The 52,371-nt window shown below is 65.1% G+C and carries 72 protein-coding genes, 1 tRNA gene, 1 pseudogene and 1 riboswitch (2 of these 75 only partly in view); of the genes and pseudogenes, 39 read left to right on the top strand and 35 right to left on the bottom strand.

Features of this window, described 5'->3' with window-relative positions; translation table 11 throughout:
- The 3 genes in view from KBY77_RS05785 to KBY77_RS05775 are tightly spaced (at most 6 nt apart) and all read right to left on the bottom strand, a layout consistent with a single transcriptional unit that may run on beyond the window.
- Positions 1–170, bottom strand: the 5' portion of a protein-coding gene (locus KBY77_RS05785; protein ID WP_255102612.1) for an IctB family putative bicarbonate transporter. It extends 1,198 nt beyond the left edge of the window; 170 of the gene's 1,368 nt are visible here — the first part of the coding sequence; the start codon lies at positions 168–170; its stop codon lies beyond the left edge, outside the window.
- Positions 170–880: a tRNA (guanosine(46)-N7)-methyltransferase TrmB gene (gene trmB / locus KBY77_RS05780; RefSeq protein ID WP_315856462.1), complete on the bottom strand. Its 711-nt coding sequence runs from the start codon at positions 878–880 to the stop codon at positions 170–172. Before trmB ends, KBY77_RS05785 begins: the two co-directional genes overlap by 1 nt.
- Before the next feature lie 6 nt (positions 881–886).
- Positions 887–2,197 (bottom strand): FIST N-terminal domain-containing protein, encoded by a 1,311-nt coding sequence (locus KBY77_RS05775; RefSeq protein ID WP_255102611.1) that lies wholly within the window; start codon positions 2,195–2,197, stop codon positions 887–889.
- A gap of 34 nt (positions 2,198–2,231) precedes the next feature.
- Between KBY77_RS05775 and KBY77_RS05770 the strand changes: the two genes are divergently transcribed.
- Positions 2,232–2,870, top strand: a complete 639-nt coding sequence (locus KBY77_RS05770) for a DUF3177 family protein (RefSeq protein ID WP_255102610.1) — start codon at positions 2,232–2,234, stop codon at positions 2,868–2,870.
- Positions 2,870–3,190: a hypothetical protein gene (locus KBY77_RS05765; protein WP_255102609.1), complete on the top strand. Its 321-nt coding sequence runs from the start codon at positions 2,870–2,872 to the stop codon at positions 3,188–3,190. Before KBY77_RS05770 ends, KBY77_RS05765 begins: the two co-directional genes overlap by 1 nt.
- 22 nt (positions 3,191–3,212) lie before the next feature.
- Here KBY77_RS05765 and ileS read toward each other — a convergent pair whose 3' ends face one another.
- Positions 3,213–6,230, bottom strand: coding sequence for an isoleucine--tRNA ligase (gene ileS, locus KBY77_RS05760; RefSeq protein WP_255102608.1), 3,018 nt, complete (start codon positions 6,228–6,230; stop codon positions 3,213–3,215).
- Positions 6,227–7,009, bottom strand: a complete 783-nt coding sequence (locus KBY77_RS05755) for a Ycf66 family protein (RefSeq protein ID WP_255102607.1) — start codon at positions 7,007–7,009, stop codon at positions 6,227–6,229. The genes ileS and KBY77_RS05755 overlap by 4 nt, the downstream gene beginning before the upstream one ends.
- A 54-nt stretch (positions 7,010–7,063) precedes the next feature.
- On the opposite strand from KBY77_RS05755, the gene KBY77_RS05750 reads away from it, so the two are divergent.
- A tRNA-Leu gene (locus tag KBY77_RS05750) sits at positions 7,064–7,145 on the top strand.
- Between the two features lie 8 nt (positions 7,146–7,153).
- Here the strand turns inward: KBY77_RS05750 and KBY77_RS05745 are convergent.
- The 5 genes from KBY77_RS05745 to KBY77_RS05725 all read right to left on the bottom strand — a co-directional run bounded on the left by KBY77_RS05745 (position 7,154) and on the right by KBY77_RS05725 (position 11,522).
- Complete coding sequence (locus KBY77_RS05745) at positions 7,154–7,762, bottom strand: HupE/UreJ family protein (protein WP_255102606.1); 609 nt, start codon at positions 7,760–7,762, stop codon at positions 7,154–7,156.
- Positions 7,763–7,785: 23 nt separating this feature from the next.
- Positions 7,786–7,960, bottom strand: a riboswitch (cobalamin riboswitch).
- 234 nt (positions 7,961–8,194) lie between these two features.
- The gene (locus tag KBY77_RS05740; protein ID WP_255102605.1) at positions 8,195–9,343 is read right to left on the bottom strand and encodes an alanine/ornithine racemase family PLP-dependent enzyme; all 1,149 of its coding nucleotides are present in this window, start codon (positions 9,341–9,343) and stop codon (positions 8,195–8,197) included.
- A complete protein-coding gene (locus KBY77_RS05735) occupies positions 9,340–10,461 on the bottom strand; it encodes a DUF1611 domain-containing protein (protein WP_255102604.1) in 1,122 nt (373 codons plus the stop codon). The genes KBY77_RS05740 and KBY77_RS05735 overlap by 4 nt, the downstream gene beginning before the upstream one ends.
- Positions 10,462–10,609: 148 nt before the next feature.
- Entirely contained in the window at positions 10,610–11,263 is a 654-nt protein-coding gene (locus tag KBY77_RS05730; RefSeq protein WP_255102603.1) for a ParB-like protein, read from the bottom strand.
- Between the two features lie 7 nt (positions 11,264–11,270).
- Positions 11,271–11,522, bottom strand: a complete 252-nt coding sequence (locus KBY77_RS05725; RefSeq protein WP_255102602.1) for a Nif11-like leader peptide family natural product precursor — start codon at positions 11,520–11,522, stop codon at positions 11,271–11,273.
- A gap of 258 nt (positions 11,523–11,780) precedes the next feature.
- On the opposite strand from KBY77_RS05725, the gene pstS reads away from it, so the two are divergent.
- The 5 genes from pstS (at position 11,781) to KBY77_RS05700 (ending at position 18,456) form a co-directional block, all read left to right on the top strand.
- Complete coding sequence (gene pstS / locus KBY77_RS05720) at positions 11,781–12,788, top strand: phosphate ABC transporter substrate-binding protein PstS (protein WP_255102601.1); 1,008 nt, start codon at positions 11,781–11,783, stop codon at positions 12,786–12,788.
- A 159-nt stretch (positions 12,789–12,947) separates the two neighbouring features.
- Positions 12,948–13,583 (top strand): Crp/Fnr family transcriptional regulator, encoded by a 636-nt coding sequence (locus KBY77_RS05715; protein WP_094555303.1) that lies wholly within the window; start codon positions 12,948–12,950, stop codon positions 13,581–13,583.
- Between the two features lie 71 nt (positions 13,584–13,654).
- On the top strand, positions 13,655–14,359 hold the full coding sequence (locus tag KBY77_RS05710; protein ID WP_255102600.1) for a response regulator transcription factor: 705 nt from the start codon (positions 13,655–13,657) through the stop codon (positions 14,357–14,359).
- 10 nt (positions 14,360–14,369) lie between these two features.
- Positions 14,370–15,500, top strand: a complete 1,131-nt coding sequence (locus KBY77_RS05705) for a cell wall metabolism sensor histidine kinase WalK (RefSeq protein WP_255102599.1) — start codon at positions 14,370–14,372, stop codon at positions 15,498–15,500.
- 118 nt (positions 15,501–15,618) lie between these two features.
- Positions 15,619–18,456: a bifunctional acetate--CoA ligase family protein/GNAT family N-acetyltransferase gene (locus tag KBY77_RS05700; protein WP_255102598.1), complete on the top strand. Its 2,838-nt coding sequence runs from the start codon at positions 15,619–15,621 to the stop codon at positions 18,454–18,456.
- Here KBY77_RS05700 and KBY77_RS05695 read toward each other — a convergent pair.
- On the bottom strand, positions 18,429–19,373 hold the full coding sequence (locus KBY77_RS05695; protein WP_255102597.1) for a histone deacetylase: 945 nt from the start codon (positions 19,371–19,373) through the stop codon (positions 18,429–18,431). The two genes, KBY77_RS05700 and KBY77_RS05695, sit on opposite strands and share 28 nt — an antisense overlap.
- Entirely contained in the window at positions 19,373–19,516 is a 144-nt protein-coding gene (locus KBY77_RS05690) for a hypothetical protein (protein ID WP_255102596.1), read from the bottom strand. Before KBY77_RS05690 ends, KBY77_RS05695 begins: the two co-directional genes overlap by 1 nt.
- 129 nt (positions 19,517–19,645) lie before the next feature.
- Between KBY77_RS05690 and KBY77_RS05685 the strand changes: the two genes are divergently transcribed.
- The 4 genes from KBY77_RS05685 (at position 19,646) to KBY77_RS05670 (ending at position 23,334) form a co-directional block, all read left to right on the top strand.
- Positions 19,646–20,530, top strand: a complete 885-nt coding sequence (locus KBY77_RS05685; protein ID WP_255102710.1) for a bile acid:sodium symporter family protein — start codon at positions 19,646–19,648, stop codon at positions 20,528–20,530.
- A gap of 60 nt (positions 20,531–20,590) precedes the next feature.
- Positions 20,591–21,076 (top strand): thioredoxin family protein, encoded by a 486-nt coding sequence (locus KBY77_RS05680; RefSeq protein ID WP_255102595.1) that lies wholly within the window; start codon positions 20,591–20,593, stop codon positions 21,074–21,076.
- A complete protein-coding gene (locus KBY77_RS05675; RefSeq protein ID WP_255102594.1) occupies positions 21,073–21,894 on the top strand; it encodes a cytochrome c biogenesis protein CcdA in 822 nt (273 codons plus the stop codon). The genes KBY77_RS05680 and KBY77_RS05675 overlap by 4 nt, the downstream gene beginning before the upstream one ends.
- A gap of 114 nt (positions 21,895–22,008) precedes the next feature.
- Positions 22,009–23,334 (top strand): chloride channel protein, encoded by a 1,326-nt coding sequence (locus tag KBY77_RS05670; protein ID WP_255102593.1) that lies wholly within the window; start codon positions 22,009–22,011, stop codon positions 23,332–23,334.
- Between the two features lie 28 nt (positions 23,335–23,362).
- Here the strand turns inward: KBY77_RS05670 and KBY77_RS05665 are convergent, their stop codons facing one another.
- Together KBY77_RS05665 and KBY77_RS05660 are read right to left on the bottom strand one after the other, a co-directional pair.
- Entirely contained in the window at positions 23,363–24,850 is a 1,488-nt protein-coding gene (locus tag KBY77_RS05665; RefSeq protein ID WP_255102709.1) for a glycosyl hydrolase family 57, read from the bottom strand.
- Between the two features lie 453 nt (positions 24,851–25,303).
- Positions 25,304–25,486, bottom strand: a complete 183-nt coding sequence (locus KBY77_RS05660) for a hypothetical protein (protein WP_255102592.1) — start codon at positions 25,484–25,486, stop codon at positions 25,304–25,306.
- Between the two features lie 714 nt (positions 25,487–26,200).
- On the opposite strand from KBY77_RS05660, the gene KBY77_RS05655 reads away from it, so the two are divergent.
- Positions 26,201–26,461, top strand: coding sequence for a hypothetical protein (locus tag KBY77_RS05655; RefSeq protein WP_255102708.1), 261 nt, complete (start codon positions 26,201–26,203; stop codon positions 26,459–26,461).
- On the opposite strand, the gene KBY77_RS05650 is transcribed toward KBY77_RS05655, so the two are convergent.
- The 7 genes from KBY77_RS05650 to KBY77_RS05620 all read right to left on the bottom strand — a co-directional run bounded on the left by KBY77_RS05650 (position 26,354) and on the right by KBY77_RS05620 (position 30,830).
- Entirely contained in the window at positions 26,354–26,707 is a 354-nt protein-coding gene (locus tag KBY77_RS05650) for a hypothetical protein (protein ID WP_255102718.1), read from the bottom strand. The two genes, KBY77_RS05655 and KBY77_RS05650, sit on opposite strands and share 108 nt — an antisense overlap.
- A 104-nt stretch (positions 26,708–26,811) precedes the next feature.
- Entirely contained in the window at positions 26,812–27,336 is a 525-nt protein-coding gene (dcd, locus tag KBY77_RS05645) for a dCTP deaminase (RefSeq protein WP_255102591.1), read from the bottom strand.
- A 91-nt stretch (positions 27,337–27,427) separates the two neighbouring features.
- Positions 27,428–28,195 carry a sulfite exporter TauE/SafE family protein gene (locus tag KBY77_RS05640; protein ID WP_255102590.1) on the bottom strand — a complete coding sequence of 256 codons (768 nt, stop codon included), beginning with the start codon at positions 28,193–28,195 and terminating at the stop codon, positions 27,428–27,430.
- Between the two features lie 238 nt (positions 28,196–28,433).
- Positions 28,434–29,405: a hypothetical protein gene (locus KBY77_RS05635; protein ID WP_255102589.1), complete on the bottom strand. Its 972-nt coding sequence runs from the start codon at positions 29,403–29,405 to the stop codon at positions 28,434–28,436.
- Positions 29,406–29,963: 558 nt separating this feature from the next.
- Positions 29,964–30,095, bottom strand: a complete 132-nt coding sequence (locus KBY77_RS05630; RefSeq protein WP_255102588.1) for a hypothetical protein — start codon at positions 30,093–30,095, stop codon at positions 29,964–29,966.
- A 94-nt stretch (positions 30,096–30,189) separates the two neighbouring features.
- Positions 30,190–30,516, bottom strand: coding sequence for a hypothetical protein (locus tag KBY77_RS05625; protein ID WP_255102587.1), 327 nt, complete (start codon positions 30,514–30,516; stop codon positions 30,190–30,192).
- A complete protein-coding gene (locus KBY77_RS05620) occupies positions 30,513–30,830 on the bottom strand; it encodes a nucleotidyltransferase family protein (RefSeq protein WP_255102586.1) in 318 nt (105 codons plus the stop codon). The genes KBY77_RS05625 and KBY77_RS05620 overlap by 4 nt, the downstream gene beginning before the upstream one ends.
- A 75-nt stretch (positions 30,831–30,905) precedes the next feature.
- On the opposite strand from KBY77_RS05620, the gene KBY77_RS05615 reads away from it, so the two are divergent.
- Positions 30,906–31,184 carry a hypothetical protein gene (locus tag KBY77_RS05615; protein WP_255102585.1) on the top strand — a complete coding sequence of 93 codons (279 nt, stop codon included), beginning with the start codon at positions 30,906–30,908 and terminating at the stop codon, positions 31,182–31,184.
- Positions 31,185–31,238: 54 nt separating this feature from the next.
- On the opposite strand, the gene KBY77_RS05610 is transcribed toward KBY77_RS05615, so the two are convergent.
- Both KBY77_RS05610 and KBY77_RS05605 read right to left on the bottom strand, forming a co-directional pair.
- Entirely contained in the window at positions 31,239–31,580 is a 342-nt protein-coding gene (locus tag KBY77_RS05610) for a DUF86 domain-containing protein (protein ID WP_255102584.1), read from the bottom strand.
- A complete protein-coding gene (locus tag KBY77_RS05605; protein WP_255102583.1) occupies positions 31,577–31,891 on the bottom strand; it encodes a nucleotidyltransferase family protein in 315 nt (104 codons plus the stop codon). Before KBY77_RS05605 ends, KBY77_RS05610 begins: the two co-directional genes overlap by 4 nt.
- A 604-nt stretch (positions 31,892–32,495) precedes the next feature.
- On the opposite strand from KBY77_RS05605, the gene KBY77_RS05600 reads away from it, so the two are divergent.
- From KBY77_RS05600 to KBY77_RS16750, 5 genes are read left to right on the top strand one after another with little or no spacing between them, the layout of a single operon-like run.
- A complete protein-coding gene (locus KBY77_RS05600) occupies positions 32,496–32,843 on the top strand; it encodes a nucleotidyltransferase domain-containing protein (RefSeq protein ID WP_255102582.1) in 348 nt (115 codons plus the stop codon).
- Positions 32,830–33,228, top strand: a complete 399-nt coding sequence (locus tag KBY77_RS05595; RefSeq protein ID WP_255102581.1) for a HEPN domain-containing protein — start codon at positions 32,830–32,832, stop codon at positions 33,226–33,228. The genes KBY77_RS05600 and KBY77_RS05595 overlap by 14 nt, the downstream gene beginning before the upstream one ends.
- Positions 33,225–33,647, top strand: coding sequence for an HNH endonuclease (locus KBY77_RS05590; RefSeq protein ID WP_255102580.1), 423 nt, complete (start codon positions 33,225–33,227; stop codon positions 33,645–33,647). The genes KBY77_RS05595 and KBY77_RS05590 overlap by 4 nt, the downstream gene beginning before the upstream one ends.
- 10 nt (positions 33,648–33,657) lie before the next feature.
- Positions 33,658–33,933: an HIT domain-containing protein gene (locus tag KBY77_RS05585; RefSeq protein WP_255102579.1), complete on the top strand. Its 276-nt coding sequence runs from the start codon at positions 33,658–33,660 to the stop codon at positions 33,931–33,933.
- Positions 33,890–33,991: a hypothetical protein gene (locus tag KBY77_RS16750; RefSeq protein WP_399212306.1), complete on the top strand. Its 102-nt coding sequence runs from the start codon at positions 33,890–33,892 to the stop codon at positions 33,989–33,991. Before KBY77_RS05585 ends, KBY77_RS16750 begins: the two co-directional genes overlap by 44 nt.
- 159 nt (positions 33,992–34,150) lie before the next feature.
- On the opposite strand, the gene KBY77_RS05580 is transcribed toward KBY77_RS16750, so the two are convergent.
- The 4 genes from KBY77_RS05580 to KBY77_RS16745 all read right to left on the bottom strand — a co-directional run bounded on the left by KBY77_RS05580 (position 34,151) and on the right by KBY77_RS16745 (position 35,501).
- Complete coding sequence (locus KBY77_RS05580) at positions 34,151–34,420, bottom strand: hypothetical protein (RefSeq protein WP_255102578.1); 270 nt, start codon at positions 34,418–34,420, stop codon at positions 34,151–34,153.
- Positions 34,417–34,626: a toxin gene (locus KBY77_RS05575; protein WP_255102577.1), complete on the bottom strand. Its 210-nt coding sequence runs from the start codon at positions 34,624–34,626 to the stop codon at positions 34,417–34,419. Before KBY77_RS05575 ends, KBY77_RS05580 begins: the two co-directional genes overlap by 4 nt.
- Before the next feature lie 373 nt (positions 34,627–34,999).
- A complete protein-coding gene (locus KBY77_RS05570; protein ID WP_255102576.1) occupies positions 35,000–35,284 on the bottom strand; it encodes a HigA family addiction module antitoxin in 285 nt (94 codons plus the stop codon).
- 91 nt (positions 35,285–35,375) lie between these two features.
- The gene (locus KBY77_RS16745) at positions 35,376–35,501 is read right to left on the bottom strand and encodes a type II toxin-antitoxin system RelE/ParE family toxin (protein WP_399212358.1); all 126 of its coding nucleotides are present in this window, start codon (positions 35,499–35,501) and stop codon (positions 35,376–35,378) included.
- Between the two features lie 227 nt (positions 35,502–35,728).
- On the opposite strand from KBY77_RS16745, the gene KBY77_RS05560 reads away from it, so the two are divergent.
- Positions 35,729–36,283 (top strand): HNH endonuclease, encoded by a 555-nt coding sequence (locus KBY77_RS05560; protein ID WP_255102575.1) that lies wholly within the window; start codon positions 35,729–35,731, stop codon positions 36,281–36,283.
- Positions 36,250–36,564: an HIT family protein gene (locus KBY77_RS05555; protein WP_255102574.1), complete on the top strand. Its 315-nt coding sequence runs from the start codon at positions 36,250–36,252 to the stop codon at positions 36,562–36,564. Before KBY77_RS05560 ends, KBY77_RS05555 begins: the two co-directional genes overlap by 34 nt.
- Before the next feature lie 30 nt (positions 36,565–36,594).
- On the opposite strand, the gene KBY77_RS05550 is transcribed toward KBY77_RS05555, so the two are convergent.
- Positions 36,595–37,467, bottom strand: a complete 873-nt coding sequence (locus KBY77_RS05550) for a DUF3883 domain-containing protein (RefSeq protein ID WP_255102573.1) — start codon at positions 37,465–37,467, stop codon at positions 36,595–36,597.
- Positions 37,468–37,901: 434 nt separating this feature from the next.
- Between KBY77_RS05550 and KBY77_RS16740 the strand changes: the two genes are divergently transcribed.
- On the top strand, positions 37,902–38,003 hold the full coding sequence (locus tag KBY77_RS16740) for a hypothetical protein (protein ID WP_399212302.1): 102 nt from the start codon (positions 37,902–37,904) through the stop codon (positions 38,001–38,003).
- 200 nt (positions 38,004–38,203) lie between these two features.
- Entirely contained in the window at positions 38,204–39,304 is a 1,101-nt protein-coding gene (locus KBY77_RS05540) for a DNA cytosine methyltransferase (RefSeq protein ID WP_255102571.1), read from the top strand.
- 5 nt (positions 39,305–39,309) lie between these two features.
- Here the strand turns inward: KBY77_RS05540 and KBY77_RS05535 are convergent, their stop codons facing one another.
- Entirely contained in the window at positions 39,310–40,425 is a 1,116-nt protein-coding gene (locus KBY77_RS05535) for a hypothetical protein (RefSeq protein WP_255102570.1), read from the bottom strand.
- Between the two features lie 171 nt (positions 40,426–40,596).
- Here KBY77_RS05535 and KBY77_RS05530 point away from each other — a divergent pair, with 171 nt between their 5' ends.
- Positions 40,597–40,734 (top strand): hypothetical protein, encoded by a 138-nt coding sequence (locus tag KBY77_RS05530; protein WP_255102569.1) that lies wholly within the window; start codon positions 40,597–40,599, stop codon positions 40,732–40,734.
- Between the two features lie 42 nt (positions 40,735–40,776).
- Positions 40,777–42,969, top strand: coding sequence for a DUF3427 domain-containing protein (locus tag KBY77_RS05525; RefSeq protein ID WP_255102707.1), 2,193 nt, complete (start codon positions 40,777–40,779; stop codon positions 42,967–42,969).
- 25 nt (positions 42,970–42,994) lie between these two features.
- Here the strand turns inward: KBY77_RS05525 and KBY77_RS05520 are convergent, their stop codons facing one another.
- Positions 42,995–43,399 (bottom strand): HEPN domain-containing protein, encoded by a 405-nt coding sequence (locus KBY77_RS05520; RefSeq protein WP_255102568.1) that lies wholly within the window; start codon positions 43,397–43,399, stop codon positions 42,995–42,997.
- A complete protein-coding gene (locus tag KBY77_RS05515) occupies positions 43,392–43,721 on the bottom strand; it encodes a nucleotidyltransferase domain-containing protein (protein ID WP_255102567.1) in 330 nt (109 codons plus the stop codon). Before KBY77_RS05515 ends, KBY77_RS05520 begins: the two co-directional genes overlap by 8 nt.
- Positions 43,722–43,759: 38 nt before the next feature.
- Here KBY77_RS05515 and KBY77_RS05510 point away from each other — a divergent pair, with 38 nt between their 5' ends.
- The 9 genes from KBY77_RS05510 (at position 43,760) to KBY77_RS05470 (ending at position 46,868) form a co-directional block, all read left to right on the top strand.
- Complete coding sequence (locus tag KBY77_RS05510) at positions 43,760–44,140, top strand: hypothetical protein (protein WP_255102566.1); 381 nt, start codon at positions 43,760–43,762, stop codon at positions 44,138–44,140.
- Positions 44,047–44,802 (top strand): DUF3427 domain-containing protein, encoded by a 756-nt coding sequence (locus tag KBY77_RS05505; protein ID WP_255102565.1) that lies wholly within the window; start codon positions 44,047–44,049, stop codon positions 44,800–44,802. Before KBY77_RS05510 ends, KBY77_RS05505 begins: the two co-directional genes overlap by 94 nt.
- 57 nt (positions 44,803–44,859) lie before the next feature.
- The gene (locus KBY77_RS05500) at positions 44,860–45,054 is read left to right on the top strand and encodes a DNA-binding protein (RefSeq protein ID WP_254951800.1); all 195 of its coding nucleotides are present in this window, start codon (positions 44,860–44,862) and stop codon (positions 45,052–45,054) included.
- A gap of 33 nt (positions 45,055–45,087) precedes the next feature.
- On the top strand, positions 45,088–45,399 hold the full coding sequence (locus KBY77_RS05495; RefSeq protein ID WP_399212298.1) for a type II toxin-antitoxin system death-on-curing family toxin: 312 nt from the start codon (positions 45,088–45,090) through the stop codon (positions 45,397–45,399).
- Positions 45,400–45,513: 114 nt separating this feature from the next.
- Entirely contained in the window at positions 45,514–45,840 is a 327-nt protein-coding gene (locus KBY77_RS05490; protein ID WP_255102563.1) for a nucleotidyltransferase family protein, read from the top strand.
- A 1-nt stretch (position 45,841) separates the two neighbouring features.
- Positions 45,842–46,195, top strand: coding sequence for a DUF86 domain-containing protein (locus KBY77_RS05485; RefSeq protein ID WP_255102562.1), 354 nt, complete (start codon positions 45,842–45,844; stop codon positions 46,193–46,195).
- A 3-nt stretch (positions 46,196–46,198) separates the two neighbouring features.
- Positions 46,199–46,381, top strand: coding sequence for a hypothetical protein (locus tag KBY77_RS05480; RefSeq protein WP_255102561.1), 183 nt, complete (start codon positions 46,199–46,201; stop codon positions 46,379–46,381).
- A 76-nt stretch (positions 46,382–46,457) separates the two neighbouring features.
- Positions 46,458–46,655 (top strand): type II toxin-antitoxin system HicB family antitoxin, encoded by a 198-nt coding sequence (locus KBY77_RS05475; RefSeq protein WP_255102560.1) that lies wholly within the window; start codon positions 46,458–46,460, stop codon positions 46,653–46,655.
- The gene (locus KBY77_RS05470; protein WP_015109366.1) at positions 46,656–46,868 is read left to right on the top strand and encodes a type II toxin-antitoxin system HicA family toxin; all 213 of its coding nucleotides are present in this window, start codon (positions 46,656–46,658) and stop codon (positions 46,866–46,868) included. It begins immediately after the preceding gene.
- Between the two features lie 269 nt (positions 46,869–47,137).
- Here the strand turns inward: KBY77_RS05470 and KBY77_RS05465 are convergent, their stop codons facing one another.
- Positions 47,138–47,536, bottom strand: a complete 399-nt coding sequence (locus KBY77_RS05465; protein ID WP_255102559.1) for a type II toxin-antitoxin system VapC family toxin — start codon at positions 47,534–47,536, stop codon at positions 47,138–47,140.
- A complete protein-coding gene (locus tag KBY77_RS05460; RefSeq protein ID WP_255102558.1) occupies positions 47,536–47,796 on the bottom strand; it encodes an antitoxin in 261 nt (86 codons plus the stop codon). Before KBY77_RS05460 ends, KBY77_RS05465 begins: the two co-directional genes overlap by 1 nt.
- Here KBY77_RS05460 and KBY77_RS05455 point away from each other — a divergent pair.
- The 4 genes and pseudogenes from KBY77_RS05455 to KBY77_RS05445 all read left to right on the top strand — a co-directional run bounded on the left by KBY77_RS05455 (position 47,795) and on the right by KBY77_RS05445 (position 48,939).
- Complete coding sequence (locus KBY77_RS05455; protein ID WP_255102557.1) at positions 47,795–47,917, top strand: hypothetical protein; 123 nt, start codon at positions 47,795–47,797, stop codon at positions 47,915–47,917. The genes KBY77_RS05460 and KBY77_RS05455 overlap by 2 nt on opposite strands.
- 224 nt (positions 47,918–48,141) lie before the next feature.
- Positions 48,142–48,442: pseudogene (locus KBY77_RS16490) on the top strand (hypothetical protein); the annotation flags it as partial.
- Positions 48,443–48,544: 102 nt separating this feature from the next.
- Positions 48,545–48,763, top strand: coding sequence for a type II toxin-antitoxin system HicB family antitoxin (locus KBY77_RS05450; RefSeq protein WP_255102556.1), 219 nt, complete (start codon positions 48,545–48,547; stop codon positions 48,761–48,763).
- The gene (locus KBY77_RS05445; protein ID WP_255102555.1) at positions 48,760–48,939 is read left to right on the top strand and encodes a type II toxin-antitoxin system HicA family toxin; all 180 of its coding nucleotides are present in this window, start codon (positions 48,760–48,762) and stop codon (positions 48,937–48,939) included. Before KBY77_RS05450 ends, KBY77_RS05445 begins: the two co-directional genes overlap by 4 nt.
- Before the next feature lie 447 nt (positions 48,940–49,386).
- On the opposite strand, the gene KBY77_RS05440 is transcribed toward KBY77_RS05445, so the two are convergent.
- The gene (locus KBY77_RS05440) at positions 49,387–51,084 is read right to left on the bottom strand and encodes a YdiU family protein (RefSeq protein ID WP_255102554.1); all 1,698 of its coding nucleotides are present in this window, start codon (positions 51,082–51,084) and stop codon (positions 49,387–49,389) included.
- Between the two features lie 169 nt (positions 51,085–51,253).
- Between KBY77_RS05440 and KBY77_RS05435 the strand changes: the two genes are divergently transcribed.
- Positions 51,254–51,496: a type II toxin-antitoxin system Phd/YefM family antitoxin gene (locus KBY77_RS05435; protein WP_255102553.1), complete on the top strand. Its 243-nt coding sequence runs from the start codon at positions 51,254–51,256 to the stop codon at positions 51,494–51,496.
- Between the two features lie 110 nt (positions 51,497–51,606).
- Here the strand turns inward: KBY77_RS05435 and KBY77_RS05430 are convergent, their stop codons facing one another.
- A protein-coding gene (locus tag KBY77_RS05430) for an FAD-dependent monooxygenase (protein WP_255102552.1) crosses the window boundary here: on the bottom strand, positions 51,607–52,371 show its final stretch. Its footprint extends 807 nt past the window's final position; only the last 765 of its 1,572 coding nucleotides appear in the window; its start codon lies beyond the right edge, outside the window; its stop codon occupies positions 51,607–51,609.

The raw sequence follows: 52,371 nt of genomic DNA, 5'->3' as shown, positions 1-52,371 counted from the left end.
AGCACCAGACCGGCCAGCAGCGGCAGATGTCTGGCCAGGGGGCCTGAGGCCGATGAGGCGAACAGGCCCTGCCAGCGCAGCAGCCAGGGGACCCGCGGTTCGCGCGTCGTAGCGCCGGCGGCGGCGCACTCAGCAGCGGCAGCAGCTGAGGGAGTGGTGGGGGCGGACATCAGCTGCCGGCGGGGCTGGCCGACGGATTATGGGCGGCATCGCTCCTCGGCTCCAGGGGTGGCTGGGGATGGAGGCAGGCCTGGTGACCGCGCCGGTAGAGCACCCGGTACACCGGCAGCCCCTGGCTGAGCACGATTCGCTCCCGCTCCGTCGCCACAGGCAGTGGGTTGTCACCCCGCCAGGGGCGCCCATCCTCCGGGGGACGCAGGAACCAGCCGCTGGCTTCGGTGAGCGCCACCATCGGCTCGATCACCGCTGTCACATCGCTCTGCAGAAACAGCTCACCTCCTTCAGGCAGGGACGCGGCCAGGGCCTGCAGCAGATCGGGCTGCAGCACCCGTCGCTTGTGGTGCCGGCTCTTGAACCAGGGGTCGGGGAACTGGATCGTCACCCGCTGCAGCGACCCGGCAGGCAGGGTCCGCAGCCAGCTCAGCAGGCTCACGTTGGCGTTGCAGAAGAGGAAGCTCAGATTGCTGCTGGCCTGCGCCTGGCGGTCTCGCTCGGCGGCCTCCACCAGCGGCCGGCGGATCTCGACCCCAAGAAAGTTCCACTCAGGTTGAAGTGGCGCCATCGCCAGCAGAAAGCGGCCACGGGCGCTGCCGATGTCGAGGTGGAGCGGCTGCTCGGGCCGCGCAAACAGCTCGATCAGCGGTGGGAGCACAAGAGGTTGCTGGTGCACCCGCGAGAGGGGGTTGACGTGCTGGCGCACCACCGCTCAACCCTCCGGCAGCGGTTCCGGTGACGGCTCGGCGCTCGGCCGGGGCACCAGGAAGCCCCAGCTGGCTGTGTAGCCGTGCAGATAGGTCGTGCCCCCCACCGGGCCGATTTCTCCGTTGCAGAAGGCTCCTGCAATCGGCAGATCTGGAAACTCCCCCTGGGCGATCCTGACGTCGCCATCGGCTTCGCCGTAGAGCCCCTTGCCGCGGCCCAGGCAGGCGAAGAGCAGGCCCGCCAGGGGCCGCTCGGCAGACCTGGCCTGGCTGCGCAGCAACTGCCGCAGCTCCTGACGGGAGGCGTCGGCATCGCGGAGCTGGAACTGCACCTGCTGGCCCACCCGCAGGCGTTCGGCCACTGCCACCGCCCCGTTACGAGGATCCACCCCGATCAGGTTCCTCACCAGAAAGGCCGTGGTCTCGTCGTCTTCCCCGCCCCCGGCCAGATTGAAGCTGTTGCGCGCCACTCCGAGGAAAAGGGAGTGGCGCACCAGTTCCCGCTCGGCAGGGCTGAGGGTCTGCAGGATCGTCTGCAGGCAGTTCACCGGGGTGTTCTGCTGGTCACCGCGGCTCAGCTGCAGCACCACATTGCGCTCAGCTTTCTCGATCTCGAACACCGGGCCGATTGGCCGGCAGCCCTGGGCCACCACCGGATCGATCGTCCAGCTGCCGCCGATCAGGCAGCCCACAGCCCCGGTCACCACCCGGTCTTTGAACAGCAGTGATCCATGGCTGGCGCTGTGGGGGCCGGCGATGCCACCCACCTTTGCCAGGCCCGGGAAGGCGTAGTCGAGTCCGCTGATCAGGTCGTTGATGGCCTGGCAGGTGGGATCCACCAGCAGCAGCATGGCGTCGGCCCGCTCCGGAGCGGCCCCCACCCAGTCGATCCAGCCGCGGCTGTCGCCATCCAGATCGGGCAGCTGGTCGGTGTCGAGTTCGAAGAGCTGCAGGTCGGCTCCGGGCAGGCGCAGCAGCATCACGCTCAGCGCCGGTTCCTGCTCCACTTCATGGGCTGTGCCGCTGGCCCCGGTCCCCACCACGCCACCGCCGGCGGCGCCAAGCCAGTGGCGGGCCCGCAGACGGGTGCGCAGCAGCGGCAGCAGCCGCGGCAGGTCACTGGCATAGCTGGTGGAGCCGAACACCAGGGCCAGATCGGCCTCCCCCCGGGCCGCAGCGCCAAAGCCTTTGGCATTGAGCTGCTGCACCACCTCGCTGACGGCATCCTCCAGCGATGGCTGGCGTGAGAGTGCCGTGCGGCAGGAAGCCTGCTCATCACCGCGGCGGAGCCAGGAGAACAGGGGAGGCGCAGGCATGAACCGAACCTACTGGTGAGCCATGGCGCGGATAATGGCGCCTTCCCCTACCCAAGCTGTGCCCGACATGCTGTACCGCACGCTTGTGTGGCTCGACTTCCGTCTTGCGGTGGTCTTCAGCCTGGGTCTGCCGCTGGTGCTGCTGGTCTGGGCGGCGTGGCGACGGGAGGGGGCGATGCTGCGGCTGATGGCCATTTACTGGAAGGTGGCCAGTCTGCTGGCGATCGCCTTGCTGTTGTTCGTCGATGCCAGGCCCCTGGCCTATCCGCTGATGATCGTGGCGAAGCTGCTGATGGTGGCGTCGCTCTGGTTCTGGGTGGATCTGAACGAGGAGCTGGCCGATCTGCCCCCCTGGCGCCCCCTGCCGCTCACCGTGCGCAGCTGGCGCTGGGCAGTGACGGCCTTTGGCCTGCTGGGGGCCGGTCTTGGCGTGGGCGCCATGGGCTGTGGTCTGGGGATGGCCGGCAGCGCCTTCTGCCAGACCTGGCTGGAGGCCCCGCGTCGCCTCCACGGTGTCGCCGCTCAGGTGTTCTCCTTCGTGTTCGGCGCCGACCTCACTCCCACTCTCACCGCCTTCTTCGGCTACCTGGCCCTGGTGGCCTACGTGGTGGGCCTGCTGCAGTGGATCCTGGTACGCCTGCCCCGTCAGGGACGGGTGGCGGGAGGGTTCTGATGGGCGTCAGCCTGCTCGCCCAACTCGAAGCGATCAGCCGCGGCCGCCCTGATCGGGTACTGCGGTTGCGGGGCAACCTGCCGTCGGCAGGGGGCGTCAGTGGAGAACAGACCGAGGAAGCCTTCGAGCTGCTTGTCTTCCGGGGCTTCTCCTGCAGCGTCACCCACCCCACCGAATTCGATCCCGACCAGAGCTGCCTGCCGGACGGTGCCGTCATCAGCGAGGCCGAGCTGCTGCAGGGCCCCCTCGATCCCGCCGCCGAGCGGATCCTGGCAGGTCCGGTGGATCCTGAGCACTTTCTCGATCCCGTCCACTGGTGAGCATGCGGCTGGGGTGCTGTGCTCAGCCCTCCAGCACGGCCACGCAGCGGCCGCAGAGGGCGGGGTGGGAGGGATGGGTGCCGATGTCGGTTTCCATGTGCCAGCAGCGCTCGCATTTGCTCCCTTCGGCCCGGGCGATGCGCACGGTGATGCCCCCTTCACTGGCTTCGGCCAGGGGATCGGCCAGGGACTGGGCGCCGGGGCCGCGCCGTACCAGCTGCGAGACGATCAGCCAGTCGGCCAGGTTGTCAACGGAGGGATGGGGGCTGGCCTGCAGCACCTCCAGCGCGGCGCCAAGGGCCGCGGCGCGATCGCCGCTCCCCAGCTCCAGTTCCACCCTGGCCTCCAGGGATGCCCCCAGATCGGCGTTGGCGCGGCAGCTCTCCAGCTGGCGGTTCACCAGCCCGCGCAGGTCCAGCAGCGGCCGCAGGGGCTCCACCAGGGCCGCCTCACGCCAGAAGTCCGGTGCCGTGGGCCAGCCCCGCTCGAACACCGAGCGCTCCGCCACCGGGTAGGGCAGGTTCTGCCAGATGTCCTCGGCCATGTGGCAGAGCACCGGCGCAATCAGGCCGGCCAGACGCTCCACCACCAGGGCCAGCACCGTCTGGCAGCTGCGACGGCGGAAGTCGTCGGCCCCGCTCACGTAGAGCCGGTCCTTGGCGATGTCGAGGTAGATATTGGAGAGATCCACCACGCAGAAGTTCTGCAGCGCCTGAAAGAACCGGTAGAACTCATAGCGCTCGAAATCGGCGGTCACCGCGTCGATCAGGCTGGCGGTGCGCTCAAGCATCCAGCGGTCGAGCAACGGCAGATCGGCGATCTCCACCGCATCTCCCCCTGCCGCCACCGGCCTTGGGTCGAAGTCGTGCAGGTTGCCCAGCAGGTAGCGGGCCGTGTTGCGCACCTTGCGGGTCACATCGGCCAGCTGTTTGACGATGCCCGGCCCCAGGGGCACATCGGCTGAGTAATCCACCGAACTCACCCACAGGCGCAGCACATCGGCGCCGTAAGGAGGCTGCTGCTTCTCGTTCTTGCCGCCCTCCACCAGCACGGCCGGATCGACCACATTGCCCAGGGATTTGCTCATCTTGCGGCCCTTCTCATCAAGGGTGAAGCCGTGGGTGAGCACCCGCTTGTAGGGGGCATGGCCGTTGACGGCCACGGAGGTGAGCAGGCTGCTCTGGAACCAGCCGCGGTGCTGGTCGGAGCCTTCCAGATAGAGATCGGCGGGATAGCGCAGCGGGGCGGTCTCAGCGGTGGCTGCTGCGTCCTCTGAGGCTTCGCCGCCTGAAGCTGCTGCCTGATCCCCTCCCGTGTCCAGTCCACCCAGCACCCCTGCCCAGGAGGAGCCGGAATCGAACCACACGTCCATGGTGTCGGTGCCCTTGCGCCACTGGTCCGCCTCGGCAGCGAGCGAGGGCGGCAGCAGCTCGGCTTCGCCTCTCTCCCACCACACATCGGAGCCGTGCTCTGCGATCAGAGCCTCGATGTGGGCGAGGGTGTCGGCATTGAGCAGGGTCTCGCCGGTTTCACGGTGGTAAAAGACGGGAATGGGCACGCCCCAGGTGCGCTGGCGGCTGATGCACCAGTCGCCGCGGTCGCGCACCATCGCCTCGATGCGGTTGCGGCCGCTGGCGGGCAGCCAGTCCACGGCGGCGATCGCGGCGAGGGCCTGGCAGCGGAAGCCCTCCACCGAGGCGAACCACTGCTCGGTGGCGCGGAAGATCGTCGGTTTCTTGGTGCGCCAGTCGTAGGGGTAGCGGTGCTCGTAGGGCTCGTGGCGCAGCAGGGCGCCCGCGGTCTCGAGGGCGGAGATGATCGCCGGGTTGGCGTCCTTGAGCACGTTGAGGCCGGCGAAGGGGCCGGCTTCCGCCGTGAGGGTTCCCGCCTCATCGACCGGGCAGAGCACGGCCAGGCCGGCCTTGCGGCCGGTGTTGAAGTCGTCGACGCCGTGGCCCGGGGCCGTATGGACCAGGCCCGTGCCTGCTTCGGTGGTGATGTAGTCGCCGCCGATCACCACCGGGCTGGTGCGATCGAAGAGGGGGTGGCGGTACTCGACCCCTTCCAGCTCCGCGCCCCTGAGGGTTAGCAGGGGTTCAAGCTCCAGCTGCAGGCTGCTGCGCAGACTTTCCACCAGGGAAGCGGCCACGATCAGATGGCGGCTGGTGCGGTAGCCGTTGGTCCCGTGATCGCCCACGCGGCAGAGGGCGTACTCCAGCGAGGCATTCACCGACACCGCCAGGTTGGCGGGCAGGGTCCAGGGGGTGGTGGTCCAGATCGCCACCGCCAGATCGCCTTCCGCCGGGGTGGTGGCCGCCTCGGCGGAGGTGAGGCCAATGGCTGTGAGCCGGGTGCCCAGGCCGCCTGGCAGGGCCACCACCGGGAAGGCCACGTAGATGCTGGGGGATGTGTGGCCGTCGGGGTACTCCAGCTCAGCTTCGGCCAGGGCGGTGCGGGAGCTGGGGCTCCAGTGCACCGGCTTGAGACCCCGGTAGATGTGGCCAGCGAGAACCATCCGGCCGAACACACCGATCTGGGCAGCCTCGTAGGCCTTGTTCAGCGTCAGGTAGGGCTGCTCCCAGTCGGCCCAGATGCCCCAGCGCCTGAAGCCCGCCTTCTGGCTCTCCACCTGCTCGAGGGCGTAGGCGTGGGCCCGACGGCGCAGGTCGATCGGGGTGAGCGCCGAGCGCTCCGCGCTGGAGAGGCTCTGCAGCACCTTGAGCTCGATCGGCAGCCCGTGGCAGTCCCAGCCCGGTACGAAGCGGGCCCGTCGGCCGCGCAGCAGGGCGTACTTGTTGAGGATGTCCTTGAGGATCTTGTTGAGGGCATGGCCCACATGCAGTGGCCCATTGGCGTAGGGAGGGCCGTCGTGGAGGGTGAACACCTCACCGGGATTCTCACGGCTGAGCCGCCGGTAGAGGTCCAGCTCCGCCCAGAAGGCCTGCAGCTCCGGTTCACGGGTTTTCGCGTTCGCCCGCATCGAGAACGGGGTCTGCAGCAGGTTGAGCGTGTCTTTGTAGGAAGCCGGGCTGGCGGTCACAGCGCCTGGGGGGGCAGCAAGGGCGAATTATCGACCCCAGCCCCCGGGCCCTCCCCGTCGCCGTCTGCAGCAGGCTCAGCCACAGCCACCGCTTCTTCGTCTGAGGCTCCGCTGGGATCCGCGCCTGGGGTTGTAGCGCCGGCCTGCTCGATCAGCTGCTCGATCTCGGCAAATGACTCCACCGTGGTCACGTCGTCGGCGTCGTCTTTATCAGCTGCTGGCGGCGGATCAGAGGCTGGCGCTGCTTCGGGAGGCCGGGGCTGATCAGAAGCCTCTGCCTCTGCTACCGCAACCTCAGGCACCGCCGCAGCCTGTGTTTCCGAGACCACAGGCTCAGGCTCCGGGCGCACCCAGCGCTTGGTGGTCTCGCGGGCTTTGGAGCTGGCTTCGCGCCGCTCCTTCAGCCAGGAGAGCAACACGCCCAGTTTCGATCCCGCCAGGCTGACCAGCCCCATCAGGGCAGCAGCCAGTTGCTGCAGGCTGGTGCGCCAACGCTCCACGCCGGTGAGGCGCACCTGCTCCTCACGGCTGAGCTGACGCCAGCGGCCCAGGCCCACCTCCGTGCTCAGCCGGCCGATCAGCAGGCCGCCGCAGAGCACGGCCAGCATGGGTGCCCCGCTGAGGCGCTCGGCGCTGGTGACCAGCACCAGTCCCAGGACCAGCACCAGGGCGCCCCAGACCGAATCGCGGGGGCGGCTGAGCTCAGGGACCAGCAGGGGCAGCAGCAGCACCAGCAGACCGGCAAGAAGTGCCAGGAATCCACCGAGGGTGGCGAGCATGGCGGCAGAGGCGGCGGTGCGGCCATTCTGAGCCGCTCTATACAGTCAGTTCACGCCCACCTGGCGGAATTGGTAGACGCGCTGGTTTTAGGTACCAGTGGCTTCGGTCGTGGGGGTTCAAGTCCCCCGGTGGGCATCGCTGAATCAGCGCAGCAGCAGGGTCAGTGGAGCGAAGGCCACCAGGCCTCCGCCGATCGCCAGGGTCAGGGCCAGCCGGGTGGTGACGCTGCGAGGCAGACGGCGCAGCACCAACAGGGTGGTGCCGCTCACCAGCACTGAGCCGGCGAGGGCCCCCAGCCACCAGGAGAGGGAGGTTTGATCGCTGGGGGCTTCCAGACCGTGCAGCATGGCGTGCACCGCCACGGCGGCGGCCACCAGGCCTCCCCAGAGGCTGAGCCGCGAGCCGGAAGCTTTGTTCTCGGCCCACAGGATCGAGCTGGCCACGGCGGTGATGGCCAGGGCCGCGAGCAGTTCCCCGAAGGGCAGGCTGCCGCCCATCGCTCCGAACACCCCACCGGCGACGGCGCCCACCAGGGCCCAGACCAGCAGGGTCGAAGAGATGGCGGCGGAGGCGGCGCCAACGCCGATCAACAGCAGCAGGTGGTCGAGGCCTGCGAGGGGATGTAGGAAGCCTGAGCCGATGCCTCCATGGGCGAGGCCATGGGCCTGGGCAGGCTGGCCAGCCAGGGCGAAGGCCGCAGCGGCCAGGCCGGTGTAGAGGGCCAGGGTGCTGCTGCTGGGGAATCTGCTCATTGAGGGGTAACGGTCCGCGCCGGGGGGTTGGGTACTGAGACGGCGAGCGTTCTGGCTGAGGGGCGCCTCCGCAGAGAAGCTCCATCACAGCTGCGGGACAGCGCCGGATTCAACAGGGCCGGCAGGGCCCCATCACACCGGACTTTCCTCCTTGCCTCCAGGGAGTGAACCACTGGAACCGTCAGCGTCATTCTGGACCTTTCTGGCGGACCTGGCCGCCCATGGTCTGATCAGCCCCATCCGACGGGCCGCTCGTGTCCGCTGGCACCGTCCATGGCCATGCAGCACACAGTCGTGAACGCTGCCGCTGCCTAGCTTTCGCGCCATGGACATGTCTTCGATTCCTGCTGCAGGCGCCGCGGCCGAGCCGGTCCGGCTTCGTCCGATCGGGATCTGCCTCGATGAGCCCTGGGCGTCGGGGCAGCGCAAGCGCTACCTGGCCAGCCTCGACCCTGGCCTGCTGCTGGCGGCCCCCACTACCGAGGGCCTGGAGCCAGACACCTGACGGCCTTCAGCCATCGTCTCGATCAGGCTGCGGGCCACGAAGGGTGAAGTCATGGCCCGCAGCAGGGCGCTGTAGTTCAGGTCGAAGCCGAGTTCCGTTCCAACCTCCAAGGCAACAGAGCCGGTGTCGAGCACCAGATGGTCACTGCTCGCCCCCAGAAGGGTCATGCCAGTCGGGAGCGTCAGGCCTGCAGCATCCACATCCTGAAGACCCAGGGCCAGCAGGGCACGCCACCGCTCGCCCCGATCAAGCCGTGCTGGCGGCGCGCCGAAGGCACCCTGCTGGCAGTGGCCCCAGGGCAGGGTGGGCTTGCGGTTGGACTCGATCACCTCGGCCACCAGTCGGAAGGCATCGGTGCGCAGACCAGGGATCGGCCGCCGCTGGAGCGGTTCGCGGCCCAGCAGGATCGCTTCCCCCAGGCGGAGATTGTTGATCCTCCCCAGCGTTCCCCCGGCGCACAACCAGGGGAGATTCGCGGAGTTTCCACCTGACACCAAAGGCAGCACGATGCCGAAGCTGGTTTCCAGCCCCGTGGCCAGGCTGGAGAGCTGGGCCATCGACTCCGTGGACGGAACCACGCCGTTCTGGCAGGCCAGGTTTGCACCGATCCCGAGCAGGTCCAGTCCGGGCAGCTGCAGCAGACCGGCGGCGATCCCCTCCAGCCGCTCGGGCATGATCCCTTCGCGCAGATCCCCCAACTCCACCATCAGCACCACGCCGTGGCGATGGTTCTGGGCGATCGCCGCCGCTGAGAGCAGAGCCAGCACCGCCGGCTCGGTGTTCAGGCTGATGTCGGCCTGGGCCACCACCTCGGCCACCTGGCTCGGCATGGGCGAGCGGATCAGGGTCAAGGGCAGGTTCAGGCCGCTGCGCCGCAGGGCCGCCAACGTTTCGATGCGTGGTTCGCCAATCCCGCTGACGCCGGCGGCAGCCAGCACCGTGGCGATCCGAGCCGAGCCGAGGGTCGCCTTGGTCACCGCCGTGATCGAGACGCCACGTGCAGCCAGACGCTCCACCAGGCTGCGGGCGTTGTGGGCAATGCGATCGAGGCGGATCTCCAGCCTTGGCGCCGTCAAAGGGCGGCGGCGGCGGCCTCCGGTGTCAGTTCGGGGAAGGCCCGCACCACCATGTCCAGCAAGCGCTGGGGTGAGCGGGTCAGAGCATCGGTGACCGGGATGCCCAGCTCGATCTCGTAGAGCGCGATCGCCGCCGTCACTTCGGCCTCGGTCATGCCCTCATGGTTGAGGCACAGGCCGATCACCCGCGTGAGCGATGAGAAAGTTTCGATCAGCCGGATCTCGCTGGCTGGCGTCGGCATGGCGATCTGGGGGAAGTCGCTGAGCCGCGACCGCATCGGGGCGTGCTGCAGGATCACAGCCTGAGGTTGGGAGCCCCGCAGGATCGAGGCCGAACTGAGATAGGCGGGATGGCTGAGGGCTCCCTGCCCTTCGATCACGATCACATCGGGTCGCTCCGCCTGGTAGGCCTCCATCAAGGCGGCTTCCACTTCACCGGAGCAGAACTGGCAGGGAATGGCATCAAGGGCGATGCCGTGACGGGCCCCCTGCATCAGGCCCGTCTGACCCGTTCCCACCATCACCGATTTGAGGCCGCGCTCATTCAGGGCCCGGTTGAGGATCACGGCCGTGGTGCGCTTGCCGATCGCGCCATCGGTGCCGAGCACGGCGATCCGTCGACAGGGCAGCGTGGCGCTGGCTCCGCTGAACATGTGCAGATCCCGCTGGTCGGGCGGACGGCGCACGTCCACGATCGCCACGTTCCGCGCCGCCGCAGCCGCTGCGAATTCCGGGTCGTCGCCGAGGAATTCATGCAGGCCGTTGATCAGATGCAGCCCGGCGTCGATCGCTTCCAGCAGGACGACCCGCTGCGCGGGTGTGAGTCTGCCGCTGGCGGGAGCCACCCCGACGATGAAAAGGTCGGCCCGGGCGCCGTTGCTCTCCATCGCCTCGGCCAGATCGGCCTGGATCGGGATGCCATTGGCAACCCCGTCCAGCACGGTGCCGGCATCCCGGCCGGCAAGCCGGCTGTCGATCACCGAGAGGATGCGGAATCGCTCTGAGTGACGCACCAGACCGTTTGCGGTCTTGCCGTCGATCCGACCGAAATTCCCCTCGCAATAAACAATTGCCGAGGGAATCGACGGCAGACCATATCCATCGGGAAGCTTCAGCATCCGGTTGCACTCCTTGTTTCAAGCTCAGAGGAGGCGACCGAATGGTCCGCTCGGACCGAATCGAAGCGGGGATACCAGAGGTCCCCACTAAGTGGGACTTAACCTGGTCACCCTAGGGGAGGCATGACCGGGCCTGTGCAGTGGTTTGTCAGCCCTTCCAGCCCGCCAGCCCCCGGGCCGCCCGGGAGCGGGCCAGGGCGCGGGCGGCCGGCAGAGCCGGTTCCAGCCGCAGTGAGCTGAATGGCGGCAGGCTGCGGCTGCGCAGCCAGGCGCCCCAGCGGAACTCGTGGAAGGGGATCAGCGGCGCCGGCGCGATCAGCCTCTCCTGCTTGAGCTTCCAGACCAGGCTGCGGTATGGGTCATCCTCCAGCCCGAGCAAAGTGCGGGGCAGCCGCTGGGGTGGCTGGGGGCCCTGGCCGCGGCCGTCGTGGAGGTAGAGCCAGCCGCGATCCAGCAGTTCGGCCAGAGCCTGCTCCCGCTCGCGGGACTCCAGCTGCAGTGCCACGTAGCCGAAGGCGGTGGCGGTGCCGTCGAGCTCCAGCAGCGCGCGCAGACGGTGGTGGCGATCCACCATCCACAGGGTCCCATCGCCGCTGCGCACCAGCGGCACAGGTTTGCCGCTCAGGTAGCGCTTGCGCTGGTTCGAGCTCTCCTCGGCGAAGTCGGCCTGACGCTGACGGATCTCGGCCAGCCCCACGCAGAGCTGGGTGGGTTGGAGCTCCGCCACGGCCACCTGCAGCAGTTTTCCGGAGGAGTCCGGCGGCGGCGGCAGGGGTTCGAAGGGGGGCAGGCGCAACACCATCGGACGCTCAGCGCAGCTTGTCGCGTTGGAGGAAGACCCGGATCAGCTTTTCGTCCATCAGCCCCGGTCGCGCCCGGGGCGCCTCCTGGCAGCGCTCGAACAGCTCCAGCAGGGTGGCGGCGGACACCCGGTGGCCATGGCCTGCGGCCAGCTCCTCCACCTGCTCGGCTGTCTCGATCAGGTTGAGGGCCTCCCGTAACCCGGGTTCCGCATCAATCCTGGCCAGGAAGGCGAAGACGTCCTCGATGTCCTGGCTCATGGCTGCGTCGCTGTAGGTCTCGGGTCCAGTCTCCGCCCTCGCGTCCCCGGGTGGGGTACGCCACGGCGATTGCCGGCTGGAAGGCGAGGCGGTGATGGGATCGGGATCTTCTGGACGTGGTTCTGGCGACCAGGAGGCAAAACCATGCTCAGGTCCATAGCCAATTTGATCGATCCTTGATGACCCGTTAATCTGTTGATAACGCAAGTAGACTGATTGGATTGCTATTAATACGTTGCTCCCCAATTGGCTGTTCTGATGACCTTCGCGAAGAAGGCCTTGATTCTCTCCGCTGTCAGTGCTGTAGGTGCCGGACTGGCAATACCGGTCATCGCTCAAACCAGCACCATCAGTGGAGCCGGAGCCACCTTTCCTGCGCCTGCCTATCAACGCTGGGCCGTTGAATTCGCCAAGGCAACCAAGAAACAGGTGAACTATCAGGGAGTGGGATCCGGCGCCGGTGTGCGCCAGTTCCATGCCGGCACCGTTGACTTCGGCGCCACTGATGAGGAGCTGCAGGAGAAGAAGGGTGAGTTCACCGCAGGTGCGGCGGGCAAGCGTGGCGCCCTGCAGATCCCGATGATCGGCGGCACCGTCACCCCCGCCTACAACAACCCCGGCTGCAGGAACCTGAAGCTTACCCAGCGCCAGGTGGCCGACATCTTTCTCGGCAAGATCAAGACCTGGGATCAGCTGAAGTGCGGCAAGGGACCGATCACGGTGGCCCACCGTTCCGATGGTTCCGGCACGACCTACGTGTTCACCAACTCGCTCTCCTGCTTCTCGCCGGAGTGGAAGTCGAAGGTGGGCACCGCCAAGTCCGTCAAATGGCCCGTGGGTGTGGCCGGCAAGGGCAATGAGGGTGTGGCCGGCCTGATTCAGAACACACCGGGCTCCATCGGATACGTGAACCAAGCCTTTGTGAAGGGCAAGATCCAGGCGGCTGCTGTGCAGAACAAGGCAGGCAAGTTCGTGATGGCCAATGATGTCACGGGTGCGGCGGCTCTGAACAACATCAAGCTTGATTCCCGCCTGGGCGGAGAAGATTGCAACCCCGCCGGTGCCAACAGCTTCCCGATTGCGTCGTTCACCTGGATCCTGGCCTACAAGAACGGCAATGGCGCCAAGGCCGACACCATCAAGCAGTTCCTGAACTGGGGATTGTCTCCCAAGGGTCAGGCCATCGCCAAGCAGCTTGATTACGTGCCGCTCACCGGCTCCGTGCTCGCGCGCGCCCGGGCTGAGGTGGCCAAGATCGGCAAATGATCTGCACGCGTTTCGTGCACCCCTGAGGGTGTGAGCATTGGGGGCTTCGGCCCCCTTTTTGCTGCAGACCTTAGCCAGGGGTTAACCGCCCCCTTATCCATTCTTTGCTGGCTTGTCGGTCATCGTCCATACGCTCGGTGGTGTCACCGGAGATTGGCCATGGTTACGACTCCTTTCCGCGATGCCGGCCGCAGCGACGCCATCCGTGAGGTGTTGGAAACCAGCTATCGGCAGCGCCAACTTCTGCATATCGGCGCGGGCAGCGCCGTTCCCCTGCTCAAGAACACCATCTGGCTGGTGGTGCGCGGCATGGTCAAGCTGGAGGCTGTCACCATCCACGGCGATCCGCTGCTGCTGGGCCTGGCCGGCCCAAATGAGCCCTTCGGTGAGCCGCTCACCAACGTGCAGGCCTATGAGGCCTGCACCCTCACCGATTCCGATCTGCTCTGTCTCACCTGTGCGGAGATCGAGCAGGCCCCCCATCTGGCCATGGCCGTGATGCAGGCTGTGATCAGCCGTCATCGCCAGGCGGAAACCCTGCTCTCCCTGCTGGGTCTGCGCCGGGTGGAAGAGCGGGTGCGCGGCTTCCTGGAACTGCTGGCTCAGGACTACGGCCAGGCCTGTGAGGAAGGCCTGCGGCTCAATCTGCGTCTCACCCATCAGGAACTGGCCAGCGCCCTCTCCACCACCCGGGTCACGGTCACACGGGTGATCGGTCTGCTGCGCGACGAAGGCTGGCTCAAGATCGATGCCCAGCGCCATCTGGTGATCAGCCACCTGCCCCGGCGCCACTGAACGCCCATGTTCTGTCCCATGCCCGGATGGCCTAAATTTTGAACGATCAGCCTGTGGGGCCGGACGATCCCATGCCCCGTCTGCTCATCGTCGATGATGACGACGGCATCCGCACCACCCTGGAAGAGGCCCTGGCCCAGGAAGGTTTTGATGTGGCGTGTGCCGCCGATGGCCGTCAGGCCATCAGGCAATTTGATGCGTCCCAGCGCCAGGGAGCCACGGGCTTTGATCTTGTGCTGCTGGATCTGATGCTGCCGGGGGTCGGGGGGCTGGATGTCTGCCGCCACCTGCGTCGCCATGATTCCCACATCCCGATCCTGATGGTGAGTGCCCGCGACACGGAAACGGACCGGGTGCTGGGACTGGAGCTCGGCGCGGACGACTACCTGGTGAAGCCCTTCGGGCTGCGTGAACTGGTGGCCCGCTGCCGCGCCCTGCTGCGCCGGAGTCAGCAGACGATCGAGCGCTTCCCCGTCGGCGAGGTCGTTCATCACCGGGAGCTGACCCTCTACCCCGATGAGTTCCGCGTCACCCGTGACGGTGAGACGGTGAACCTCTCCCCCAAGGAATACCGGCTGGTGGAGTTCTTCATGCAGAACCCTGGCCGTGTCTGGAGCCGCAACCAGTTGATCGATCAGATCTGGGGTACCGACTACGTGGTCGACACCAAGACCGTGGACGTGCACATCCGCTGGCTGCGCGAGAAGCTCGAGGCCAATCCCTCCGCTCCCGAGCACATCCTCACGGTGAGGGGCTTCGGCTACCGCTTCGGTTGAGTCCCTGGCCGTGACGCTGCTGCTGGCCTTGGGCCTTGGTGTGCTGCTCGGCTGGGTCCTGGCCCGTGGCCGGCGCAGGCCGCAGGGGCCTGCGGCTCCCGTGGCCAGTGGCCAGCCCCTCCTGCCGGGGGTGGGGCGGTTGCAATTGCTGGCCTGGTTGGAAGGAGCGCCCCAGGGCTGGTTGGTGGTCGATGGAGAGCAGCGAATCCAGGCGATCAATCCCCGGGCCGAGCGGTTGCTGCAACTGCCCGTCGACCGACTGGTGCGAGGCCAGCCCGTGCGTGCCTTGATTCAGCAGCCGGAACTGGAGGAGGCGATTCTGGCCGTGGGCCGCCGGGGTCGTCCCCAGCGCCTGGAGTGGTGGCAGGGCAATGAACCGCTCGAGGGGGTGCTGCTGGCAGGCGGAGAGGGTTGGGTGGCGATCTGGATCAACAGCCGGCGTTCACTGGAATCCCAGCTCAATCAGCAGAGTCGCTGGGTCAGTGACGTGGCCCACGAGCTCAAGACCCCGCTGACCGCCCTCATGCTTGTGGGGGACAGCCTGGCCGCCCAGGCCACAAACTCGAACGTGGTGCTGATCGAACGACTGCAGCGGGAGTTGCAGCGGCTGCAGAGCCTCGTGGGTGACCTGCTCGAACTCTCCCGCCTGGAGAACAGCCTGCCGCGGGATGACCGGCGCTATGAGGTGCTGGATCTCGGGGAACTGGTGGAGGCCGCCTGGGGCAGCCTCCGCCCCCTGGCCGATCAGCGCGGCGTCAGCCTGGCCTTTCCTGAACGCCGGCCGTGTCCCCTCTGGGGAGATCCGTCCCGGTTGCACCGAGCTCTGCTCAATCTGCTCGACAATGCCCTGCGCTACAGCCCCGATGGAGCGGCTGTGGAGGTGAGCGTGGAGGAGAGCGGCCAGTGGTGGGTGCTGACGGTGCGGGATCACGGTTCTGGCTTCAGCGACGAGGACCTCTCCCACATGTTCGAGCGCTTCTACCGGGGCGATCCCTCCCGGGTGCGAAGCCGCCGCGCCGGCAGTGGCCTGGGGCTGGCGATCGTGCAGCAGATCGCTCTCACCCATGCCGGTCGGGTGCAGGGGCGGAACCATCCACGAGGTGGTGGCGTGCTGGAGCTGGTGTTGCCGAAGGGGGTATGAAGCCGGTGCGCACGGTTCACCAGGGAGGTGGTCACGACTCCGATGGGTGGGATGCGATACACGCCCCCCGGGTGCCCAGCGGTTGGATGGGAGCACCGCCACGTCGCGATCGCCTGCCATGACCGACGCGGAGGGCTACCGCCAGGTGCCCGGTCAGGGAGGCGGCAGCGATCCCGCCCACGACATCCTGCGCTGCGAGCGGCAACCGCTGCGGGCCCTGTTCCGTCCCGGCTGCGTGGCCGTGATCGGGGCCAGCGAACGACCCGGCAGCGTGGGTCGCATCCTGCTCTGGAACCTCATCCGTTCCCCCTTCGGCGGCACGGTGTACCCGGTGAACCCCGGGCGACACAGCGTGCTGGGGGTGCGCTGCTGCGCCACGGTGGCGGAGGTGCCCGAGCCGGTCGATCTGGCCCTGATCGCCACTCCGGCGGCCAGCGTGCCCCAGCTGCTGGCGGAGTGCGCGGCGGCCGGGGTGAAGGCCGCGATCGTGATCTCCGCCGGCTTCCGGGAGGTGGGGCCCGAGGGGCTGGCGCTGGAGTCCCAGCTGCGCGAAATCCTGCGGGGTTCAGGCATGCGGCTGCTTGGCCCCAATTGTCTGGGGCTGATGAATCCTCGCCTGGGTCTCAACGCCAGCTTCGCTGCCGGCCTGGCGGCACCGGGGCATGTGGGCTTCCTCAGCCAGTCAGGGGCCGTCTGCACGGCGGTGCTCGACTGGAGCCATCAGCAGGGGGTGGGCTTCAGCGCTTTCGTGTCGATCGGCTCGATGCTGGATGTGGGCTGGGGTGATCTGATCACCTACCTGGGCGACGATCCCGCCACCCGCAGCATCGTTATTTATATGGAGGCGATCGGCGATGCCCGCGCCTTCCTCTCGGCGGCGCGGGAGGTGGCGCTCACCAAGCCGATCGTGCTGATCAAGGGCGGCCGCACTGCCGAGGCGGCGCGGGCGGCCGCCTCCCACACCGGTGCCCTGGCCGGCAGTGATGCGGTGCTGGAGGCGGCGCTGCGGCGTTGCGGCGTGCTGCGGGTGGATCGCCTCTCCGACCTGTTCGATCTGGCCGATGTGCTGGCCAAACAGCCGCGGCGACCCGCCGGTCCGCGGCTGGCGATCGTCACCAACGCCGGCGGCCCAGGCGTGCTGGCCACCGACGCCCTGGTGCTCAATGGCGGCCAGCTGGCGGAACTTTCAAGCGGGAGCCTGGCCGCCCTCGATGCCGTGTTGCCGCCCCAGTGGAGCCACGCCAATCCCATCGACATCCTTGGCGACGCCGATCCGGAGCGCTATGGGCGCGCCATCGAGATCGCCCTCGCCGATCCCGGCAGCGATGGCCTGCTGGTGATCCTCACGCCCCAGGCGATGACCGATCCCACCACTACCGCCCAGCGCCTGCGGGAGCTGGCCGAACGCAGCGGCAAACCCCTGCTCGCCAGCTGGATGGGCGGCGATGAGGTGGCCGCCGGTGTGGCGATCCTCAACGCCGCCGGCATCGCCACCAACCCCTACCCCGATGCCGCGGCGCGGCTGTTCAACTCGCTCTGGCGCTTCAGCTACACCCTGCGCGGGCTCTACGAGACCCCCGCGCTGCTGCCGGAGAGCGATGGCGCCGACCATGCCGCTGGCCGCCGGGTGCTGGAGCAGGCCCAGGCCGAGGGGCGCACGCTGCTCAGCGAGCAGGAGGCCAAGCAGGTGCTGGCCAGCTACGGCATCCCGGTGGTCGACACCCGCCTGGCCCGCAGCGCCGCCGAAGCCCGCCAGGCCGCCGAGGCGATCGGCTACCCGGTGGTGCTCAAGCTCAACAGCCCCACGATCACCCACAAGACCGACGTGGGTGGGGTGTGGCTGGATCTGGCCTGCGCCGAGGCGGTGGAGCAGGCCTTCACCTCCATGGCGGAGTCGATTCCCGAGCGCTTCGGGGCCCAGGCCTTCGACGGGGTGACGGTGCAGCCGATGCTGCGGCGGCAGGGGGGACTGGAGCTGATCGTGGGCAGCAGCATCGATCCCCAGTTCGGGCCGGTGATCCTGTTCGGCAGCGGCGGCACCCTGGTGGAGGTGTTCCGCGACAGCGCCGTGGGCCTGCCGCCCCTGAACACCACCCTGGCGCGGCGGTTGATGGAGCAGACCCGCGTGTACGGCGCCCTGCAGGGTGTGCGCGGCGGCCCTCCGGCCGATCTGGAGGAGCTGGAGCGCCTGCTGGTGCGGCTCAGCCAGCTGGTGCTGGAGCAGCCCGCCATCCGTGAGATCGACATCAATCCGCTGCTGGTGCGGCCTGGTGATCGGTGCTGGCCCCTGGTGGCCCTCGATGCCCGCATTCTCATCCAGCCGGTGGCCGGAGCCACCTGCCACCTGCCGCGGCCGGCGATCCGTCCCTATCCCAGCCAGTACGTGCGCCCCTGGCGGCTGCGGGACGGCACGCCGGTGACGATCCGGCCCATCCGACCCGAGGACGAGCCCCTGCTGGTGGCCTTTCACCGCAGCCTCTCGGAAGAGAGCGTGTACACCCGCTACTTCCACATGACCTCGCTGAACCACCGCATCGCCCACGAGCGGCTGGTGCGAATCTGCTTCAGCGACTACGAGCGCGAACTGGCCCTGGTGGTGGACCGGCGCGACCCGGACAGCGGCGAGCATCGGATCCTGGCGGTGGGTCGCCTCAGCCGGCTGCATGAGCGCAACGACGCCGAGTTCACGCTGCTGATCGGCGACGCCCACCAGCACCAGGGGCTGGGCACCGCCCTGCTGGGCCAGCTGCTGCGCTGTGGCCGCGACGAGGGCATCGACCGGGTGACGGCCGAGATCCTGCCCGGGAACGGCGCCATGCAGAAGGTGTGCCGCAAGCTCGGCTTCCAGCTGCGCTCCGGCGACGAGGTGATCGAGGCCTGGATCGATCTGGCCAGCGCTTCGCTGCCCGGCGATCAGGCCAGCGCGGATCAGGCCGCCAGCAGGGCCTCCACGTGAGCGGCGGCTCCACCCGCCAGCCCCTTCAGGCCATAGCCCCCCTCCAGCACCGACACCAGCCGGCCGCCGGCGTGCTCGGCGGCGATGGACAGGCAGAGCTGGGTGAGGGCGGTGTAGTCGGCGTCCTCGAGCAGGAAGTGGCCGAGGGGATCGTCGCGGTGGCCGTCGAAGCCGGCTGACACCAGCACCAGCTGGGGCCGGAAGCGAGCGACCACCGGCGCCAGGGCGGCGTCCAGGGCCGTGAGCACGGCCTGGCCGTCGCTGCAGGCCGGCAGGGGGCAGTTGAGCGTGAAGCCCCGCCCCGCCCCCTCGCCGCGCTCATCGGCGGCGCCGCTGCCGGGGTAGTTGCCCCACTCGTGCACGCTGGCGTAGAGCACGCTGGGATCACTCCAGAACATGGCCTGGGTGCCGTTGCCGTGGTGCAGGTCCCAGTCGACGATCAGCACCCGCTCCAGACCGTGCACCGCCTGGGCATGGCGGGCGGCCAGGGCCACGTTGTTGAAGATGCAGAAGCCCATCCCCCGATCGGCCTCGGCGTGGTGCCCGGGTGGCCGCACCAGCGCGAAGGCATGGTTCACCCGCCCGGCCAGCACAGCATCCACCGCCGCCAGGGTGCCGCCGGCCGCCAGCCGGGCCACGTCTTCGGACTGCTCGCCGATGGTGGTGTCGCCGGTGGAGAGCTGGGCGGCCCCGTAGGCCACCTCACGGCGCACCGTCTGCAGGTAGCTGGCGGTGTGGCAGCGAAGCAGCTCCCGGTCCACCGCCGGACGGGCCTGGATCAACCGGCAGCGCTGGATCAGGCCGCGGCGCTGCAGCTCGGCTTCGATCGCCTCCAGCCGCTGCGGGCTCTCGGGGTGGCCCACTCCCGTGTCGTGCAGGCGGAAGGCTGGATCGATCACCAGTCCGGTGGCACCCATCACTCCCCCAGCAACTGCCGCACCAGTTCGCTCAGTTCCTGCTTGCTGAACGACTCCAGGGGCGGCGGCACCACCTGCTTCTGCTCAAGCGGCCTGGCCAGCTCGGGAGAGGGCGGAAATTCGCTGGCGCAGCGCAGGGCCATCGAGCGGCACGGAGCTGATTCCAGGATGACAGCCCCGCAGCGCAGCAGCGGGTCAGCTGCCTGGAGTGGGGCCTGCAGAGACGGCAGACAGGATCAATGCGATCTTGTCCGGACCGTTCCTTGGCACCGATGCAGAACAGCTTGCTGACGACTGTTCTGCTGCCCGTCGCCCTGGCCATCGTGATGCTGGGGATGGGGCTGAGCCTGGTTCCGGAGGACTTCCGGCGCATCAGCCGCTATCCCCGGGCCGTGGCGCTGGGCAGCTTCTGTCAGATCGTGGTGCTGCCGCTGATCGGCGGCCTGCTGGCCTGGCTCTGGCCGATGGAACCGGCGCTGGCGGTCGGTCTGGTGATCGTGGCGATCTGCCCCGGCGGCCCCTCTTCCAACCTGATCACCTACCTGGCGAAGGGGGATGTGGCCCTGTCGGTGACGCTCACGGCGATCAGCAGCGTGGTGACGGTGTTCACGATCCCCGTGCTCGCCAATCTGGCCTTGCAGAGGCTGATGGGATCCGGCGCGGAGATCAGCCTGCCTGTGCTGCCGACGATGCTGCGAATCGTGCTGATCACCCTGGTGCCGACGGCCATCGGCATGGGGATCCGGCAGCGGTTCACCGCCGCAGCGCTGAGGCTGGAGAAGCAGATGGGGCGGTTGGCCGCAGGTCTGCTGGCGTTGATCATCCTGTTGCTGGTGATCAAGGAAGCAGGCAGGCTGCCCGGCTTCATCGCCCAGGTGGGCGCGGCGGTGGTCGTGCTGAATCTGCTGGGAACGGCGGCCGGCTTCCTCTCGGCGCGTCAGCTGGGTCTGCCCCTCGCCCAGCGGCTCAGCATCGCCATCGAGGTGGGTATCCAGAACGGCACGCTCGCGATCGCGATCACGGCCGGCCTGCTGAACAACATCGACATGGCCGTGCCGGCTGCGATCTACAGCCTCTGGATGAACATCACCGGATTCGCCATGGTCGGTTTCGGCCGCCGCAAGCTCGCCGCCGCGCAGGGGCCGGGGAATGGGTGAGCCCGGGCAATCCAGCGGAAGGGTTCGCCGGTAGATCAGGCGTTCGCATTCTCTACCGCGATGTCCTTGCCCCTCACCGCTCTGCTGCTCACCCTCGGAATCCCCCTGCCCATCGGCCTGCCTGGCTCCGTTCCGGTCGCCTCCCCACCCCGGGAACCTGGCCCCGGCGGATGGGTGGCCCAGAAGCAGGGAGGTGCCCTCGCCCCTTCCCTGCAGGGCAAACCTGTCGTGGTCGACATCTACGCCAGCTGGTGCCCGGCCTGCCGCACGATCGCGCCGACCCTGCGTTCCCTGCAGCAAAGCAAGGCCGGCAAGGCCACCTTCGTGACCTTCGACGTGTCTGATGCCGCCACCTTGAAGGCCTCGCACGAACGGGCCCGGGCGCTCGGCCTCAGCGCCTTCCTGGAGGCCAACCGCAGCCAGACCTCGCTGGTGGCCGTGATCGACCCTGCCACCGGCACCACGGCGCAGACCTTCCGGGCCAGCACAGATGCGAGCGCCTACAGCAAGGCGATCAGCAAAGTTCAATCGATGCTCAAGCGATGAGCCGATCCGCCGTGCGCAGGCAAGGACCGGCGATTCTGGTGCTCCTGGCCGTGGTGACCCTGCTGGCAGGGTTGGTTTTGCACTGGCTGCCGCAGATCGGCGCTCAACTGGATCAGGCGATCCTGTCGACGTCGCAGGCCTACGCCGAACGGTTCGAGGACTGGGGCGCTATTCCCCCGTTTCTGATTCCGCTGGCGGCTTTCGCCGGTGGGCTGCTGGCAAGCGTTTCGCCATGCCTGCTGGCGATGCTGCCGATGAACCTCAGTTACATCGGCACGCTCGGGCCGCTCAGCCGGCGTCAGGCCTTCGTCAGGGTGGCTGGATTCGTGGCCGGCACCGTCGTGGTGCTGAGCCTGTTCGGCCTGGTCGCCTCGTTCGCCGCAGCCGTGGTGGTGGACCACCGCGGCCCGGTCCATCTGGGGGTGGGACTGCTCATCCTGGTGATGGGCCTGAATCTGGCGGGGTGGCTCCCCCTGCGGCTGCCCCGCCTGCCCGAACTGCCTCCGGCCGGTGGCCCGTTCCTGGTGGGGATGGGATTCGCTCTGGTCAGCTCTCCCTGTGCCAGTCCGGTGCTGTTCTCGGTGCTCGCCGCTGCGGCCGGCACCGGCTCGGTTCTGTTATCGGTGGTCACGATGGTGAGTTACGCCCTGGGTTACACCGCCGTGATCGCCGCCACCAGCCTCTGGGCCGGCCTGTTGGGCACCTCAAGGCTGCTGCTGCGCCATGGAGCCACGCTCACCCGCGTCAGTGCCCTGGTACTTCTGGCGGCAGGGGGGTTCTATGCCGTCCAGGGGCTGATCTGGAGCTGGCCGAGCTGATCGCCCGCTGCTGTTGAAAACGGGCACCAGGCCTGCAGTGCCATGACTCTTCGCGCAGCCTGCGGGTGCTTGCCATCGTTGGCTGCTTCGCTGGGGTCTGATCCTGCGGTGCCCGTGGCTGTTCTTGTCGTCTGGCTGCTGCTGGGCCTGGTGCTGGGGCTGCTGCAGTGGCCGTACCAGGCCCTCTCCGAACTGGGCTTTCAGCTGCAGCGCTGGCTGTGGCCGCTGCCCGGTCTGGAGGGTGGCCATGGCGGCATCGCTCAGAGGCTGCCACCTGGCCTGGGAGCCGTGCTGGTGTTCGCGGCCAGCGCACTGCTGATCTGGCTTGCCTGGGGTCCGTTGGCGGCCGGTAGAGGCGGCGGCGTCGCCCCCCTGCTGGCCCTGGATCGCTCCGGCCGGCAGGTTTCCCCCGAGGCGGAAGCGCGCTGGCTGGAGAAGCTGAGCCTGGCCAGCCAGCTGCGGCGGCTGCCGCTGATGCTGCTCACCCATCTGGGTGGACTCACAGTCGGGGTGGAGTCCCCTTCGGTGGCACTCGGAGCCAGTGTGCTGCTGGCGATCCGGCGACGCTGGCCCGGCTGCAGCCCCCTGGCCCAGCTTCCCTCCAGTCTGGTGGCCGTGATCGGCGGAGCCGCCGGGCTGGGTGCGGCCTTCCGTTCACCCCTGCTGGCGGTGGCCTATGGCCTGGAGGAGCTTGGGCAACGCAGTGGACTGCCCCTGGTGCTGCCCGCGCTGCTGCTGGCGGGCAGCGGCACCGTGGTGGCAACGGCGATGGGACAACCGGCTCGCCTGCCGGGCCTGGACCTGGGCGGCCTCGCGCCGGCCCTGTGGGGCTGGGCCATGCTGCTGACCCTGGTGGGTGCTGCGGCTGGCGCCCTGCTGGTGCGGCTGCTGATCCCGGCGGCAGCCTGGGTGAAGCGGCTGCTGGTGCGCAGGCGCCTGGGCGGGGCGTTGCTGCTGGCCGGCCTGCTCACGCTGCTGGCGCTCGCCAGCGGCGGCCTCAGCCTCAACGATGGATCCCTGTCACTGGCATCGGCCCTGGCCGGGGGGGATGGCGGGCCTTCGCTCACCCTGCTGTGGCGAACCCTGGCCACCGTGCTCAGCCTGGCAGCGGGTGCTCCCGGTGGCCTGATGCACGACAGCATGACCCTGGGTGCGCTCCTCACCAGCCCCCTGCGGTCCGCCGGCCTGGGCGCCACTGAGCTGGCCCAGCTGGCAGCGGTCGGCGCCACCGCCCTGTTCGCCAGTGCCCACGGCAGCCCGCTGTTCTGCGCGGCTTTCGTGTTCACCCTGCAGGGCGATCCGGCGTTGTTGCCCGCCCTGTTGCTGGTGAGTGCCATCAGTGGCTCCCTGGGTGAGCGCTGGCGCGGTGAGGGCTGGAACGAGCACCAGTGCCAGGCGCTGATCGATCAGGCGCCCGGGGCCACCCAATCGAGCCGGTGATCCACGCCAACTTCAAGACCTGGGCGGACTAACCGATCGCGGCTTCACCGCGCCTATGGATCTCGCTGGCGTAACCGGTCCAGGCGCCCTGGCCCCAGTAGCGGAAGCAGCTGGTTTCCAGCAGCAGCAGGTGGAGCAGGGCGTCCTGGTAGCGCGGGGTTCTGGTGATGGTGGGGTCCTGCGCCACCAGGGGATCAAACACCTGGTGGAAATGGGCGCTGAGGCGGTTCATCGGCTCCAGCACGTTGCCGTAGCCCTCGACCCAGCTGAGGTCGTTGGTCCAGGAGGCACCCGCCATCGAGAAGTGGGGATCGCTGGCCTGGAGTGCGGCGATTGCTGCTTCGGTGGCCGTTGGGGTGGGTGGGTTGCCCCTGGTCTGGCCGTCAACGGCCTCCCAGAGCTTGTGTTGCTGAACCGCCTGAATGCCTGGGTAATCGGCTGGTTGGACACCGGCGGCTTCCAGTAACTCCAGATACTCGGTGCCATTGATCGCCACGGTGGCTGAATCGGTGGCCGGTTCACCACCGGAATCACTCGCCTGGGCGGCGATTTTCTGATGGGCCTGGATGAAGGCGGATGGGAATTCATTCATCATCACACCGCCATTTTCGCCGTCGGCAATCTGCGACACGAGCGAGGGGATCGTGGTGTCTCCCAGCGCTTGGCGGCCCAGCCCGATGGCTTCGTAGCAGGGCTGCATCTGGCCCACCAGCTTGGTATCGGAGCCCTGGGTTTTGATCAAAGCTGTGATACTCACCGACTCACCGCTGGAGTTGCGCGCCACGAGTTGGTTGGGGATGTACTTCTGCGCCTGGCTGAGGCTGGAGCCATCGAGGTTCTCGACGCTGTGCTCCTGCACCAGCAGCCACTGGTAGCCGCATTCCCTGAGAGCCTTCACCAGGGCATAGAGGGTGTCGGGGTGGTTGGGCAGGTGCATTTCAGGCGGCGAGAAACCCTTCACCCGTTGCAGTGCCTCAGGGCCGAAGAGCGCCGCGAAATGGTGTTGCCAGGCCAGGATCTGCAACCTGAGATCGGGGATGGGCGTGGAGGGTGCCACGGCATGGCTCCAGAAGGTGCCGAGCCATTCCACGTGGGGTTGCAGGCTGGGATCGCAGGCGAGAAGTTTCAGGGCGTCGAGTATGTCGTGACGGCCCATCTGCTCAAAACCCCAGAGCAGGTTGCCGGAATAATCCAGCATGATCCGTGGGTTGCAGCCCTCTGAAATCAGCTGGGGGAGGATCTCCGCGAGGCGCTTGTAGCAGTGGGCAAATGGTTCGGCGTTGTGGTTGTCACCCTCGCCAGGGTGCTCGAACATGTACTGCAGATGCGAAATCAGCTCACCATTCGCCCCGGCGGGAATAGTGGGCTGGTGCATGTGCAGGGCGCAGGCAAAGCCTGAGCGGATCTGGGCCAGGTTGAGATTGGTGCGCGGCCGGAAAACGGGGCCGGCCTGCTGCATCAGGGCGAGGATCCCGGCTTCATCGCCTGCGATCGGCGGAAGGGCGGAGTTGGTCATGGTGGTGGTGTGGTGCCGGATCACCAGGCCAACGCGGGCGTTGGGCAGGTCGTGCAGGGTCAGTCTGGGGGTCAGGCTCTGCTCAGGGCCCCAATGGAAGGCAACCACCCAGTGATCTTGGCCGTACATCGGTCATGGATGAGACGGCTCCGGAACTCAAGCTCCACTAGATGGAATGGGGAGTCCTGCAACCGATGAGCCCTCTTTTCCCCTGTTCTGGCTGTGGCGTGCAGATCGAACGCTCGATGCGCCTCTATCGAGATCAGAAAGGGACTGTGCTCTGCTCCACCTGCAAGGACAAGCTGGAGGCGGATCAAGCCTCTCCGCCAGCGCCGAGAGCCGCACAGAGCCAGTAGCGCCCGTTCTCGCGCAGATCCCAGGCGCCCATGGGGGGCTTCTGCTGGCAGCCAGCAAGGGCTCGGCTTTGCGATGGGCCGCTTTATCCGGGAGCGTTCAGGCTCCCGAACCTGACCCAGCAACCGGCACGATCCGGTAATACTCCCGATCGTCGGAGCAGCAGATGTCGGCGTAATACCGTTCCACCACGGCGTAGGCCTCGTCGTAGCTGGCGAACACCCTGCCGGCGATGCCGTCCTTCACACCGTCATCGCGCAGGATCTGATAGGTATCGCCCATAGGTCTGACCCGCACGCCAGGTAGCCAGGTGACTGTGCCAGAAGAGACCCTTCATCGGCTGTGCCCGCATCGCTCACCTGCCGTCTCAGGGCCCCAGAGCACCCACAGGAATCAAAGCGAGTTCATCGGAAGGGGGTTGAGAATCGGAGGCCGACCTCAACCTCAACGCTGTCGACACCGTCCATGGCAACGATGGCGCCCAGACCGCCCGTCCGAAAGCCGGCGTCTGGGCTGTCCTGGGCCAGGGCAACTGTCTGATGCACGGCAAACATGGCTTATTCCGGAAATGCAGTGATGAGTCTTGGCTGGACTGAGAAAGTAGGAATCAGTCAGATCGTCTTGAATGGCTGAGAGGTTGCATTAGACCCAACCTGTATAGCGCTTATCACAACTCTCCTCCCGTAGGAGTTGTTCTAAATCCGCAGAACCGTTCCGGTTCGCCTATGGGTAAGCAGATCATCATGAAGACGCGTCCAGTTTTTGACTGTGTAGCCCAGGGGAAAGAACACCCTGGCCTTGAACCGACCAGCTGGGGATGCACGACTGTAAACAGATAGCCGCAGATCTTGGCTTTGTCCACGATCGCGTGGTCTGCATGGGGGAGCATTCATGGCGCAGAGGATAACGAGGGCTTCTCCTCCACAAGTGCCACCCCGTCACACCCCCGCCACCGGCAACCGACTCCTAGAGTTTGAAAACGTGAAAACCCACCAGATGCAGAAGCTCCAACTCGCTCTGGCCGGCGTGCTTCTGAGCCTTCCGTTGCTGACCACGGCCCCGGCACAGGCGCAGAAGCGGATTCCCAAACTGCCTGGTTACGACCAGTGTCCGCTTGGGTATGTCAATGACCTCAAGCAGCATTGCAATTCACCGATCTACTACCAGGTGAAGCCCACCAACGGAAAGCCCTGTGCCTCCGGATGGATGAACATCGGGGCGGGCTACTGCAAGAAGAAAACCCTGTGGATTTTCTGAGGCCCCATCGGCGCCGCTGGCATCCACCGCGAGCACGGCCTGGCTCACCTCGGTGGCCACGTTTCGGGCCAGCGATTGCAGCAGTGACCCCACCTGCAATCGATCGCGGCGGCGATCATCCACCCAGCTGATATCCACCTGCCGTACCTGCTCAAGATACTCGCGGCGACGGGCACCGCCGATGTCGAGGGCCTCAAGCACGGACTCGCCGGCATCGAAACGTTGATCGAAATCAGAACTGTTCATAGAGCTCCACCTCTTCTGCTCTGGACCGCCGAACGGAAATCAATCGGATGCACCGGTCGCGGTAGGTGATCACGGCCGACAGTCGAGGCGGGTGCTGGGAATGGTCAGAAGGAGTCCTCCGTCTGGCCAGCGAAGCCGCCGGCATAGATCTCGCTGCCCACCAGCTTCTGAAACACGAACTGGCAGATCGCGGTGCCGGGATAGACGGCCAGGGGAGCGGGGCCGAAGTTGCTCATCTCCAGCACCTGCTGGCTGTCAATCCCCGGTCCCATGAAGGGGGCGCTGATGTGCACCATCAGGCCAAGCCGCGCGAAACGGCTGCGACCCTCCAGCCAGCCGCACAGACCGGGGCCCAGGCGCAGCCGCTCCTGGGTGATGCCGAGCACCGTCTCGCCCGGCATGATCAGGATGTGCTCGCCCTGGGGCACCTTGATCTTCTCGGTCAGCTGCCGGTAGTCGGTGTGCTCGCGCACCTCGATCACCGCGTGCACCTTGCGGAACACGCGAAAGGTGCCGGCGAGGGTGAGGTCGAGAGAGGCGGGGCCCAGCCGCTCTGGAACGAACGGCGTCACCCCGATCGTGCCCGCTTCGATCGCCTGCAGGATCGCCTCTCTGCCGAGAACGGACATCTGTTTCGCTGGGCACGGGCGAGGGTGGATTGTCTCAGGCGGTCGGCAGCAATGAAGGCCGCCATCAGGATCCTGCCCTTGGGGCCAGCGGTCAGATGCTCAGGGACCCCAGCAACCTGACGATGAGGGGCACCATCTCGATCACCAGGACCAGGACGAGAACTCGAAACACCCACTTCGCGGCATGGGGCCCAAGGGCAAGCTGCGCCCCGAGCAAGGCACCCAGCACACTGCCCGCCGCGAGGATCAGGCCCGACCGCCAGTCGACCTCCGCCTGGCCGGAGAAGATGAGCAACGAGGTCAGGGCAGCCGCGCCGAGGACCGTGACCTTGATCCCGTTGGCTTCCCGGATTGGGAAGTGGGCCACCAGCACCAGGACCGCCAGGGCGTAGGTACCGGAGTCAACCGCGATCAGGCCGGCCCACCCCCCGACAAGCGCCATCAGTGCCAACGCCAGAGGCCCCCGCTCGGGCTCCTGCTGGGGTCGATCCGCGGCCAGCCAGCGGGTGGGGTTGAACAGAACGACGACCAGGGTGAGCGCAACGGCGACGGTGACGAGCTGGGTCGTGCGCAGATCGCCGAACACCGACGCGAGCAGTGCGCCGCAGGCCGCCCCGAGCACCGCCGGGATCGTGAAGCGCAGGGCATCGTTCCAGGGAAGAAGGCCGGCGCGATGGAAGCGCCAGACGGCGGTGGCGCAGCCGACGACGATCAACAGCCGGTTGGAGGCGTTGGCCATGACCGGCTCCAGCCCGATCGCGATGAGGATCGGGATCACGATCGCCGATCCGCTGGACGCCACCGTGTTCAGAAAGGCACCGGCCGCGCCGGCAAGAAGGAGGATCAGGACCTCAGTCACAACTGCTGGACCCCGGCCGTGGCCGCATCTTATGGGCCTGAATGTGCCGCGGGGACACCACCATGAAACGAATCCGCCACACACCCGAGCAGATCATCCGCAAGCTCAAATCTTGAGCAGCTGATCGCCCGGGGCAAGACCGTCACCAACGTCTGTCGCGTCATCGAGGTGACACAACAGCCCACGTACCACCGCCGACATCGAGCCAGGATCCCTGAGGCAGAACGGCTTTGCCGAGTCATTCAACGACCGGCTCCGGAATGCCCCACCGGGAGCGGCAGCTTGGCAGCGGATCGTCCGCCACAGCGAAGAAGTCGATCTCCCGGAACACATCGCGCCGGCAGGCTCGACCTCGGCGGATGGCGTCCGCAATCCGCTCCGGCCCCCCCGGTACATCGAGGGCGTGGTGATGGCCCGGCGGCACCACCAGACTCGGCAGCAGGCCCGTCTGCAGGATGCTGACAGCACCGATGAAGCCAAGGGTGGCGCCCGGCAGTGTGCTGGCGGCGGCCTGGAATGCGGTCACCTCCAACTCACCGATCGGGGTGGTGTCGAACTCTCCCAGAACATGCAGCCAGTCGTGACGAGCCAAGGCCGCGTTGGCGGCACCCGGTTCCCCCGGGAAACCGAAGCCACGCTGCTGGTAGAAGTCCCATAAGGCGCGACCGATGCTTCCTGCCTGGCAGTGCTCGAGCGCACGCCAGCGGGAAGCCTCGGCGGGGTCCGGTTCGACGGTGAGCGCGTACGCCCGCTTGCCATGGCGGGCGAGCAGCCCCTGGAAGGCGGGGTTGAGCCGGTGCTGCTCGCCGACCCAGTTGTAACGATAGAAATCGAGAAGAGCCTGAGCGGAAGCGTTGGCGGCCAGGTCACGGGCCAGCCGCAGGCTGCGGTCTTCCACCCCAAGGATTTCAGCCCAGTGCTCGATGGAGGTCTCGAGCTCCGCGGGGATCGCGTCGCAGAGCATCTCCAGCGTCACCATCAACTCCACCAGCTCCAGTCGCTGCTCAGCCGTGGGCAAAGCCTGCAGCACCTCCTCGGGGGAGCAGGGCGCCAACCGGTCGAAATCGGCCTTGAAACCCAGAAGTCGATCGAACAGAACCCCAAGGAAGCGAGGCTGAAGGGGATTGAGCCAACCCTCGCCACGGCAGGCCCCCACTACGGCACCCGCCAACAGGGGCGCCTGATCGATGCTGCTGTGAATCAGAAACATGGCCAGAGCGATCAAAACCCCTGGGCATTGTGCGCGGCGGCGAAGAACGATGGCTGTCTCCTGCGGACGGCCCCATGCCCTTCACCATCGCCTCGCCTGCCATCGAGCTGCTGATGGACACGACCACCATCCTTCAGGAGATCGTGGTTCGCATGAGCGCCCGGGCCTGCCCTGCGGTCCACCACCCAGAGCTGGGTCCGGTGCCGCGGCGGGTGCTGGCCGAAGGGATCGGACCGCTCGATTACTCAGACTGGGATCACAGCGAGAGCAGTATTTCGCTGCGATCCGCGCAGGTGCCGTGCTGGATATGGCCCCGATGGAGGCACAGTTCAGGCAGATGTTGCCTGGCTCGACTGCTGCTGCCGTTCAAGCTCAGAGTCGGAACTGGGCATCGGCACGTCGATTACATCCTTGATTCTGGCAGCACTGTCGCAGGAAAGTGCCCCCCGGCTTACCCCGCCAGGATGCCCCCATGCCCCCGCCCCTTCCGCATCCAGCAGCGCTGCGTTTCCAGCAGATCCACCACCGCCTCAGGTAGAAGGTGGACTGAGGGCGGAGTCATCCGATGCCGAGCTGGCTCCGCACCTCATCCCAGGGCACAGCCGCTTCGGGGCTGTCCCACAGGGCGATCGCCAAGGCCAGCCGCTCGCTCGGCGGTAGCAGCAAAGGACTCACTGTAGGCACGGTCAAAAGGGGGCAAAGGAACTGGAGAGATGGATGCCATCGCGCATGAGCTACGTGGTGCCGATTCGTCAGTTCTCCAACGGGTCTTGAACCGCATGGATCATGCCGGGCAGCGACTGTTCACAGATGACAAGAATTTGTTCAACATCAAGATCAAAATACTGGTGAGCGATGACATCGGGAACCCCATGGCCCCTTCCCAGTCGATATGGGGATAACGATTCTGTAGGAGGTCAGGATACAGGCGCTCCAAACGCTTCAAAGATTCACCGGCTGCGAGGAACTGCATACAGATCACATCCAGAGCATCTTCTCCTTCCTCCTGATCCAGCAACTCAGGATTGACAATCAGAGACCTGGATTTGCGCTGGGCACGCTTGAGCGCGCTCAGGAGGCTCAACAGGACATCCTTCTGGTCCTCCGTCACGCCGTGAGCCCCTCCTGCTCAATACGCTTTCGGAGGGTTGGGGCCATGCGCTCCCGCAGGCGCACCAGGTCGACGGGACACTGCATCAGCTCTTCCAGCTCCTGTTTCAAGTGCACCAGGGCGTAGGGAGTGAGAGGGTCGAGCTGGACCCAGACATCGAGATCGCTGTCTGGGCGGGCATCGCCGCGGGCAACGGAGCCGAACAAGCCAAGCTCCACCACATGAAATCGGCGGTGCCAGTCCGGCTGGCGCTGACGGAGGCGGTTGAGCACCTCTTCGGCCGTGAGAGGGGTTGGCGGTGCTGTCCGGGTCATGGGTCCATTCTGCTGGCCCTCTGGGCAACGTACCAATGCCAGCCACCCCCGTCACACCTCAGCCAGGATGCCCCCATGCCCCCGCTCCCCTCTGCTGCCTTCCTTCGCCTGCGCGCGTTCATCGCCGAGCGGATGCGCATGAGCCCCATCGAACAACCGCTCTTGCTCCTGGAACTGCTGGGCCGCCGCAGTCCGGCCCCAGCGCAGGACGTGGCCCGCCGGATCCTGGGCAGCGGCATCACTGCCTGTGGCGATGGCCGCGACAGCCTGATCGGCGGCGACGACCTGAGCGACGCCGAGCGCGACGCGCTGCTGCAGCAGTGCCGCGAGCGCAGGATCACCTGCTCTTCGTGATCCAGGGGGTTCATGGTGGGACTCCTGGGTAGTAGGCGATGCTGGCTTTGCAGCTCAATCGTTCATGTGCCGCTCAATCAGCGAACTAACGGTGAGACCAGGGGGAGGAAGATCACGCGCCACGGTTTCCCATACCTGCTCCAGGTTGACACGCAAATAATCATGAATAAGAACATCTCGCATGCCGGCGATGGACTTCCAAGGAGTGGACGATTCGGACTCGCGAAGGTCCGCCGACAGATTCTTCACGGCTTCGCCGATCATGATCAAGTTGCGGATCACTCCATCCTTCACAAGCGTGGAAGCAAGGAAAGCTGAGCGGCCTTCAGGGGTGTAGAGATTGATTCGCTCAAGAGCTTCAGAAATGCTGGTGAGGTAAAGAAGATCTTTGCTCACAAAGCCTTGGCCTGCGTAATGATCTGATCCCGGATCAAAGGATGCAGCTGCGCTGCTTCCGCCAGATCCACCTGGCAATTCAAGAGAGCTTCCAGTTCCTGCCGCAGGGCGATCACTTCCAGCAGGGAACAGCCCTGCTCCAGATCCACCAGTAGGTCAAGGTCGCTGCCGGGCCGATCCTGGCCAAGGGCCACCGAGCCATAGATCCGCAGGTTGCGGGCCCCATGGCGGTGAGCCACGGCAAGCACCTGCTCGCGGGCGCATTGGAGCCGCTGGGAGAGGGAGGTTTCCTGGGTCGAAGGGGCAGCCATGGCCCCATTCTGGACTGCATCCTTGCAGCTGTCCTGGCGGCAGGACGCTCTGGTGGAGAACGAGCGAGAGCAGCACAGGCATCCCCGCCGAGGGCGATGGGCACGACACCCCTCGCCGACCTGCTGCAGCTTCCTGGGGCCGCGGCGGTGGCGGTCGATCTGATTGCCACCGCCAAGGGGAGGGGGCAATTCCTCCGCGAGCTGCTGCGGAGTGGGCTGCAGCCTCAGCACCCCCACACCAGAAGGGATCCCAGCAGGGGCGCCAGCCTGACGAGCCGCCCAAAGTCAAACCTGGCCCGGTCGCCCGGCAGCCGCCACCATCACTCCATGGCCAACAGCCCCTCTGCTGCCTTCCTTCGCCTGCGCAAGTTCATCGCCGAGCGGATACGCATGAGCCACATCTACCAACCGCTCATGCTCATGGAGCTGCTAGGGAGGAGCAGCCCCGCCCCGGCGCAGGACGTGGCCCGGCGGATCCTGGGAAGCGGATGGTGGGCAGGGTGCTCACCGGTAACGGCCTCACCGCCTACGGCAACGGCGCCTACAGCCTGGTCGGCGGCGACGAACTGAGCGACGCCGAGCGAGTGGAATCAGAATGCAGGGCATGAACACCCCAGTTGCGCTACCGATCGACAGCCGCCTGGAGAAGATGGCGGCTGTGATCCATGGCGTGATCCCTGGCTCGGAGGTGCGTCTGTTCGGTTCCAGGGCCCGGGGCACCGCTGGCCCTGACTCGGACATCGATCTGCTGATCACGGCCCCGGATGCCTGGCTGGAGGGACGCAACCGCTTCGATGTGCTCAATCAGCTGTGGGGGCTGCTGGCGCGAGCGGATGTTTCGCTGGATCTGCTGCTGTACTCCGAGCGGGAGTGCGAGGAACGGCGCCAGTGGCGCACTCACGTGATCGGCAGGGCGTTCCGGGAGGGGCGGTTGCTGGATGGTGCTCTCTGAGCCGCAAGGACTGCTGAGGATCGCCAGCGCCGATCTGGAGACCGCCGAGGCCTCCAGCGATCCAGCTGTGTTCCGCGAGGGCGCCTGGGGCTTCTGGTTGCAGCAGGCGGTGGAGAAGGCGCTCAAAGCCTGGTACTTACAGCTCGGCGGAGACCCGCCGCTCACCCATGACCTCCGTCGGCTGCTGTTGCTGCTGGAGGCCGAGGGAGTGGCCACGGCCAAGCTGCAACCGCTCGCTCAACTCACCGTCTATGCCGTGCAGTTCCGCTACGACGCCGATCCCACACCCCTGGGGTTGGATCGGGAAGACTTCAACCGGCAGGTGAAGGAACTGATCGCTCGGGTGCAGCCGCTGGTCATGCCGGGTTCCGACGCTGAGGCGTGACGGTATCTGCCATGCCGCCGCAGCCCGGCCCCAGCGCAGGACATGGCCCGGCGAATCCTGAGCAGCCGATGGTGGGCAAGGTGCTCACCGGCAACGGCGCCTACAGCCTGATCGGCGGCGACGAACTGAGCGACGCCGAGCGCGACCAGCTGCTGCAGCTCTGTCGTCAGCGCCTCGATGCCTTCCGTGAGCAGCGCGGCGAAGAGGTGTTTGCCCACCGCAGCCCGATCAGTGGCTCGGTGAAATCCAGGGTTCACCGATGCGCCCGGGGCCGCCGCGAGTGCTGCGGCGCGCACGAGCACCAGCGAGCCCTGGAGGTGGACCACACCATCCCCAAAAACCAGGGCGGCTCCGACGCCATCACCAACCTGCAGGCGCTCTGCTTCCGCTGCAATTCAGGCCAGCTATGGCCACCGTGAGGCGGTCTGTGTGTTCTGCGCGCTGGAGGGCAGCGGCCGGGTGCTGCTGGAGAACGAACTGGCGCTGTGGATCGCCGATTCCTACCCGGTGACGCCGGGCCACAGCCTGGTGATCCCGCGGCGCCATGTGGCCGATGGGTTGGATCTGCACCAGCCGGGATGGAACGCTGTGGTGGACCTGCTGAAGCAGCGGCGTGAGCAGCTCAGTGCCAAGGACGCCTCGATCAGCGGCGGGGCAGACGGTGTTTCATGCCCATTGGCATCACATCCCCCGGCGAACAGGTGATGACCAATCCCCCCGCGGAGGTGTTCGGGCGGTCATCAAGGACAAACAGCAGTATTGAACCGTGGCCTGCCCACCGGTCTTGCGGCTGAAGGGGACTGGGGCGGCACAGCCACACCCGCAGCCGGGTTGGCTGCAGCCGCCACGCGCCCACGCCAGAAGAGATCCCAGCAGGGACGCCAGCCTGACGGGCCGCCCGAAACCACGAAGCTCCACACGCTCAGGGTCGATCGAGAAGCCTGCCGCTCACGTACTTGTGAAGGACACTGCTGATCAGGGTCTGGTAGGGAATACCCTCCTGCAGGGCACGGGCACGCAAGGCGCCTAGATCCTCACTGGTGAGGCGAATGTTGATGCGCTGATCCTTGCTGGCCGTTGACCTTGCGGAGGCTTCCAGGCGGGAGCGCTCTGCAGCCGTAGCCACTGAACGGAGAGTGCCCGCTTCGAAGGCTTCCAGGATCTCCTGCTCTTCGTGATCAAGGGGGTTCATGGTGCGTCTCCTGGGCGGTAGGCGATGGTGGCTTTGCGGCTGGGAATGATGGTTTTGAGAAAGAGGTGATCGTCGGCCTCGACATATGGCACCAGATGGACATAGCCGGAGATCAGAACGACAAGAATGCACTGGCCTGGGTAGCGGGCCTGGTTCGGATGCTCAACGATGTCGAGCAGATCACCGGATTCGATAGCGACCACCACGGCCTCAAAGGAAACACCTCGTTGAAGCTGAAGGACCTCGTTCTTGCCTGCGCTCCAGCGAAAGGGCTTCATGGCAACACCCTAAGACCCTGTGTGCCTTTTGTCATCAGTATTTGGGTGGGGGCTGGGGCGGCAGCCGCCACCATCACTCCATGCCCCCGCCCCCATCCGCCACCTACCGGCCCCGGCGCAGGACGTGGCCCGCCGGATCCTGGGGAGCGCATGGTGGGCAAGGTTCACCTTCAACGGCATCACCCGCTGCGAGAAGGGCACCTACGCCCTGGTGGGCGGCGTAGCCGAAGGCTTCTGCGTAGCAGTAGAGCTGAGCGACGCCGAGCGCGACCAGCTGCTGCCACTGAACCGCAACCCGTGCTCACAACATTGGCTGAATTGGCTCGATCGTCGGCAGCACGCTTTCCAGGGCCTGCTTCGCCAGCTTCAGATCGTGGCTCCCTTGCATCCGCAGCCAGAAGCCCTCGCTCAGGCCGAAGAAACGGCACAGGCGCAGATCGGTGTCGGCAGTGATTGCCCGTTTGCCCTTCACGATCGCGTTGATGCGGCTCTCCGGCACACCGATCGCCAGCGCCAACCGGTACTGGCTGATTCCCATGGGCCGCAGGAACTCCTCCAGCAGCACCTCGCCAGGTGGCACGAGCATCACGTCAGTGGTAGTCAACGATCTCGACCTCCTCTGGCCCGGCTTCCGTCCAGACAAAGCAGAGTCTGAACTGGTCGTTGATGCACTGTTTTCAGAGACAGGCCCTGTGCTGGCCATGGCGGTTCCCCCTGAGCGGCTCCAGGCGATTGCCCGGTGGGATCTTCAGATCGTTGAGGCATCCGGCGGCGTCGAGGATGGCGAGCTTGCGGAACGCCACACGAGCGAAGCCTCCAAAGCGGCGCCCTGGCTTCCCTTCAAAGAGGGCCTGGGTGTCGCGGCAACGAAACGACCTGATCACATCGAGACTCTACCAACGTGGTGCGTAGGCATGCAAGGCGGTGGCAAAGGGCTCGGGTGATCGCGAGCTGGACATGGCGACCTGGCTGACCTGTGTTTCCTCCCTTTACAAGTGCCACCCCCGTCTCACCCGGCCAGGATGGCCCCATGCCCCCGCCCCCCTCCGCCACCTACCTGCGCCTGCGGCAGTTCATCGCCGAACGCATGCGCATGACCCCCATCGACCAAGCGTTGCTGCTCATGGAGCTGCTGGGCCGCCGCAGCCAGGCCCCAGCGCAGGACATCGCCTGCCGGATCCTGGCAAGCGCATGGTGGGCCGGGTTCACCTTCATCGGCATCACCGCCTATGGCGATCGCCACGACTGCCTGATCGGCGGCGACGCGTTGAGCGATGGCGAGCGCGACGCGCTGCTGGAGCTCTGCCGCCAGCGCCTCGATGCCTTCCGCGAGCACCATCGGGCCCTGGAGGTGGACCACACCATCCCCAGGAACCAGGGCGGCTCTGGCCCCATCAGCAACCTGCAGGCGCTCTGCTTCCGCTGCAACGCCGGCAAGCGCGACGGCTGTGTGCCTACGCAAGAGGGCGCACCGACTTCCGCGGCGTCTAGGCCGGCTACGGCCACTGCGAAGCAGGCTGTGTGTTCTGCTCGCTGGAGGACAGCGGACGGGTGCTGCTGGAGAACGAGGGGCACAGCCTGGTGATCCCGCGCCGTCATGGGGCCGACGGGCTGGAGCTGCACCAGCCGGAGTGGAACGCCGTGGTGGAGCTACTGAAGCTGCGACGGGAGCAGCTGCGTGCCCAGGACGCCACGATCAGCGGCTGGGCTGGTTTGCTCAACGCAAGAGGGAGGCTGAACTCAGGCGAGGCGGCGGGGCAGACGGTGTTTCATCCGCACTGGCATCTGATTCCGAGGCGGGAGGGGGATTGCGAGGAGCCGAGAGGTGGGGCGCGTGGGGTGATTGCGGAGCATCGGAGCTATTGAGATGTGCTCTGTAGACCAGCATCAAAGAGATCAGATAACGGATGCCAGATAGCTTGAAGGAGAAAGCCTGCATGATTCCGAGAAGGCGCCAGCAAGGGTGAAAAGACGAGGCTTAACATTGAATCCAAACAAACGGTAGAGATAGTAACGAGATGCTTCTGATTCTGACACCGCAAGCTCGTTTCTGGACACGAAGAACGGAGTTTCTCGTCCATACTTTGTTGTTTTTACTTCAATGAGCCTATCGGCGCCAGTCTCCTCATAAGAGAGAATGTCAAAGCCGGCCCCGTCGCCGCGCGTTTGCGATGTGTGCTCGACTTTCTCGGCTAGCCTTTCTTTGCCAAGGTTGATCAGCCTTGCACGCTCAAAGTTCAAGACAAAGAGCTCACCAGCAGTACCAAGCGAGCGATTACGCGCTTCTCTCTCCAAGTAGTTGACTGAGATACATGCCCGCGTTGCCTGAATACTTCCTCTACCAGGTTCCTTGTCTCCGGACTGCATGGCTGGAGGTGTGGTGAGCACTCCAAGAATGTCTTCAACTTCCGGCACCACGATCGGCCTGTCAGCATCTGCGGCCGCAACATTCAGGAGCTGGCTATCAGATACAAGCCTCTCGGAAACAACGTCATGCAGCAGGCCTTGATAGTTGGATCGAGGCTTGTAACCAGTAATATAAGGGAATCCCAGGTCAATCAGTACGGCACTGATATTCGCATGTTTGAACTCAACGGACTGCGCCGAACGAACTGAGAGGCGCTTAATCAGCGCACGCCGGTGAGCTGCTTTATTGTAAGGAACCCCGGAGAGTTCAGCAGCAAGCATGGCGAAGTAGTCCGCCACGGTTGCTGCGACTTCCTCTCTTGACCAGTCAGTAGCCATTTCTCGAGACGCTTTGGATACCATCTTTCCCGCTTGTTATACGCCGGATTGATGCACACTGGCACTTAGAGCACCCAGCTTGGCCCTGGATATGGGAGCACCTAGGAACCATGGCGGTTCCGCCGCCATCAGCAACCTGCAGGCGTTCTGCTTCCGCGGTATGCAGGCCAGCTACGGCCACCGCGAAGCGGACTGTGTGTTCTGCGCGCTGGAGGGCTGTGGCCGGGTGCTGCTGAAGAACGAGCTGGCGCTGTGCATCGCCGATGCCTATCCCGTGAGCGAGGGGCACAGCCTGGTGATCCCGCGTCGTCATGGGGCCGACGGGCTGGAGCTGCACCAGCCGGAGTGGAACGCCGTGGTGGAGCAAGCTGCGTGCCCAGGACGCCACGATCAGCGGCTGGGCTGGTTTGCTCAACGCATGAGGGGGGCTGAACTCAAGCGAGGCGGCGGGGCAGACGTTGTTTCATGCGCACTGGCATCTGATTCCACGGCGGGAGGGGGATTGCGAGCAGCCGCGGGGTGGGGTGCGGGGGGTAATTGCTAGAAAGCAGGGGTATTGAGACTGAATTGTCGAATGCCTGCCATCACCTGGCCTCAGAATGATGCTGTGATGGCAGGGACCCCGCGGTAGCGGATCAGGTGAATGGCTATGATGGACTGCCAGGATGCACGCCTCAATGAAAGTTTGTGTATAGCCAAGGGGCACCAGCTTGACTAGGGAGTACATCTGTGCTACTGTTGCTCTGACCTGCGTGATCCCGTGCTCACTGCTATCTCACTTTTTAGTGGAATTGGTGGACTTGATGAGGGTCTGCACAGAGCTGGATTTGCACCTATATTTTGCAGTGAAGTCGACAAACATGCCTTTCTAACTCTTCAACACTGGTGCAAGCAAAAAGGGATAACCCCCCTGCTTGGCGGGGACATTCGGGACTTTAGGCCTAACCAACTGCTTGATGATCTGGGGATCACATCTGGAGAACTAGACTTGCTTGCAGGCGGACCCCCATGTCAGTCTTTTTCTCTAATTGGTAGTAGAAAATCTGTTGAAGACGACAGAGGTATTCTGTTGTATCAAATGTTGGAATACGCAAAAGCTTTTCGCCCCAAGGCTGTTCTAATTGAACAGGTGAAAGGCTTACTCAGTGCGAAGGGAAAGGACGGCAAGAGTGGCTCTGTTCTTGCATCCCTTATCCAATCGCTCAATGAAATTGGGTATTGCGTAAAGTACCGCGTACTTCGAGCTGCTGATTATGGGACTCCTCAACTTAGGGACCGTGTAATTATACTGGCGATGAGAGACTTAACCGATTTTGACTTTCCCGAGCCTACGCATTTCGATTCAAGCAGGGCCAGTGCGCAAACTAGCCTGTTCAACGATCTGCTTCCATATCTTACAGTTGGCGATGCGATATCGGACTTGCCAAAGCCCTGTAGAAAGGGTGACGGAACCCCCGTTGTTCCTAGCCATGTTGACATCACTCCAAAACGTGATCAGGAGAGAATCAATGGTGTTCCCGAAGGCGAATGCCTCGCAAGGCAATTCCACTTGCCTAAAGATCAGCGAATGAGGCTTGATCCGGAAAAAGATACCACTAAGTTTCGGAGAATGTCGTGGAGTAAGCCAGCTCTTACATTGAGGGGTGGCGAGGCCTTTTACCATCCATCCGACAATAGATATCTCACTCCGCGTGAATACATGAGACTACATGGCTTTCCGGATTCACATATGCTTTTTGGACCGATCCGTGCAAGAACTGGAACTGTGCGGGACCTTGATCAACACCGGCTCGTAGCAAATGCTGTACCTCCGCCGTTGGCACATGCAGTTGGGGAGCAGATTAAGCGACTGATTTCTTGAGATATCTACAGTACTATTAAGGCGGAAAGTTTTCTTCTGAGAACAGACTTTAGCAACTCCTTTTTGCATGGATATACTTTTGGCAAAAGTATATCCACACACTTTCCACTGCCTGCAAAATCAAGTCCAGACCTCTTTTCATGCAAGCCGACAACTTGCATAGAGCATCCATCTTCATCTTCTTTTCTATAGCTCAAGCCTACAAAGCTAATTTTGTCAACGCCTCCAATATTACCGTCAGTCATCATTCCAAGCTTTGTTGTTAATGCTATATTCTTTAGAAGTTCATCTTGAACAACCCAAACAGTCTTGCCGCCCCAAGCGTCTGCTAAAGCAGACTTTGCAAATAGCTGGGTCGCCATTCTTCCCCAAACTTGACGCTTATTAATACCCGGACAACTGTGGCTTCTTCCAAGAATAGCGTCACTGAATGATGATGCTATGTCGGTTCCAGCACTTGTGTCTGAACCCGAAGTACTCGCTGTCATTACTTCAATGATATATGGGTGCTGTAAATTAGGAAGCACGCTTATCGGAGCATTTTGATCTAGGCGACCTTGGATATACTGCCCCTTTCTTGCTGCGGCAACAAGATCAATATGCTCAGCATCTTCAATGGCTCCGTAACTTCCAATCATCTCATGAAAACTGGCATTCCGATGAAGCTCGGAAATGACAAAGTCAAAGTGGTAGTTAATTGTAGTTTCATCGTCTCCATAGTTAAGGTACACTTCGGCCCAAACACCTAGTTCAATACCAGCCGGCAAACCTGAGGCTAGAAGTGCTTCTTTTTCATGCTCTTGTAGTGCATAGTTGACTTGAGCTGAATCGGGACTCCCGCCAAATCCAAGCAGCCTTCGCGGACAGACCACCCAAATTGTACCTCCGTGTTGAATTGAACAAATTCCGGGAACCACGGAATCAAGTGATGGCTCAAAATTATCTCTCAATGGAGACGTTCCTAGCTTTATCTTCGTTTGATGCCTATTGCCCCCTCCATCGCACCTGCCGCCAATAAATGGACAAGTTGCAGTAAAGCGAGCTTGTTGCGCTTCAGCTGTATTATCATTTGGTCCGAACCCGTAGACCTCATAGATTGAAGGCACAAGTTTAAGCGTCATGGGGACTTCTAGCCTGTTTTGCGGCTAGCCACAGCAGTCTATCAATATCTGCATTATGCGGCTATGCAGACGAATCGCGACAGAAGTTTTCACGCCAAGTTACTTATTCAACCCATGATTAGGGTCTCCTGAAAAACGGCCGCCGCCCTGCACGACGGCCTGGAGTGGAACGTGCGCCTCTCCGCCCACGACAACGACGGCGTCCTCTCCAAGTTCCAGGCCGCCTTCGACAGCTACTGGGAGGAAGGCGAATTCGAGCCCTACGCCGCCAGCGAGATCGAAGGCCGGCGTTTTGATCGGGCGGTGTAGGCGGAGTCGGCGTCCGACGCCACCCCGCTCAGCTTCTTCGACATCCGCCCCTACGCCTACCAGCAGGAGATCCTCGACAAGCTCTCGGCAGAGCGCAGCCTCCATGGCCGCTGGCGCAACCTGGTGGTGGCCGCCACCGGCACGGGCAAAACCGTGGTCGCCGCCCTTGATTACGCCCGCCAGGGCGGTCCGGGTCACCCGAGCCTGCTGTTCGTGGCCCACCGGCGCGAGATCCTGCAGCAGAGCCTCGCCACCTTCCGCCAGGTGCTGCGCGATGGCTCCTTCGGCGAGCTGCTGGTGGATGGCCAGCGCCCCAGCCAGTGGCGCCATGTGTTCGCCTCGGTGCAGTCGCTCGCTGGGCTGGATCCGGCCGGCCTGGCGCCGGACACGTTCGACGTGGTGATCGTCGATGAGTTCCACCACGCCGCCTCCGCCAGCTACGAGCGCTGGCTGCACCACCTAGAACCCGCCCTGCTGCTGGGCCTCACCGCCACCCCCGAGCGCACCGGCGGCGAGGACATCCTCCATTGGTTTGACGGCCGCATCGCCGCCGAGTTGCGCCTCTGGAGCGCCCTCGATCAGGGCCTGCTGTGCCCGTTCCACTACTTCGGCCTCCACGACGGCACCGACCTGTCGCAGGTCGAGTGGCGCCGCAACGGCTACGCCACCGAGGCCCTCTCCAACCTCTACACCGCCGACGACGCCCGCCTGCGCCTGATCCTGCGCGAACTGGCAGACAAGGTCACCAACCTGGAAGCGATGCGGGCCCTGGGCTTCTGCGTGAGGGTGGAGCACGCCCATTGGATGGCCCGCAAGTTCGTGGCCGCCGGCCTGCGCGCCGCTTCCCTGGATGCCTCCAGCCCCCGGGAGCAGCGCGCCGAGCAGATCCGCCGCCTGCGCTCCGGTGAGCTGCAGATCCTGTTCGCCGTGGATCTGTTCAACGAAGGCCTCGACATCCCCGAGATCGACACAGTGCTGTTCCTGCGGCCCACCGAGAGCGCGATCGTGTTCCTGCAGCAGCTCGGCCGCGGTCTGCGCCTCTGCCGCGGCAAGAGCTGCCTCACAGTGCTGGATTTCATCGGCCAGGCCCACCGGAGCTTCCGCTTCGATCTGCGCTACCGCGCCCTGCTCGGCGGCACGCGCGACCAGCTGGAGCAGCAAATCAAAGAGGGCTTTCCTTTCCTGCCGGCCGGCTGCAGCCTGCAGCTCGATCGGGTGTCGAGCGAGCGGGTGCTGGCCAATCTGCGCGAGTCGTTGCCCACGCGCAGGCCCCAGCTGCTCGCCGAAGCCCGGCGCCTCGGGCGCTGTTCCCTGACGGGGTTGCTGGAGGGGCTTGGGATGGAGCTGGTGGAGTTTTACAAGGTGGCGGGGTCGTGGGCTTTGCTGCAGCGGGAGTTGGGGTGGGTGGCGGCTGGGGCGGCCTCAGGGGAGCCCAGCGACGATGAGAAGCGGCTGGGGCGGGGGATCGCTGGCGGCCTTCTGCACCTGGATGACCCCGAGCGGTTGCGCTGGCTGGCGGATCAGCTGCAGCGGCACCTCGCGCCCGATCCGGCGGGCTTCGATCCCGTCACCGAGCGCAGCTGGCGCATGCTGATGGCCCAGCTGTGGGGAAGCGGCCGGCAGCACGTGCCCCTGGCCGAGGCCCTCGTCCGGCTCTGGGCTGCCGCCGCCCTCCGCGCCGAACTGTTGGAGCTGTTCGCGCTCCTGCACGAGCGCACCGACCACCTGGTGGCGCCGCTCGACTGGGGCCGAAGCGATCCAAGCCCTATCCCCCTCAAACTCCACGGCCGCTATGCCCGCGCCGAGGTGTTCGCCGCCTTCGGCCTGCTTAACGACGCCCGGCCTTTCCCCGGCCGTGAGGGGGTGTTGTTCGATGAGGTGACCCAGTGCGACGTCTTCTTCATCACCCTCAAGAAGTCCGAGAGCCTGTTCTCCCCCACCACCCGCTACAACGACTACGCCATCTCCCCGTGGGAGTTCCACTGGGAGAGCCAGAGCAACACGCGGCAAGCCTCACCCACGGGCCAGCGCTACATCCACCACGCCGAGCGGGGCAGCCGGGTGATGCTGTTCGTGCGGGAGGAGAACAAGCGCGGCGGGGTGACGCTGCCGTTTCTTTGCCTCGGTTTTGCCGATTACGTGAGCCACGAGGGCGAGCGGCCGATGGCGATTCGCTGGCGGTTGCACAGGGCGATACCGGGGGCGTTCGTGCCGGTTATGGCGTTGGCGGTGTGAGCTCCAACCACATCAGTCGTTTTGTTCACTCTTCCTGCTGCTCTGAGCCAAGCAGGATCCTCAGGGCCTGCCTGAGCTTGCTGGCGATCTGCACAAGATCTGCTTGTTCCTCTGCTGAGGTTTCAAAACCCGGGTAGCGAGCGAGCACCGCTCCTGAGGAGAGATCAGCCAATTCCTCACCATCCCAGCTCCACTGGCGATCCACAGCTTCCAGCTGGCGAGACAGGGTGGCCAGGTCATGGATCTTGTCGACCGTCTGCCCGAGCTGGATCAACCGTGCCTTGAAGAGTTTCTCCACACATTGCTGGGCGTGAAACACCACCGCATCTCGCAAGCCTGGGCTGTTCCTGGTCAGGAGGATCTCAAGGGCTTCCCAATCGCCCTCAGCCTTGGCTATCCACTCCGGAACCGCCGACCAGGGTTCAGCCATGCAGCACCTCGCCATGGTCAAGCGCCTCGCGCACGACCGGATCACCCCCCCGATAACGAACCTCAATCTCCTCCGGCCGCCGGACCAGGAGATCCAGGGGGAATCGCACCTGGCAGAGTCGGCGCATTTCACGGATCTTGGCCAGGTGGCGGCCCTCAAAGGGCATCACCACCAGGACGTCGGCATCTGAATCCCAGCGCGCCTCTCCACGAGCCAAAGAACCGAACAGGATCACCTTCTCAGGGGCGTAGCGCTCCACCAGCCGCTGCGTGAACGCCTGCAGCGCTTCGCGGGTCACCAGAGGGGTCGGCGTGGTGGTCATGGGCTTCATCATCGCGAAGCTTCAACCAGCAGGCCACGATGCTCGATTTCATCGGCCAGGCCCACCGGAACTTCCGCTTCGACCTGCGCTACCTCGCCCTGCTCGGCGGCACGCGCGACCAGCTGGAGCAGCAGATCAAAGACGGGTCTCCCTTCCTGCCCGCCGGCTGCAGCCTGCAACTCGATCGGGTGTCGAGCGAGCGGGTGCTGGCGAACCTGCGCGAGTCGCTGCCCACGCGCCGGCCCCAGCTGCTCGCCGAAGCTCGCCGGCTCGGGCGCTGCTCGCTGGCGGGGTTGCTGGAGGGGCTTGGGATGGAGCTGGGGGAGTGGGGCGCCTCCTCCACCTGGACGACACCGACCGCCTCTCGTTCCTCCTGCAGGGCCTCGCCCATGGACAGCCACCCGAGGTGCAGAACCTGAGCGAGTTGGACCGCCGGCGTTGGCGCATGCTGCTGCTCCAGCTCTGGGGAACGTCGCCTGTTCGGCTTGGTCTGCAAGACGCGCTGGATCGCCTCTGGGCCTGTCGAGCCTTTCTCAATGAGCTGCGCGAACTGTTCGCACTCCTGTTGGAGCGCACCGACCACCTCGCCCCTCCCCTGGCGTTGGATCAGCCCGTGCCCCTGGCCCTCCACGCCCGCTACAGCCGCGCCGAGATCTATGCCGCCTTTGGATTAATCACCGATACTCAGCAAACCACCGGCCAGTCGGGGGTGTTGTTCGATCGGGCCACTCAGTGCGACGTCTTCTTCATCACCCTCAAGAAGAGTGAGCGCCTGTTCTCCCCCACCACCCGCTACAACGACTACGCCATCTCCCCGTGGGAGTTTCACTGGGAGAGCCAGAGCCTCACCCGGGAAGCGTCCGCCACCGGGCAGAGATATATCCACCACCGAGAGCGCGGCAGCAAGGTGCTGCTGTTTGTGCGAGAAGAGAACAAGCGCGGCGGGGTGACGCTGCCGTTTCTTTGCCTCGGTTTTGCCGATTACGTCAGCAACCAGGGCGAGAGGCCAATGGCGATTCGCTGGCGGCTACACCGGGCGATTCCGGCGGCGTTCGTGCCGGAGTTGGCGTTGGCGGTTTGAGGGGGGGCGGCGATCCCCTTTCGACCTCTCCTATCCTTCTGGCTCAGGAGGTCTGCCATGGCCCTCGCCATTGAGCTCAACGAAGAACAGTCCCGTGCCCTGGCCGAGGTGGCCGGGCTGCTCAACGTGTCTCAGGAGGTCCTGGCCTCGGCCGCCGTACGCGATCTCCTGAGCCGACCATCCGCAGACTTCGAAGCAGCCGCATCGAACGTGCTGGCAAAAAATGAGGAGCTTTACCGACGTCTGGCGTGATTCGCTATCTCCGCCTCCGGGGGTTCCCCCGGATTGCGAGACCTTCGTCTCTTGGAAGGGTCACTCGCCCAGCTCCGTCAGACCTTTTCAGGTGTTGATCTCCATCCCACTCTCATCGAGAAGGCTGCCACTCTAGGCTTTTCCCTGATCAAGAACCATCCCTTTGTGGATGGCAACAAGCGTGTCGGCCACGCAGCCATGGAGGTGATGCTCATGCTCAACAGCTATGAGTTGACCGCTTCCAAAGAATCCACCGAAGCTGTTGTTCTTGCTGTGGCCTCCGGAACGCTTGATCGGCAGGCATGGACCGAGTGGGTCAAGGAGCAGATCAAGCCCTTGGGATGAGGTTGGCGGCCGATGGCGATTCGCTGGCGGCTGCACAGGGCGATCCCGGCGGCGTTCGTGCCGGAGTTGGCCTTGGCGGTATGAAGGACCCGAAAGCTCCATTAACCTGACCCCATGGACACGGTTGCCCCGCTGCTGCCCTTGCTGGCCGATCGGCTGGAGCCGCTCAGGCACCTGTGCAACCGTTACGGCGTGGATCGGCTGGAAGTGTTCGGCTCGGCAGCGAAGGGCCTGTTTGACCCTGCCAGCAGTGACCTGGACTTCATCGTGCAGATGACGGGCCAACGGGAACCGGGCTATGCACGACGCTTCTGTTCCTTCGCCGATGAATTGGAAGCCCTCTTCGGCCGTCCGGTGGATCTCCTGACGGAATCCATGATCCACAATCCCTATTTCCGGAAAGACGTGGACGCGTCACGCCGGCTAATCCTGGAACTCTGAAATGCGAAGAGAGGCGCTGAAACGCCTGCTTGACGCCCTTGAGGCCATCGAGGCGATTGGACGCTTCATCGAGAACTGCACGCTTGAGCACTACCTTGACAATGAGCTGATCCAATCAGCGGTGGAGCGCAAATTCGAAATCATTGGCGAGGCTCTCAAGCGGGCCCTTGAGGCCGATCCGAGTGTGCTCACGATCATTCCCGATCTACGCCGCATCGTTGGAACACGGAACAGAATCATCCATGTGTACGAAGCCGTGGATCAGCTGATTCTCTGGGATTCGATCAACAATGACCTCCCAGGTCTGAGAAGCTCTCTATTGGCTGCGTTGGGCAAGGATCCTCCCATTGCTTAGCCATTGGCCGAGTTCATCCAAAGACAGGATGGATCCCCTCTCCATCACCACCGTCCATGGCGTGAGCTTGGCCTCGGCTTTGCCGATTATGTGAGCCACGAGGGCGAGCGGCCGATGGCGATCCGCTGGCGGCTGCACAGGGCGATTCCGGGGGCCTTCTACCCGGAGCTGGCGGTGGCGGTTTGAGGTGGGCTGGGAGGCTTCGGTACAGAGGCCAGCTCCATGCCCTTAGCCTGAACGCAGGTCAGGGAGTCAGACCGGCATGAGCTACCGCATCCGGCTGTTGGAAACCGAAGAGGGTTGGTCGGTGAGCTGTCTTGACCTGCCCGGCTGCCACTCCCAGGGAGCTAACAGGGACGAAGCACTGGCGAACATCCGCGAAGCGATTGCCCTCTGGCTGGAAGTAGAAGCGGAGGAGGGTGGCGTGCGCAGCGTGGAGACGATGGAACTCGCTCTCTAAATGCCACGTCTGCCTGGAATCAGCCAGAAGGAAGCCGTGAGGGTGTTTCTGAAGCTGGGGTATCGGATTGTCCGCGAGTCGGGTCATCTGATCCTGAGCAATGGCGAGCGTCGGCTGGTGATCCCAAGACATGACCCCATCAACGCCATCACCATGGGCGCGATTGCGCGCGATGCAGGTCTGACGCCTGAGCAGTTCCGCCAGCTGCTGTGATGGTCGAAGAGGAGCTTCTTAACGGTGCCACCACCACCCACTACAACGACGTCGCCATCCGCTAAGTAACCGGGACGGTATGACACTGCCTTTCCTTTGCCTCGGCTTTACTGATCACGTGAGCCACGAGGACGAGCGGCCGATGGCGATTCGCTGGCGGCTGCACAGGGCGATTCCGGGGGCCTTCTATCCGGAGTTGGCGGTGGCGGTGTGAGGGGGGGCACAACGCCAAGCGGGAAGGCACCTGGCCAACCCCTGCCTGCTGGCCATTACCAGGACTCCAGGTGCAGATCGGCCACATTGGCAAAGGCCTGATCCGCCGTCACCAGGGCGCAACCTTCGCTGAGGGCATGGCTGGCGATCAGCAGATCCATCGCCGCCAACGGCTTCCCGTTGCGATCGAGATCGGCCCGCAGTCGGCCGTACACCCTGGCGCAGGCTTCTGACCAGGGCAGGATCTCCAGGGTCTTGAGGGTGTTCTCCACCAGCGCTTGCAACCGCGACGTTGGCGGCAGCTTCTCCAGGCCGTAACGGATCTCCGCCACCACGATCGATGACAGGGAACAGCGTTGCTCACGCACCCAGGTATCCAGCCGTGGCGACAGGCCTTTCAGAAAGGCGTTCACGGCGTTGGTGTCGAGCATCAGCCTCCCATTTGCCGCAGCCATCAGAGGAACTCCACCGGTTCCGCAGGGCGCGTGTCGCGCAACCCCTCGAAAAACGCTTCCAGCTCGGCCTGGAAGCCAGGCTCCTGCAGCAGGGCGTCCCTTTGATCCAGCAAGGCGCGGGCCGATGGCCGCACCGGTGTGAGCACCACAGCGCCACTCTCGGGATCGCGATGCACCTCCACCTCCGTGCCCTCGAAGCGGAACTCGGCGGGCAGCCGCACCGCCTGGCTGCGACCGTTGCGGAACAACTTGGCGCGCATGACACCCCCACAGCTGATCTATATCGAGTCTAGACCAAGCCTGCGCTCTCATGCCGGCTTCTACGGGATCCGCGGCGCCGGCTCTGCCGCAGCGCCCCTCAACGTGGCGTTGCCGGTTTGAGACCAGCCAGACTGAAGGTCAAACCACCCCGGCGACCATGACGACCGCCACCCCCAAGCGCCTCACGGCGATCCTGTACCGGGAAGACGAGGTCAACGTTGCCTGAGTTGCTTCGGTTTCGAGATCGTGCGTCAGAAAGGCAGCCATGTGGTGCTGCGAAGACAGTCCCCCAACCCTGAAAGTGGCGACAGCGGCCCACTGCTTCTCGTCTAGAAGGCTGCGCCGACGCCCCCTGGATCCACCGCGAAGGCGTGCTCGCTCACCAGCCCAGCGCCACCGACCTGATGTTCATCACCTTGCGCAAGAGCGAAGCCCTCTTCTCCCCCACCACCCGCTAGCGCGACCTGGCCCTCGGCCCCTCCCTGTTCCACTGGGAGAGCCGGCGCGAGGGAGGCCGAGCCGTTTCGGTGTCTGGGCTTTGCGCGGTATGTGCGCCACCAGGGGGAACGGCCGATGGCGATTCGCTGGCGGCTGGATAGGGCGATCCCGGCGGGGTGGATGCAGGGGATGGGGTTGGCGGTTTGAAGGGGGGCAACGCGTCAAGAGAGGGCGCCTGGTCGCCTCCCTGACTGCTGCCACTTTTTGCTGAACCTAAACTGATTGGAATGTGGTAATGAGGCTGGTTTGATGAAGGGGGAACTGACTGCCGTGATCGAGCCAGCTCCGGAGGGTGGCTTCTGGGCGATCTGCCTGGAGATTCCCGGAGCTAACGGCCAGGGAGAATCCATGGAAGAAGCAAGAAAGGATCTGCAGTCCGCCATTGAGCTGCTGCTTGAAGATCGTGAGGCTGATATCAGCCGTGGCCTGCCAACCGATGCCGTGCGCATGCCTCTGCAGATCGGATGAAACGCCGTGATCTGGAACGGCGGTTACGCATGGCTGGATGTGTTCTTAAACGGGAAGGAGCTTCACACTCCATCTGGATCAACCCAGCATCTGGCGTCAAGGAAGCTATCCCCAGACACAACGAAATCAAGGAACCGCTGGCCCGCAAGATTCTCGCCAGCCTCGGCGCAACTTGAATACTGGATCACTGCTGCGCAGAACCCTGGCGGCTTCGGGATCCTGCGCGACGGCGCCCTGGTTCCACCGCCAAGGCGTGTTCCGGCGCCAAGCCCTGATGTCCCCCTCCACGCGCTACCAAGACCCGGCCCCCAGTCCCTCCCTGTTCCTCTGGGAGAGCCGGAGCAGCACCGCCGCCGACTGCCCGGAGAGCAGCCGATCACGAGTCCCGGTACGCCCCGGCTGGAGACGTTCGGCTGCTTTCTGCTGCGCGGCCTGCGATTCGGCGCCAGCACAGTGTCGATCGTGGAGCTGCTGCGCAACGACTGGACCGGTGTCAGTCGCCTGTCCCTGCGGATCCTGAGGAGTGATCTCCATTTCGCGGTGGCCGCCGGCCGCGAGGCCCTCTGGTTGATCGATGGCTGAGTGAGCTCAGCCCGACCGGAATCGCCTCCCGACGAACAGCCTCACGACGAACAGCTGTAATGCGACACCCCCCCGGCGTTGAAGAACTCCCTGGGCTTCAGGCGGTCGTACGTGGCCGCCAGCTCCGCGGATGGCTCCTCGTAGGGATGGCTGAACACCGCCTGCAGCTCCTGGATCGCTCTGAAGTCACCCTGCGCCGCCTGTTCATAGGCCGGTGCGATCAGCCATTCGCGCCAGGTGATCGCGGGGTTCACCCGTTTCATCGCTGCGGATGTCGCATTGGTGTCGCCACCTGCCGTGACACGATCCCGCCAGCGCTGCAGCCACTGCGTCCATCGCACCTCGAGCTCTTCTGAACTGGGCAGGTAGAAGCTCTCTTTCAAGGCAGAGAGATCCTCTGGAATGGCAGACAGCCTGCGGAAGAAGATCGTGTAATCCACCTTGGAGAGCACCATCAGCTCCAGCAGCTCGTTCACCAGCGCGGCGTCATAGGTGGTCAGCCCGAGCTTCCCGGCCCACATCGCCTCGATTTCCCGGTTCATCGCTTCGCTGAAGTCGCCCTGGATCTGATCCAGCCGCGCCACTGCCTCGGTGTTGCCCTCGAGCAGCAGCCGGATGGCTGACCAGAACATCTGGTAATTGGCTTCGGCGGCCACCGGTTGGTTGAAGAAGCTGAAATGCTCGCCGCCTCCGGTCCAGGGCTGAAAGCGGGGATCGAAAAGTTCGCAGAATCCGAAAGGTCCGTAGTCGAGGGTGTACCCACCCGCGGCGCAGTTGTCACTGTTGAAATTGCCCTGGCAATAGCCAACCCGCATCCAGTTGGCCACAAGTGAGATGAGCCGCGTGCGGAACAATCCCGCCAGCTCAACCACCTGATCGCTGAAATCCAGACTCGGATCGATCTCCGGCCGGTAGTTCCGCTCGATCAGGTGACTCGCGATCATCTGCAGCTCGTTCAGCGCACCCGGATGGGCCTCGCTGCGGGCGCGACGGGCGAACAGCTCCAGCTGGCCGACCCGCAGAAACGATGGCGCCACTCGTGTGGTGATCGCCGCAGGGTTGTCCACCATGATGTCGGGATCGAACGACCTGGAGTTCGGTGAGTACCAGGGCCTGCGCACGGTTTCAGACCCGGACACATACAGCGTCAGGGAGCGTGAGCTGGGAACCCCCAGGGCGTGCATGAACTCCTGCGCCAGAAACTCACGCACGCTGGAGCGGAGAACCGCCCGTCCATCGGCGCCGCGGCAGTAGGGCGTGGGGCCACCACCTTTCAGTTGCATCTCCCAGCGTCTGCCGTTGAAGACGCCTTCGAACACGGAAATGGCCCGGCCATCGCCATAGCCGTTGCCGGTTCCGAACGGGCACTGCTGGATGTATTCGGTGCCGTAGATCGACAGGGCATAACCGGTTGCCCAGCCGAAGGGGCGCATCGGCCCCTGCGCCACCGAGATGTCGCCTGAAAACAGACGGCGGAACTGATCGTCGTGGGCCAGCCCATCGCTCAGGCCCAGTTCGTGGAACAGGGTTCTGCTGTGCGCCACATACTCCGGCGCTGGAAGCGGGGTTGGAGTCACCGGCACGTAATGACCGGAGAACACCTGGCGGGGCCGGTGATCGTGGCCATCGCCGCTCGCCTGAGGATCCGCATGCAGTGAATCCAGCAGCGAATAGTCGGCCCGTTGGGCAAACTCCGCGAAGCTTGTTGTCAGAACTGCTGCGGGAACTGTTGTCGTCACGGGTCTCTCGGGTGTTGGGCGGCCTGGGGCCCTGACATTGAGGCCATCATCCTGGCGAGAAGGGGTGCTCTGGCACGAAGCCCTCTTCTCCCCTGCTGATGCCGCAACGAAACCAGCCCAGACGAGAACCAAGAGCAGTACGCTTTGGCGTACGCCCTCTGGAGGGGCAGTGAGCAGTTTTTCCGCCACCGAGGCCCGCAAGCGGTTGTACGCCCTCATCGACGAGGTGGGGCAATCCCATGAGGCGATCCAGATCACCGGCAAGCGCGGCAACGCCGTGCTCCTCTCGGAAGACGACTGGCGGGCCATCCAGGAAACACTGCACCTGGTCTCGATTCCTGGAATGCGCGAATCGATCCTTGATGGGATGGCCACACCCTCATCGGAACTGAGCAGCAAGCCGGGCTGGTGAGTTGGTCGGTTCTGTTTACCCGGCAGGCCCAGCAGCTACTCAATCTCCTGGCCGATGATCCCTACCGCCAGCCGCCTCCCTTTGAGGCGTTGGTGGGTGATCTGCGCGGCTCATGCTCGCGGCGCATCAACATCCAGCACCAGCGCCGCATACCGCCGCACTGCGCTGCTGTGGTCGCTGTCGGCCCGCAGGGCGATGAAACCGTCCGGCCGCACGGCCAGCAGGGTGAGGGGGCCCAGGCCCAGGCTGGGCGCCTCCGCCAGCTCCAGGGACACCACGGCCTCCACCAGAGCAGGTGGAACCGTGCCGGCGGCCCTGTCGGCCTCCAGCTCTGCCTGCAGGCTGGCGAGTGGCTCCGCCGGTGCCTGCGGATCGGCCAGCAGCAGCAGCGTGTGGCCGCGCCGGTGGGTGAGCTGGTGCAGCAGCGCCGCGCCGGCCCCGGGCGGCAGCGCGATCGTGGTGGGTAGCCGCTGTCCGGCAGCGAGGGGATGGCCGCCGCTGCCGCCGCTGATCGCCGAGCCGGCGTAGCTCACGTTCATCTCGGTTTCCGCCACCACCTCCTGCTGGCGGGCCACCGGATTGGCCAGCATGGCGGCGATCGCCCGGTCGCGGGCGGCACGTTGATCGCTCTCCTGCAGTGCGTGAGCCTGCTCCGTGGCGTCGCCTGAGCGGCAGATCTGCTGCGCCACCGGACGCCGCTCCTGTTCGTAGCTGTCCAGCAGGGCGGGGGCTGAGGCGCCGTGGTGCACCAGCGCCAGCTTCCAGGCCAGGTTGGCGGCATCATGCAGGCCGCAGTTCATGCCGTGACCCTCGGCGGGGGAGCACACGTGGGCGGCATCGCCCGCCACGAACACCGGCCCGGCCCGGAAGGCGCT

The sequence above is a fragment of the Synechococcus sp. Cruz-7E5 genome (assembly GCF_024345995.1).
GTDB lineage: Bacteria > Cyanobacteriota > Cyanobacteriia > PCC-6307 > Cyanobiaceae > Regnicoccus_A.
Note: the sequence above shows the minus strand (reverse complement) of the source record. Positions and strands in the feature narration are given on the sequence as shown.

Coding starts and splice junctions, on each gene's coding strand:
- KBY77_RS05665 (WP_255102709.1), bottom strand. CDS start 24,850: ATGACCAACTCCGCCCTTCCGCCGATCGCAGGCGATGAAGCCGGGATC.
- KBY77_RS05605 (WP_255102583.1), bottom strand. CDS start 31,891: ATGGCTGCCCCTTCGACCCAGGAAACCTCCCTCTCCCAGCGGCTCCAA.
- KBY77_RS05685 (WP_255102710.1), top strand. CDS start 19,646: ATGCAGAACAGCTTGCTGACGACTGTTCTGCTGCCCGTCGCCCTGGCC.
- KBY77_RS05650 (WP_255102718.1), bottom strand. CDS start 26,707: ATGAACAGTTCTGATTTCGATCAACGTTTCGATGCCGGCGAGTCCGTG.
- KBY77_RS05570 (WP_255102576.1), bottom strand. CDS start 35,284: ATGCTCGTGCCACCTGGCGAGGTGCTGCTGGAGGAGTTCCTGCGGCCC.
- KBY77_RS05620 (WP_255102586.1), bottom strand. CDS start 30,830: ATGACCCGGACAGCACCGCCAACCCCTCTCACGGCCGAAGAGGTGCTC.
- KBY77_RS05615 (WP_255102585.1), top strand. CDS start 30,906: ATGCCCCCGCTCCCCTCTGCTGCCTTCCTTCGCCTGCGCGCGTTCATC.
- KBY77_RS05765 (WP_255102609.1), top strand. CDS start 2,870: ATGGGCGTCAGCCTGCTCGCCCAACTCGAAGCGATCAGCCGCGGCCGC.
- KBY77_RS05745 (WP_255102606.1), bottom strand. CDS start 7,762: ATGAGCAGATTCCCCAGCAGCAGCACCCTGGCCCTCTACACCGGCCTG.
- KBY77_RS05715 (WP_094555303.1), top strand. CDS start 12,948: ATGGTTACGACTCCTTTCCGCGATGCCGGCCGCAGCGACGCCATCCGT.
- KBY77_RS05510 (WP_255102566.1), top strand. CDS start 43,760: ATGCTCGATTTCATCGGCCAGGCCCACCGGAACTTCCGCTTCGACCTG.
- KBY77_RS05535 (WP_255102570.1), bottom strand. CDS start 40,425: ATGACGCTTAAACTTGTGCCTTCAATCTATGAGGTCTACGGGTTCGGA.
- KBY77_RS05515 (WP_255102567.1), bottom strand. CDS start 43,721: ATGACCACCACGCCGACCCCTCTGGTGACCCGCGAAGCGCTGCAGGCG.
- pstS (WP_255102601.1), top strand. CDS start 11,781: ATGACCTTCGCGAAGAAGGCCTTGATTCTCTCCGCTGTCAGTGCTGTA.
- KBY77_RS05520 (WP_255102568.1), bottom strand. CDS start 43,399: ATGGCTGAACCCTGGTCGGCGGTTCCGGAGTGGATAGCCAAGGCTGAG.
- KBY77_RS05635 (WP_255102589.1), bottom strand. CDS start 29,405: ATGTTTCTGATTCACAGCAGCATCGATCAGGCGCCCCTGTTGGCGGGT.
- KBY77_RS05725 (WP_255102602.1), bottom strand. CDS start 11,522: ATGAGCCAGGACATCGAGGACGTCTTCGCCTTCCTGGCCAGGATTGAT.
- KBY77_RS05550 (WP_255102573.1), bottom strand. CDS start 37,467: ATGGTATCCAAAGCGTCTCGAGAAATGGCTACTGACTGGTCAAGAGAG.
- KBY77_RS05660 (WP_255102592.1), bottom strand. CDS start 25,486: ATGGGCGATACCTATCAGATCCTGCGCGATGACGGTGTGAAGGACGGC.
- KBY77_RS05770 (WP_255102610.1), top strand. CDS start 2,232: ATGGCGCCTTCCCCTACCCAAGCTGTGCCCGACATGCTGTACCGCACG.
- KBY77_RS05465 (WP_255102559.1), bottom strand. CDS start 47,536: ATGGCTGCGGCAAATGGGAGGCTGATGCTCGACACCAACGCCGTGAAC.
- KBY77_RS05490 (WP_255102563.1), top strand. CDS start 45,514: ATGGACACGGTTGCCCCGCTGCTGCCCTTGCTGGCCGATCGGCTGGAG.
- KBY77_RS05690 (WP_255102596.1), bottom strand. CDS start 19,516: ATGGCCCTGCGCTGCGCCAGCGAATTTCCGCCCTCTCCCGAGCTGGCC.
- KBY77_RS05455 (WP_255102557.1), top strand. CDS start 47,795: ATGACACCCCCACAGCTGATCTATATCGAGTCTAGACCAAGCCTGCGC.
- KBY77_RS05560 (WP_255102575.1), top strand. CDS start 35,729: ATGCCCCCGCCCCCCTCCGCCACCTACCTGCGCCTGCGGCAGTTCATC.
- KBY77_RS05680 (WP_255102595.1), top strand. CDS start 20,591: ATGTCCTTGCCCCTCACCGCTCTGCTGCTCACCCTCGGAATCCCCCTG.
- KBY77_RS05730 (WP_255102603.1), bottom strand. CDS start 11,263: ATGGTGTTGCGCCTGCCCCCCTTCGAACCCCTGCCGCCGCCGCCGGAC.
- KBY77_RS05475 (WP_255102560.1), top strand. CDS start 46,458: ATGAGCTACCGCATCCGGCTGTTGGAAACCGAAGAGGGTTGGTCGGTG.
- KBY77_RS05460 (WP_255102558.1), bottom strand. CDS start 47,796: ATGCGCGCCAAGTTGTTCCGCAACGGTCGCAGCCAGGCGGTGCGGCTG.
- KBY77_RS05675 (WP_255102594.1), top strand. CDS start 21,073: ATGAGCCGATCCGCCGTGCGCAGGCAAGGACCGGCGATTCTGGTGCTC.
- KBY77_RS05470 (WP_015109366.1), top strand. CDS start 46,656: ATGCCACGTCTGCCTGGAATCAGCCAGAAGGAAGCCGTGAGGGTGTTT.
- dcd (WP_255102591.1), bottom strand. CDS start 27,336: ATGTCCGTTCTCGGCAGAGAGGCGATCCTGCAGGCGATCGAAGCGGGC.
- KBY77_RS05500 (WP_254951800.1), top strand. CDS start 44,860: ATGGCCCTCGCCATTGAGCTCAACGAAGAACAGTCCCGTGCCCTGGCC.
- KBY77_RS05595 (WP_255102581.1), top strand. CDS start 32,830: ATGGTGCTCTCTGAGCCGCAAGGACTGCTGAGGATCGCCAGCGCCGAT.
- KBY77_RS05445 (WP_255102555.1), top strand. CDS start 48,760: ATGAAACGCCGTGATCTGGAACGGCGGTTACGCATGGCTGGATGTGTT.
- KBY77_RS05710 (WP_255102600.1), top strand. CDS start 13,655: ATGCCCCGTCTGCTCATCGTCGATGATGACGACGGCATCCGCACCACC.
- KBY77_RS05695 (WP_255102597.1), bottom strand. CDS start 19,373: ATGGGTGCCACCGGACTGGTGATCGATCCAGCCTTCCGCCTGCACGAC.
- KBY77_RS05450 (WP_255102556.1), top strand. CDS start 48,545: ATGAAGGGGGAACTGACTGCCGTGATCGAGCCAGCTCCGGAGGGTGGC.
- KBY77_RS05735 (WP_255102604.1), bottom strand. CDS start 10,461: ATGCTGAAGCTTCCCGATGGATATGGTCTGCCGTCGATTCCCTCGGCA.
- KBY77_RS05600 (WP_255102582.1), top strand. CDS start 32,496: ATGAACACCCCAGTTGCGCTACCGATCGACAGCCGCCTGGAGAAGATG.
- KBY77_RS05485 (WP_255102562.1), top strand. CDS start 45,842: ATGCGAAGAGAGGCGCTGAAACGCCTGCTTGACGCCCTTGAGGCCATC.
- KBY77_RS05700 (WP_255102598.1), top strand. CDS start 15,619: ATGACCGACGCGGAGGGCTACCGCCAGGTGCCCGGTCAGGGAGGCGGC.
- KBY77_RS05755 (WP_255102607.1), bottom strand. CDS start 7,009: ATGCTCGCCACCCTCGGTGGATTCCTGGCACTTCTTGCCGGTCTGCTG.
- KBY77_RS05580 (WP_255102578.1), bottom strand. CDS start 34,420: ATGAACCCCCTTGATCACGAAGAGCAGGAGATCCTGGAAGCCTTCGAA.
- KBY77_RS05775 (WP_255102611.1), bottom strand. CDS start 2,197: ATGCCTGCGCCTCCCCTGTTCTCCTGGCTCCGCCGCGGTGATGAGCAG.
- KBY77_RS05655 (WP_255102708.1), top strand. CDS start 26,201: ATGCAGAAGCTCCAACTCGCTCTGGCCGGCGTGCTTCTGAGCCTTCCG.